The organism is Streptomyces sp. NPDC051664, assembly GCF_044453545.1.
Classification (GTDB): domain Bacteria; phylum Actinomycetota; class Actinomycetes; order Streptomycetales; family Streptomycetaceae; genus Streptomyces.
On sequence record NZ_JBITCU010000004.1, the window covers coordinates 230687 to 288357 of the forward strand.

Sequence of the window (57671 nt, forward strand, 5' to 3'; positions counted from 1 at the left end):
GCGTCGACGCGGTCACCATGGAGGTCTCCAGCCACGCGCTGGTGCTCGGCCGGGTCGACGGCTGTGTCTTCGACGTCGCCGTCTTCAACAACCTCAGCCCGGAGCACATGGAGTTCCACTCCGGCATGGAGGACTACTTCGCGGCCAAGGCTCAGCTGTTCACCCCGGAGCGCAGCCGGCGGGGCGTCGTCAACTTCGACGACGAGTACGGCCGCAGGCTGATCACCGGTGCGTCCGTTCCGGTCGTCACCTTCTCCGCCGAGGGCCACCTGGACGCCGACTGGCGCGCCGAGGACGTCGAAGTCGGCCCGCTGGGCTCCACCTTCACCGTTGTCGGCCCCAAGGGCGAGCGGATCACCGCCAGGGCCCCGCTGCCCGGCCCGTTCAATGTCGCCAACTCCCTCGCAGCGATCGTCACCCTGGCCGTCGCGGGCATCGACCCGCAGACCGCGGCCGACGGGGTCGCCGCCGTCCCCGGAGTCCCCGGCCGGCTGGAGCGCGTCGACGCCGGACAGCCGTACCTCGCGCTCGTCGACTACGCGCACAAGACCGACGCCGTCGAGTCCGTCCTGCGCTCCCTGCGCAAGGTCACCGAGGGCAAACTGCACATCGTGCTCGGCTGCGGTGGCGACCGCGACACGACAAAACGCGGACCGATGGGGGCGGCAGCTGCCCGGCTCGCCGACACCGCCGTGCTGACCTCCGACAACCCCCGCTCCGAGGACCCTCTGGCCATCCTCGCCGCGATGCTCTCGGGCGCCGCCGAGGTGCCCGTCCACGAGCGCGGCGAGGTCCTGGTCGACGCCGACCGGGCGGCCGCCATCGCCACCGCGGTCGCCCGCGCCCTGCCCGGTGACACCGTGCTGATCGCCGGCAAGGGCCACGAGCAGGGCCAGGACATCCACGGGGTGGTACGCCCCTTCGACGACCGTACGGTGCTGCGCGCGGCCATCGCCCGGTCCCTGGGGCGGGAGAGCGCCGACGACGCCCCCGAGGACACCCCGGACCTCGCCCACACCCACGAGAACAACAGTCAGGGATGACCAAGTGATCGCCCTTACCCTCGCCGAGATCGCCGATATCGTCGGCGGGCAGTCGTACGACATACCGGATCCGGCAGCGACCGTCAGCGGACCTGTCGTCATCGACTCCCGAGCGGTGGAGCAAGGCAGCCTGTTCGTCGCCTTCGCCGGCGAGCGGGTCGACGGCCACGACTATGCGCAGCGCGCCGTCGAGGCGGGCGCGGCAGCCGTACTGGCCGCCCGCCCCGTCGGCGTCCCGGCCATCGTCGTCGACGACGTCATCGTCGCGCTCGGCGCCCTGGCCCGGGCCGTCGTCGGACGGCTCGGCACCGCCGTCGTCGCTCTCACCGGCTCCGCGGGCAAGACCTCCACCAAGGACCTGATCGCCCAACTCCTGGAGCGCAAGGGTCCCACCGTCTTCCCCGCGGGCAACCTCAACAACGAGATCGGACTGCCGCTCACCGCCCTGCGCGCCACCGAGAGCACCCAGCACCTCGTCCTCGAGATGGGTGCGCGCTACATCGGTGACATCCGCTACCTCACCGGACTGATCCCGCCGCGGATCGGCCTCGTCCTCAACGTCGGCACCGCGCACATCGGCGAGTTCGGCGGCCGCGAGCAGATCGCCATCGCCAAGGGCGAGATGGTCGAGTCGCTCCCCGAGGACGGAGTCGCCGTCCTCAACGCCGACGACCCGCTCGTGCGCGCCATGTCCTCCCGTACGAAAGCCCGGGTGCTGCTCTTCGGCGAAGCCGCGGATGCGGACGTACGGGGAGAGAAGGTCCGTCTCACCGACGACGGCCGCCCCGCTTTCACGCTCCACACACCCACCGGGTGCAGCGATGTGACCATGCGCCTGTACGGTGAGCACCACGTGTCGAACGCGCTCGCCGCGGCCGCCGTCGCCCATGAGTTGGGCCTGTCCGCAGACGAGATCGCCGAAGCGCTCTCCGAGGCGGGCACCCTCTCCCGCTGGCGTATGGAGGTCACCGAGCGTCCGGACGGCGTGACGTTCGTCAATGACGCCTACAACGCGAACCCCGAATCCATGCGAGCAGCGCTGCGCGCGCTGGTCGCCATGGGGAAGGGCCGGCGTACGTGGGCGGTGCTCGGCCCCATGGCCGAGCTCGGCGACGCCTCGCTCGCCGAGCACGACGCGGTCGGACGGCTCGCCGTCCGGCTCAACGTCAGCAAGCTCGTCGCGGTCGGGGGCCGAGAAGCCTCCTGGCTGCAACTGGGCGCATACAACGAGGGTTCGTGGGGTGAGGAGTCGGTGCACGTGTCCGACGCACAGGCTGCCGTCGACCTGTTGCGCAGTGAACTGCGCGCGGGAGACGTCGTGCTGGTGAAGGCGTCCCGGTCGGCCGGCCTGGAAAAGGTCGTCCAGGCACTGCTGGAGAACTCGACCGAGGGCGAGGTCACCGGCCGATGAGGCAGATCCTCTTCGCGGGGGCCATCGGCCTCTTCCTGACCCTGGTCGGTACCCCGCTGCTGATCAAGCTCCTGGCCCGCAAGGGATACGGGCAGTTCATCCGCGACGACGGCCCGCGCAGCCACGGCAGCAAGAAGGGCACGCCCACCATGGGCGGCATCGCCTTCATCCTGGCCACGCTGATGGCGTACGTCCTGGCGAAGGTGATCACCGGCGAGCAGATGCGCTTCTCCGGTGTGCTGGTCCTGTTCCTGATGACCGGCATGGGCCTTGTCGGGTTCCTCGACGACTACATCAAGATCGTCAAGCAGCGTTCGCTCGGTCTGCGGGCCAAGGCGAAGATGGCCGGCCAGCTGATCGTCGGCATCGCCTTCGCGGTGCTGTCGCTGCAGTTCGCCGATGGCCGCGGCAACACCCCGGCCTCCACGAAGCTGTCGTTCGTCACGGACTTCGGCTGGTCGATCGGCCCGGTGCTGTTCGTCGTCTGGGCGCTGTTCATGATCCTCGCCATGTCCAACGGCGTGAATCTGACGGACGGTCTGGACGGTCTGGCCACCGGCGCCTCCGTGATGGTCTTCGGCGCGTACACCTTCATCGGGCTGTGGCAGTTCCAGGAGTCCTGCGCCAACGCGGTCTCCCTGACCAACCCCAACGCCTGCTTCGAGGTCCGCGACCCCCTCGACCTCGCCGTCGTCGCCTCCGCGCTGATGGGCGCCTGCTTCGGCTTCCTGTGGTGGAACACCTCGCCCGCCAAGATCTTCATGGGTGACACCGGTTCGCTGGCACTCGGCGGCGCGCTCGCGGGTCTCGCGATCTGCTCCCGCACCGAGTTCCTGATGGCCATCCTCGGCGGCCTCTTCGTGATGATCACCATGTCCGTGGTCATCCAGGTCGGCTCCTTCAAGATGACCGGCAAGCGGGTCTTCCGGATGGCGCCGCTCCAGCACCACTTCGAACTCAAGGGCTGGTCCGAAGTCCTTGTCGTGGTCCGTTTCTGGATCATCCAGGGCATGTGTGTGATCGTCGGACTCGGTCTCTTCTACGCAGGGTGGGCAGCCGCCAAGTGAGCAACCAGGACTGGCAGGGCAAGCACGTCACCGTCGCGGGGCTCGGTGTCAGCGGTATCCCCGCCGCCCGTGTCCTGAACGGCCTCGGCGCCGTCGTCACCGTGGTCAACGACGGTGACGACGAGCGCTCCCGTGCGCAGGCCGCCGAGCTGGAGGCGCAGGGAATCACCGTGCGCCTCGGCGACGGGGTGACCCTGCCCGAGTCCACCGAGCTCATCGTCACCACCCCCGGCTGGAAGCCCGACAAGCCGCTCTTCGCAGCAGCCGCCGAGGCGGGCGTCCCGGTCTGGGGCGACGTCGAGCTCGCCTGGCGGCTGCGCGGCCACGACGGCAGGGAACCGGCCCCCTGGCTCGCGGTCACCGGCACCAACGGCAAGACCACGACCGTACGGATGCTCGCCTCGATCCTGGAGGCGGCTGGGCTGCGCACGGCGGCCGTCGGCAACATCGGGGTCTCCCTGCTGGACGCGGTGCTCGGCGACGAGACGTACGACGTACTCGCCGTCGAGCTCTCCAGCTACCAGCTGCACTGGGCACCCTCGCTGCGCGCCCACTCCGCGGTCGTCCTCAACCTGGCGCCCGACCATCTCGACTGGCACGGCTCCATGGAGGCGTACGTCGCGGACAAGGGGCGGATCTACGAGGGCAACCGGATCGCCTGCGTGTACAACGCGGCCGACAAGGCCACCGAGGACCTGGTCAGGCAGGCGGACGTCGAGGAGGGCTGCCGCGCCATCGGCTTCACCCTCGGGACCCCCGGACCGTCCCAGCTGGGCGTCGTCGACGGCATCCTCGTCGACCGGGCCTTCGTGACCAACCGGCAGAAGCAGGCACAGGAGCTCGCAGAGGTCGGGGACGTCAACCCGCCCGCCCCGCACAACATCGCCAACGCCCTGGCGGCCGCGGCACTGGCCCGCGCGTTCGGCGTCGAGCCCAGGGCGGTACGGGACGGACTGCGGGCCTTCAGCCCCGACGCGCACCGCATCGAGCATGTCGCGGACGTCGCCGAAGTCGCGTACATCGACGACTCCAAGGCCACCAACACCCATGCCGCGGAGGCCTCCCTCGCGGCATACGACCCGATCGTCTGGATCGCCGGCGGCCTCGCCAAGGGCGCCGCCTTCGACGAGCTGGTGAGCGGGGCGGCGAAGCGGCTGCGCGGCGTCGTGCTGGTGGGCCGCGACCGGGCACTGATCCGCGAAGCCCTCACGCGACACGCCCCCGAGGTCCCGGTCGTCGACCTCGACCGGACCGACACTGGGGCGATGTCCGAGGCGGTCCGCGAGGCGGCACGGCTCGCCCGGCCGGGAGACACCGTACTGATGGCCCCGGCCTGCGCCTCGATGGACATGTTCGCCAATTACAACAAGCGGGGCGAGGCATTCGCGGACGCGGTCCGCGCACTCGCCGACGAGAGCGCCTGACGGGCCCGGCCGCCGCGCCGTACTGTCCCGGAGACCCGGGTACGAGCGGCTCCGCCGCGCGCCCCGGCCCTCGGCAGCAGCCCCGGGCACGAGCAGTGGAGGGGACAGCGACAATGCCGGCCGACGAGAGCTCCGCCGCGCGCGGCACAGGCCGCTCACAGGCGACCGCGGCGATCAGCCGGGCGCTCGCCCCACCCCTCCTCGCCTCCGCCCGCCTGGCAGGGCCCCCGGCGCCTGCCGGCCTCGCTCTGCGCGGCAGGCTGGCGGCGGGTGCCGGGCGGCGGCCCGCGGTGCCGCGCTCCAGGGGCGGCCACGACGGCTCCGGCCCACGCGCTCCCCGCAGCAGCGGTGTACGGCGGATGTACGAGCAGGCGCACCGGGCCTGGGACCGCCCGCTGACCGCGTACTACCTGATCCTCGGCGCCGGCCTGCTGATCACCGTGCTCGGCCTGGTGATGGTCTACTCCGCCTCGATGATCAAGGCGCTGGAGCTGGACAAGCCCGGCACGTATTTCTTCCGTAAACAGTTCCTCGCCGCCGTCATCGGCTCCGCGCTGCTGGTGATCGCCTCCCGGATGCCCGTCAAGCTCCACCGGGCGCTCGCCTACCCGCTGCTCATGGGCACGGTCTTCCTGATGGTGCTGGTCCAGGTGCCGGGGATAGGGATGTCGGTCAACGGCAACCAGAACTGGCTCTATCTGGGCGGCCCCTTCCAGCTCCAGCCCAGCGAGTTCGGCAAGCTGGCCCTGATCCTCTGGAGCGCCGATCTGCTCGCCCGCAAACAGGACAAGCGGCTGCTGACGCAGTGGAAGCACATGCTGGTGCCGCTCGTCCCGGTCGCCTTCATGCTCCTCGGGCTGATCATGCTCGGCGGGGACATGGGAACTGCGATCATTCTCACCGCGATCCTCTTCGGCCTGCTCTGGCTGGCCGGGGCGCCCACCCGGCTCTTCGCCGGGGTGCTCGCCGTAGCGGGAGTCCTTGCCTTCCTGCTGATCAAGACCAGTCCGAACCGGATGTCACGCCTCAGCTGCATGGGGGTCAGCGAACCTGGCCCCGACGGCTCGTGCTGGCAGGCGGTGCACGGCATCTACGCTCTGGCGTCCGGCGGATGGTTCGGATCCGGGCTGGGTGCGAGTGTGGAAAAATGGGGCCAACTGCCCGAACCTCACACCGACTTCATCTTCGCCGTCACCGGGGAGGAACTGGGGTTGGCGGGGACGCTGTCGGTGCTCGCCCTCTTCGCGGCTCTAGGCTATGCGGGTATCCGCGTGGCCGGACGCACGGAGGACCCCTTCGTGAGGTACGCCGCGGGAGGTGTGACCACCTGGATCACGGTCCAGGCCGTGATCAACATCGGTGCGGTGCTCGGCCTGCTGCCGATCGCCGGGGTCCCTCTCCCGCTGTTCTCCTACGGAGGATCGGCCCTGCTGCCGACCATGTTCGCTGTCGGGCTGCTGATCGCGTTCGCGCGAGAGGAACCCGCCGCGAAGGCGGCCCTGGCCATGCGGAGGCCCGGGGTGAGATGGAAGACGATGAGACGGCGCGTCAAGAAGCGTCCGTCCGGAGAGCGGTGAATTTCGGTGCATGTCGTACTCGCCGGTGGGGGGACCGCCGGCCACATCGAGCCCGCGCTTGCCCTCGCGGATGCCCTGCGCAGGCAGGACCCGAGCGTGGGAATCACTGCCCTGGGCACGGAGCGCGGACTCGAGACCAGGCTCGTACCCGAGCGGGGGTACGAACTGGCGCTGATCCCGGCCGTTCCGCTGCCGCGCAAGCCCACCCCCGAACTGATCACTGTCCCGGGGCGGCTGCGCGGCACCATCAAGGCCGCCGAGCAGATCCTGGAGCGCACCAAGGCGGACTGCGTGGTCGGCTTCGGCGGCTATGTCGCCCTGCCCGGCTACCTGGCCGCCAAGCGGGTCGGGGTGCCGATCGTCGTCCATGAGGCGAACGCCCGGCCGGGCCTGGCCAACAAGATCGGTTCCCGGTACGCGCACGGGGTCGCCGTGTCCACCCCGGACAGCAAGCTGCGCGGTGCCCGCTACATCGGCATCCCGCTGCGCCGCACCATCGCCACCCTGGACCGGGCCCGGGTCCGCCCGGAGGCGCGAAACGCGTTCGGCCTCGACCCCAACCTGCCGACGCTGCTGGTCTCCGGCGGTTCGCAGGGCGCCCGCCACCTCAACGAGGTGATCCAGCGGGTCGCCCCGCTGCTGCAGCGCTCCGGGATCCAGATCCTGCACGTGGTCGGCCCGAAGAACGAATTGCCGCGCATCGACAACATGCCCGGGATGCCGCCCTACGTCCCGGTACCGTACGTGGACCGGATGGATCTCGCGTACGCCGCGGCCGACATGATGCTCTGCCGCGCGGGCGCGATGACCGTCGCCGAACTCTCCGCCGTCGGGCTTCCCGCCGCCTACGTCCCGCTGCCGATCGGCAACGGCGAACAGCGGCTCAACGCCCAGCCGGTGGTCAACGCCGGCGGCGGAGTGCTGGTGGACGACGCGGCGCTCACCCCCGAGTGGGTGCAGAGCAACGTCCTCCCGGTGCTTGCGGATCCGCACCGTTTGTATGAAATGTCCCGCGCCGCCGCCGAGTTCGGCCGCAGGGATGCCGACGACCTGCTCGTCGGCATGGTGTACGAGGCGATTGCCGCACGCCGCAACGCGTGAGGCGGGCGGGTCCGGGGGCGTCGCCCCCGGACCCGGCATAAGGAGCGAGCGTGGCCGGACCGACGACCGCCCGGCGCGGTGCAGGGCAGCAGCAGGACGACCCGGCCCGCCCGCCGCGCCCCACCAGGCGCAGACTGCCCAGCCGCAGACTGCTGATCGTGATCACCGTCGGCGTCCTGCTGCTCGCTTCGGGCTCCGTCTGGACGCTCTACGGCTCGTCCTGGCTCCGGGCCGAACAGGTCACGACCACCGGTGTCGACGTACTGACCCCGGCCGAGGTGGAGGCCGCCGCTGCGGTGCCGATCGGGGCCCCGATGGTCTCCGTGGACACGGGCGCCGTCGCGGACCGGTTGCGCCAGAAGTTGCCTCGTATCGACTCGGTGGATGTCGTACGGTCATGGCCGCACGGCATCGGACTTAAAGTGACTGAACGCAAACCGGTCCTGTTGATGAAAAAGGACACAAAGTTCATTGAAGTGGACGTGAAAGGTGTCCGTTTCGCCACGGTGGACAGGGCGCCGAAGCGCGTTCCGCTGCTGGAGCTGACCCCCGATCAGTCTGCGAGTCTGCGCCGCTTCGGCAGCGGCCGGCTGGTGCGGGAAGCGGTCCGGGTCGCGGGTGAACTTCCCGGCGCAGTTGCCAAGGACACCCAGGTCGTGCGGGTCACCTCGTACGATTCGATCTCCCTGGAGCTGACCGGTCACCGCACGGTGGTCTGGGGCAGCGGCGAAGAGGGGCCGGTGAAGGCAAGAGTCCTCACCGCTCTCATGAAAGCGGCTCCCAAAGCGGGACACTTCGACGTGAGTGCACCCACCGCTGCTGCGGTGTCGGGCAGTTGACGTGCATTTGGCCTGGCCAGCACCCTGGTTGGTCAGCGCTACGGGTGATCACATAGGGTGAAAAGAAAAACGGGAGGTTCGGCGTGTTCGTTGAACGTGCGCCACTTGTCGACTTAGTGTCCTGTTCGGAAGAGTCCAAGAAGCAGACACACTGGTAACCCTAAACTTCAACGTTAGGGTTTGGGTCGGCGTTCGGACCGTCCCAATCGGCATCAGTCGTCGCGGCGGGAGATCCGCGAAGCGACGACACGTAACTCGAGGCGAGAGGCCTTCGACGTGGCAGCACCGCAGAACTACCTCGCAGTCATCAAGGTCATCGGTGTCGGCGGCGGTGGTGTCAATGCCATCAACCGAATGATCGAGGTCGGTCTCAAGGGCGTCGAGTTCATCGCGATCAACACTGATGCGCAAGCCCTGTTGATGAGCGACGCCGACGTCAAGCTCGACGTCGGCCGTGAACTCACCCGCGGCCTCGGGGCCGGGGCCAACCCGGCCGTCGGTCGTAAGGCGGCAGAGGACCACCGTGAGGAGATCGAGGAGGTCCTCAAGGGGGCCGACATGGTCTTCGTCACCGCCGGAGAGGGCGGCGGCACCGGCACCGGCGGCGCACCCGTCGTCGCCAACATCGCGCGCTCGCTCGGCGCCCTCACGATCGGTGTGGTCACCCGCCCGTTCACCTTCGAGGGCCGGCGCCGCGCGAACCAGGCGGAGGACGGCATCGCCGAGCTCCGCGAAGAGGTCGACACCCTCATCGTCATTCCCAACGACCGACTGCTGTCCATCTCGGACCGCCAGGTCAGCGTGCTCGACGCGTTCAAGTCGGCCGACCAGGTACTGCTCTCGGGCGTCCAGGGCATCACCGATCTCATCACCACCCCGGGTCTGATCAACCTCGACTTCGCCGACGTCAAGTCGGTCATGTCCGAGGCCGGATCGGCGCTCATGGGCATCGGCTCGGCCCGCGGCGACGACCGCGCGGTGGCCGCGGCCGAGATGGCGATCTCCTCGCCGCTCCTGGAGGCGTCCATCGACGGCGCCCGTGGTGTCCTGCTCTCCATCTCCGGCGGCAGCGACCTCGGTCTCTTCGAGATCAACGAGGCCGCCCAGCTGGTGAGTGAGGCGGCCCACCCGGAGGCGAACATCATCTTCGGTGCGGTCATCGACGACGCGCTGGGCGACGAGGTGCGGGTCACCGTGATTGCTGCGGGCTTCGACGGCGGACAGCCGCCGGCCCGTCGCGAGAACGTCCTCGGTGCGGGCGCCGGCAAGCGCGAGGAGCAGGCTACGCCGGTCCGGTCCGCCGAGCCGGTGCGCCAGTCCGGCGGGCTCGGTTCCGTGCCTGTCCGCGAGGAGACCCCGGCCGAGTCCGTACCGGTGGCGAACGAGACCTCGATGTCGCCGGTCTCCCAGCCGCACGTCCCGCCGGCCCGTCCCTCCTACCAGGACACCCAGGCCGAAGAGCTGGATGTTCCGGACTTCTTGAAGTGATAGGCCGGCACCACGCAGTGACCGCAGTGTCCTCCGTGTCCTCGGGGGGTGGCGCTCACTTCGCCTTCACCGACAGGTGGGGTGGGGTGAGCGCCGCTCCGTACGGGGAGCTCAACCTCGGCGGCGCGGTCGGGGACGACTCCGCCGCCGTTCTCGCCAATCGAGAGCGCGCCGCCGGCAGCCTCGGTCTCGACCCGGCGCAGGTTGTCTGGATGAACCAGGTGCACGGGCGGGACGTGGCGGTGGTCGACGGGCCCTGGCCGGACGGTTCCGAGATTCCCGCGGTGGACGCGGTGGTGACCGCGCGACGCGGACTCCCGCTCGCCGTGCTCACCGCCGACTGCACCCCCGTACTCCTCGCCGACCCGGTCGCCGGGATCGCGGCGGCGGCACACGCCGGCCGCCCCGGTCTGGTCGCCGGAGTCGTCCCCGCCGTGGTCGAGGCCATGGTGACGCTCGGTGCGGAGCCCTCCAGGATCACCGCGCACACCGGCCCGGCCGTCTGCGGCCGGTGTTACGAAGTCCCGGCGGAGATGCGGTCCGAGGTCGCCGAGGCAGTTCCCGGATCGTGGTCCGAGACCAGCTGGGGGACGCCGGCCGTGGATGTCACCGCCGGGGTCCATGCCCAGCTCGAAGCCCTCGGGGTGCGGGACCGGCACAAGTCGCTCGCCTGCACCCTGGAATCGGGCGACCACTTCTCGTACCGCCGCGACCGCACCACCGGGCGGCTCGCCGGATATGTCTGGTTGGACTGATAGGGCATGACGGACCGTAAGGCTCAACTCGCAGAAAATCTGGCACAGGTGGAGCAACGTATTGCTTCCGCCTGTGCCGCCGCCGGCCGCAAAAGGGAAGAAGTGACCCTCATCGTGGTCACGAAGACCTATCCCGCGAGCGATGTGCGAATCCTGCATGAACTCGGTGTGCGTCATGTTGCGGAGAATCGTGACCAGGATGCGGCACCCAAGGCAGCCACTTGTGCGGATCTGTCGCTCACATGGCACTTTGTCGGACAACTGCAGACGAACAAGGTTCGTTCTGTGGCGAGTTATGCGGATGTCGTGCAGTCGGTCGACCGGGCCAAGTTGGTCACGGCCCTCTCGGCCGCCGCCGTGAACGGTGGGCGCGAACTCGGGTGTCTCATCCAGGTCGCCCTCGACGCGGAGAGCGGCGAGCGCGGTGACCGGGGCGGCGTGGCGCCGGACGGGATCGAGGAGTTGGCCGGCGCGCTTGCCGCCGCGCCGGGGCTCCGGCTCGACGGTCTGATGACCGTGGCCCCGCTCGCCGGACCGTACGCCGGGCGGCAACGCGCGGCATTCGACCGGCTGATGGAATTCTCATCCCGCCTGCGCGGGAACCATCCGGCTGCGAACATGGTCTCTGCAGGGATGAGCGCGGACCTCGAGGAAGCGGTTGCGGCCGGAGCGACACATGTGCGCGTCGGTACTGCGGTACTCGGAGTCCGACCCGGGCTCGGGTAACGTCGCCAAGCAAGTCGGACCACAGCAGAAAATATGGTCATTCCCGCCTTTGGCGGGCAGGCCTGAGTGGATCGCGGGCACTTGGTGACAGGTTCCGATCCACCACAGAGCGGAGGACTCAGAGCATGGCCGGCGCGATGCGCAAGATGGCGGTCTACCTCGGCCTCGTGGAGGACGATGGGTACGACGGTCCGGGGTTCGACCCCGACGACGAATTCGAACCCGAGCCGGAGCCGGAGCGTGACCGGCGGCGGCACCAGCCCGCGCATCAGGTGGAGCGGGACCGCGAGCGGGACGAACCGGTACGAGTGGTGCAGCCGCCCGCGCAGCGGGAGCCCGTCCAGATCCCGGCGGAGAGCGTGCGACCCGCCCGAATCGCGCCCGTGGCATCCATCACACCTGAACGCCCCAACATGGAGAAGAACGCACCGGTGATCATGCCCAAGGTCGTGTCCGAGCGGGAGCCCTACCGGATCACCACGCTGCACCCCCGGACCTACAACGAGGCCCGTACCATCGGGGAACACTTCCGTGAGGGCACTCCGGTGATCATGAATCTCACGGAGATGGACGATACGGACGCGAAGCGACTTGTCGACTTTGCCGCAGGACTCGTCTTCGGTCTCCATGGCAGCATTGAACGGGTGACGCAGAAGGTGTTCCTGTTGTCGCCTGCTAACGTCGATGTCACGGCGGAGGACAAGGCCCGCATCGCTGAGGGCGGATTCTTCAACCAGAGCTGAGAACACGACACCGGGAACGACCCCGGCCGAGAGGCCGGAGCTACGAGAGCCAGGGGAGAGGGAAGCGCGAAATGGGCGTCGCACTGCAGGTTGTCTATATCGCGCTGATGTGTTTCCTCATCGTGCTGATCTTCCGGCTGGTCATGGACTACGTCTTCCAGTTCGCACGTTCATGGCAGCCAGGCAAGCCGATGGTGGTGCTTCTTGAGGCCACCTACACTGTCACCGATCCACCGCTCAAGCTTCTGCGGCGGTTCATTCCGCCGCTGCGTCTCGGGGGCGTGGCACTCGACCTGTCCTTCTTCGTTCTGATGATCATCGTCTACATCCTGATCGCGATTGTGACCAGGCTGTGAACGATACGGTCTTGCCGACTGCCGACGACTACGTAGAGGTGAAGAAGAGATGCCGCTGACCCCCGAGGACGTGCGGAACAAGCAGTTCACGACCGTCCGTCTCCGAGAAGGCTATGACGAGGACGAGGTCGATGCCTTCCTCGACGAGGTCGAGTCCGAGCTGACCCGCCTGCTCCGTGAGAACGAGGACCTGCGCGCCAAGCTGGCCGCCGCCACGCGTGCCGCCGCGCAGAACCAGCAGCAGGGCATGCGGAAGCCGGAGCCGCAGGACCGGCCCGGGGCACCCGTGCCCGCCGCCATATCGGGTCCGCCGGTCCAGCAGCAGCCCCCGCAGATGGGTCCCCCCCAGCTGCCCGGTGGTGCTCCGCAGCTGCCCGCCGGTCCCAGCGGTCACGGTCCGGGCCAGCACGGCCCCGGCCCTCAGGGTCAGCACGGCCCCGGCCCGATGCAGGGCGGCCCCATGGGCGGTCCCATGGGTCACGCGCCGCAGCAGATGCAGCAGATGCAGCAGATGCAGCCGCCGCAGATGCAGCAGCCGCAGATGCAGCAGCCCGGTCAGGGCCCCGGTGGCGACAGCGCCGCCCGTGTCCTCTCGCTCGCACAGCAGACCGCCGACCAGGCGATCGCGGAGGCCCGTTCCGAGGCCAACAAGATCGTCGGCGAGGCGCGGAGCCGTGCCGAGGGCCTGGAGCGCGACGCGCGTGCCAAGGCGGACGCACTGGAGCGGGACGCGCAGGAGAAGCACCGCGTGGCGATGGGCTCGCTGGAGTCGGCCCGCGCGACGCTTGAGCGCAAGGTCGAGGACCTGCGCGGCTTCGAGCGCGAGTACCGGACCAGGCTGAAGTCCTACCTGGAGAGCCAGCTGCGTCAGCTGGAGACCCAGGCCGACGACTCGCTGGCCCCGCCGCGGACCCCGGCTGCCGCTTCGCTGCCGCCGTCGCCCTCGCTGGCTCCGGCCGGTGCGGGTGCCATGGGTCACACCATGGGTGGCAACCACGGTGGTCACGGTGGCCCGCAGATGGGCGGCAACCCGTCCATGGGCGCCGGACCGTCCTACGGTGGCCAGCAGCAGATGTCGCCGGCCATGACGCAGCCGATGGCACCGGTGCGGCCGCAGGCGCCGCAGCCGATGCAGCAGGCGCCGTCGCCGATGCGTGGGTTCCTGATCGACGAGGACGACAACTGAGCGGGTTGCGCGCGCTGAGCGCGTAGCCGTCGGCAGGCTGAGGGCCGGGCCCCGGGGTTTTCCCCGGGGCCCGGCCCTTTTGCCGTGTGCAGCGGGCAGCGGGTAGGGGTGCGCCCGTGGCGGTCCATGTCCCCTGGCCGCCCCCTTCCCGGACCGGGGCTCTGCCCCGGACACCGCGTCGCAGTCGCCGACGAGGCGGGAAAGTCAGCCCCTCCGGCGTTGCGGAGCAGCAAACGGCCCGGCCGGAATCGTTCCGGCCGGGCCTTTCGCTGCTCCGGTGCGGGTTACTGCTCCGTCTTGCGGAGGCGGAACGAGAGGGACAGGCCCTCGTCCTCGAACGGGGCGCCGTACGCCTCGTCCGCCTCACCCTCCGCGTAGTCCAGCGCCAGCACCTCGTCCGCGATCAGCGGTGCGTGCTCGGTCAGGGCCTCCACCGTCGCCGGCGAGGTGGACGTCCAGCGGACGGCGATGCGGTCCGCGACGTCCAGGCCGCTGTTCTTGCGGGCCTCCTGGATCAGCCGGATCGCGTCACGGGCCAGCCCCGCGCGCCGCAGCTCCGGGGTGATCTCCAGGTCCAGAGCGACCGTCGCGCCCGAGTCGGACGCCACCGACCAGCCCTCGCGCGGCGTCTCGGTGATGATCACCTCGTCGGGGGAGAGGGTGACCTGCTCGCCGTCCACCTCGACCGACGCCGTGCCCTCGCGCAGGGCCAGCGAGAGCGCCGCCGCGTCGGCGTTCGCCACGGCCTTCGCGACCGCCTGGACGCCCTTGCCGAACCGCTTGCCCAGCGCCCGGAAGTTCGCCTTGGCCGTCGTGTCGACCAGCGAGCCGCCGACCTCCGAGAGGGAGGCCAGCGAGGAGACGTTCAGCTCCTCCGTGATCTGGGCGTGCAGGTCGGGGGAGAGCGCGTCGAAGCCCGACGCCGCGACCAGCGCCCGGGAGAGCGGCTGGCGGGTCTTGACGCCCGACTCCGCGCGCGTGGCCCGGCCGAGCTCGACCAGGCGGCGTACCAGCGCCATCTGGGTGGAGAGGGCCGGGTCGATGGCCGTGAGGTCCGCCTTCGGCCAGCTGGAGAGGTGGACCGACTCGGGGGCGTCCACGGTGACGGGGACGACCAGGTCCTGCCAGACCCGCTCGGTGAGGAACGGGGTCAGCGGGGCCATCAGCCGGGTGACCGTCTCGACGACCTCGTGCAGGGTGCGCAGCGCCGCCTTGTCGCCCTGCCAGAAGCGGCGACGGGAGCGGCGTACGTACCAGTTGGACAGGTCGTCCACGAACGCGGAGAGGAGCTTGCCGGCGCGCTGGGTGTCGTAGCCCTCCAGTGCCTGCGTGACCTGGTCCACCAGTGCGTTCAGCTCGCTGAGCAGCCAGCGGTCCAGGACCGTGCGGTCCGCCGGGGCCGGGTCGGCCGCGGACGGCGCCCAGTTCGACGTACGGGCGTACAGGGCCTGGAAGGCAACCGTGTTCCAGTACGTGAGCAGGGTCTTGCGCACGACCTCCTGGATCGTGCCGTGGCCCACGCGCCGCGCCGCCCAGGGCGAACCGCCCGCCGCCATGAACCAGCGGACCGCGTCCGCGCCGTGCTGGTCCATCAGCGGGATCGGCTGGAGGATGTTGCCCAGGTGCTTGGACATCTTCCGGCCGTCCTCGGCGAGGATGTGGCCCAGGCAGACCACGTTCTCGTACGACGACTTGTCGAAGACCAGCGTGCCGACGGCCATCAATGTGTAGAACCAGCCGCGGGTCTGGTCGATGGCCTCGGAGATGAACTGCGCCGGGTAGCGGCTTTCGAAGAGCTCCTTGTTCTTGTACGGGTAGCCCCACTGGGCGAACGGCATCGAACCCGAGTCGTACCAGGCGTCGATGACCTCCGGGACGCGGTACGCCTCCAGCTGGCAGTTCTCGTGTGTGCAGGTGAACGTGATCGCGTCGATGAACGGACGGTGCGGGTCCAGGTCCGACTGGTCGGCGCCGGTGAGGTCGGTGAGCTCGGCGCGGGAGCCGACGCAGGTGAGGTGGTTGTCCTCGCAGCGCCAGATCGGCAGCGGGGTGCCCCAGTAGCGGTTGCGGGACAGTGCCCAGTCGACGTTGTTGTTCAGCCAGTCGCCGAAGCGGCCGTTCTTGACCGAGTCCGGGAACCAGTTGGTCTTCTCGTTCTCTTCGAGGAGCCGGTCCTTGACGGCGGTCGTACGGATGTACCAGGACGGCTGCGCGTAGTAGAGCAGCGCGGTGTGGCAGCGCCAGCAGTGCGGGTAGCTGTGCTCGTACGGGACGTGGCGGAAGAGTTTGCCGCGGGCGGCCAGGTCCTCGGTGAGCGCCTCGTCGGCCTTCTTGAAGAAGATGCCGCCGACCAGCGGCAGGTTCTCCTCGAAGGTGCCGTCGGGGCGGACCGGGTTCACGACCGGCAGACCGTAGGCGCGGCAGACCTTGAGGTCGTCCTCACCGAACGCGGGGGACTGGTGGACCAGACCCGTACCGTCCTCGGTCGTCACGTACTCGGCGTTGACGATGTAGTGCGCCGGGCTGTGCCCGTCGCTTCCCTCGCTGTCGCTCGGGAAGTCCACCAGGGTGAACGGGCGCTCGTACGTCCAGCGCTCCATCTCGCGGCCGGTGAACGACTGGCCGGTGAGCTCCCAGCCCTCGCCGAGTGCCTTCTCCAGGAGAGGCTGGGCGACGACGAGCTTCTCCTCGCCGTCGGTCGCGACGACATATGTGACGTCGGGGTGCGCGGCGACCGCGGTGTTGGAGACCAGCGTCCACGGGGTGGTCGTCCAGACCAGCAGCGCGGCCTCGCCGGCCAACGGGCCGGAGGTGAGCGGGAAGCGTACGAAGACCGAGGGGTCGACGACCGTCTCGTAACCCTGCGCCAGCTCGTGGTCCGACAGACCGGTGCCGCAGCGCGGGCACCACGGGGCGACGCGGTGGTCCTGGACCAGCAGGTCCTTGTTGAAGATCTCCTTCAGGGACCACCAGACGGAGTCGATGTACGACGGGTCCATCGTGCGGTACGCGTCGTCCAGGTCGACCCAGTAGCCCATCCGGGTCGTGAGCTCGGTGAACGCGTCGGTGTGGCGGGTCACGGACTCGCGGCACCTGGCGTTGAACTCGGCGATGCCGTACGCCTCGATGTCCTTCTTGCCGTTGAAGCCCAGCTCCTTCTCGACCGCGAGCTCGACCGGCAGTCCGTGGCAGTCCCAGCCGGCCTTGCGGCCCACGTGGTAGCCCTGCATGGTGCGGAAGCGGGGGAAGACGTCCTTGAAGACGCGGGCCTCGATGTGGTGGGCGCCGGGCATGCCGTTGGCGGTCGGCGGGCCCTCGTAGAAGACCCACTCGGGGCGGCCCTCGGACTGGTCGAGGCTCTTGGCGAAGACCTTGCTCTCGCGCCAGAAGTCGAGCACGGCGTGCTCCAGCGCGGGAAGGTCGACCTGGGCGGGTACCTGGCGGTACTGCGGCGATGTCATGGGCGAGATTCCTCCGGCGGACGTTTTCCACTTCCGTCGGAGGGACGAGAACCGTGCCGGCTCCCGCGGTACCACCCTCCTTGGCCCCGGGTGTACGCCCGTGGCCCCCTCATTGGGGTCGCGATGCCGGTTCTACTTGCCTTGCGGCGTTCTTCCGACGGCTCCGGGTGATTTTCACGACGCGCTCGCCCCCGGGCTCGCACCGTCCCCGGGTCGCTCCTGGCTGCCTACGACGCTACTCGTCCCATCCATGCCTCTCGCTGGGGCCAGTGTACGGGCCCGTACGGGCGACGGCCGACCGGTTTATCCAGGGGGCGCAAGCGTGACCCGAATGGCGCGACCGGTCGTACGGAGTCCTGGCGGGGGCCGGGAGCCGGATTACCGGGCGGGGAGCTGGGCACAACGGTTTCAGGCGCGCGGTGATCCGGCACGAGGAGGGGCGATCCGGCGGCGTGCCCCGTTGCCGCGGGGCTGGGGTCGATTTATCGTCCCAGCACGATTCGCGTGCAAGATCACAATATGTGAAGGGGCCGCGGCCATGGTGGCGAAGAAGACCGCCGAACAGAAGTCGGCGTCAGCGAGATCCACGGGCGCGGCGGCCGAGGCGACGACCGAGGAGGCGGGCTCGCAGACCGCTGCGGATCCGGGTCCGGGGAAGGCCGCGGCGAAGAGCACGGCGACCAAGAAGGCGGCAGCGAAGAAGGCCGTGGCGAAGAAGGCTCCGGCCAAGAAGGCCACTGCGAAGAAGAGCGCGGTCAAGAAGGCTTCGAAGAAGGCCGCTGCGGCGGACACGGGGGCGGCCGAGGCCGCCGAGGAGACGGGAGCCCACACGGTGGTAGCCAAGAAGAGCGCAGCCCGGACCCGCACGGCCGGCAAGGGCGCGGCGCCCGTACCGCCCGCCCGGGGCACCGCGACAGCACCCGGGGAGCTGGCCGTACGGCCGGGCGAGGCCCCCTGGACGCCGGAGGAGGTCTCGGAGGCGCGGGCCGAGCTGACCAGCGAGATCATGCGGCTGCGCAGTGAGCTGGAGGCCTCCGGGGTCGCGCTCGCCGGTTTGATGAGGGACTCCGGCAACGGGGCCGGTGACGACGAGGCGGACACCGGTACGAAGAACATCACCCGTGAGCACGAAATGGCGCTCGCCGCCAATGCCACGGAGATGCTGGAGCAGACCGAGCGGGCGCTCGCCCGGCTCGACGCGGGGACGTACGGACTGTGCGAGATCTGCGGCAAGCCGATCGGCAAGGCGCGGATGCAGGCGTTCCCCCGGGCCACTCTCTGTGTCGAGGACAAACAGAAGCAGGAGCGCCGCGGCTGATCCGCGGGCGGCGTGTCGTACTCTCGTCTTCGGTCAGGAACCTAGGTTGAGGGACTCACGTGGCAGAGGCGGAGCGCATCATCGGTACGCCGGACATCCCTGGAGCTGAAGGGACCGAGGGCGCCGGGGACAAGGTCCTGGGCGAGGTCCCGGGCAAGGGCAAGCGGAAGATCATGGTGCTCTTCGGCGTGGCCGTCTTCGCCTATCTGCTCGACCTGGTCAGCAAGATGATCGTGGTCGCGAAGCTGGAGCACCACGAGCCCGTCGAGGTCCTCGGCGACTGGCTGCGGTTCGACGCGATCCGGAACGCCGGCGCCGCGTTCGGCATCGGCGAGGCATTCACGGTGATCTTCACCGTCATCGCGGCGACTGTGATCGTGGTCATCGCCAGGCTCGCCCGCAAGCTCTACAGCCTGCCGTGGGCCGTCGCCCTCGGTCTGCTGCTCGGCGGGGCGCTCGGCAACCTCACGGACCGGATCTTCCGCTCGCCCGGCGTCTTCAAGGGCGCGGTGGTGGACTTCATCGCCCCCGCTCATTTCGCCGTCTTCAACCTCGCGGACTCCGCCATCGTCTGCGGCGGCATCCTGATCGTGATCCTTTCCTTCAAGGGCCTGGACCCCGACGGCACCGTGCACAAGGACTAGCGAGGGCAAGGCATACTCGACAGGTGAGTACGTATCCCGAGGTCCGCACCCTGCCCGTACCCGACGGTCTGGAAGGTGAGCGTGTCGACGCCGCCATTTCCCGGATGTTCGGCTTCTCCCGCACCAAGGCCGCCGAGCTGGCCGCTGCCGGGAAGGTACAGGTGGACGGGGCTGTGGTCGGGAAGTCCGAGCGCGTGCAGGGCGGTGCCTGGCTGGAAGTCGAGATGCCGCAGGCGCCCGCTCCGGTGCAGATCGTCGCCGAGCCCGTCGAGGGCATGGAGATCGTGCACGACGACGACGACATAGTCGTGATCATGAAACCCGTCGGGGTGGCCGCCCACCCGAGCCCGGGCTGGACCGGCACCACCGTGATCGGCGGTCTCGCGGCGGCCGGATACCGGATCTCGACGTCCGGCGCCGCCGAGCGCCAGGGCATCGTGCACCGTCTCGACGTCGGCACCTCCGGCCTGATGGTCGTCGCCAAGTCCGAGCGGGCCTACACGCTGCTGAAGGGCCAGTTCCGCGACCGGGTCGTCGAGAAGAAGTACCACGCGCTGGTCCAGGGCCACCCGGACCCGATGAGCGGCACCATCGACGCCCCCATCGGGCGTCACCCCAACCTCGACTACAAGTGGGCGGTCACGGCTGAGGGCAAGCCCTCCGTGACGCACTACGACCTCATCGAGGCGTACCGGGCGGCCAGCCTCCTCGACATCAAGCTGGAGACCGGCCGCACTCACCAGATCCGCGTGCACATGTCCGCCCACCGTCACCCCTGCGTCGGCGACCTGACCTACGGTGCCGACCCGACGATGGCCAAGCGTCTCGGGCTGACGAGGCAGTGGCTGCACGCGGTCCGGCTCGGCTTCGAGCACCCGGCGGACGGCAGCTGGGTTGAGTTCGCCAGCAGCTACCCGGACGACCTGAAGAACGCGTTGGACAAGATCGCGGCGGAGAGCGAATGACCACCGGCACCTCGGCCCCGTACATCACCCGTATAGCCGTCGACGAGAGCGACCTCGCGGCCTGCTTCCAGGTCCGCAAGGAGGTCTTCGTCGGCGAGCAGAACGTGCCCGAGGAGATCGAGTACGACGCCTACGACGCGGACGCGGTGCATGTCGTCGCCGTCGCGGCGGACGGTTCGGTCCTCGGTACGGGACGGCTGCTGCACGGTGCGGGGGTGGCCGCCAAGACAGGTGGCGACCTCACCGTCGGCTCGCTCGGCCGGCTCGCGGTGGCCAAGCGGGCGCGCGGCCTCGGGGTCGGCGTGGCGCTGGTCGGGGCCATCGAGGACGCGGCCCGCGGGCTCGGTCTCGTCGCCGTGGATCTGCACGCCCAGACCCACGCGCTCGGCTTCTACGAGCGGCTCGGGTATGTGGCGTACGGCCCCGAGTTCGCGGATGCGGGGATCGCCCACCGGGCGATGCGCCGCACTCTCTGACAGCAGGCACCGCCCCGGTCGTACGGACCGGAGCGGCACGGCACCCCGGCACACGTCCGCGTCAGCCCGGCAGACCCCAGCGGTCCGCGTCCACCAGGAACGCTCCGGAAGGCACATCGTGGACCAGATGGCACTGCTCCTGCTGCTGTTGCTCGGAGCCGTGGTCACGGTGCCACTGGGGGAGCGTCTCGGGCTGCCGGCACCGGTACTGATGACGCTCGCCGGGGTGGCCATGGCGTTCATCGGTTTCGTGCCGAACGTGGACATCCCGCCGGAGATCATTCTTCCCGCCTTGCTGCCGCCGCTGCTCTACGCCTCCGTGCAGCGCACCTCCTGGCGGCAGTTCGCCGCCAACAGACGCCCGATCTTTCTGCTGGCCGTGGCCCTGGTCTTCGTGACGACGGCCGCCGTCGCCGCCGTGGCCAACGCGATCATCCCCGGGCTGCCCATCGCCGCGGCCGTGGCGCTCGGCGCGCTCGTCGCCCCGCCCGACCCGGTCGCCGCGACCGCCGTCGCGGGATCGCTCGGGCTGCCGCGCAGGCTCGTGTCCGTCCTGGAGGGCGAGGGGCTGTTCAACGACGTGACCGCGATCGTGCTCTACCACGTGGCGATCGCCGCAGCGATCAGCGGCAACTTCTCGCTGCCGCACGCCTTCGGGCTGCTGATCCTGTCCGCGGTGGTCGCCGTGGCGGTCGGCCTCGCGCTCGGCTGGCTGACCATCAAACTCATGGGCCTGCTCGGCGATGCGACTCTCCAGGTGGGGCTGACGCTGCTGGTGCCGTTCGTGAGTTACGTCCTCGCGGAGGAGCTGCAGGGGTCGGGCGTGCTCGCCGTGCTCACCACCGCGCTCTTCCTGGCCGAACACACCGCCGACGCGGACGACGTGCTGGGCCGGCTCACCGGACGCACTTTCTGGGAGATCGTCGACACCCTTGTCACCGGGGTCGCGTTCGGCCTGATCGGCCTCGAACTGCGCAGCGTCTTCGGTGTGTCGGCCGGCCGCGCCTGGCAGATGACCGGCTGGGGTCTGGTGATCGTCGCGGTCGTCGTCGGCGTACGGCTGCTCTGGCTGCTGCCCGCCACCTGGCTTGCCAAGCGGCTGCACAACCGCCGCGACTACAGCGAGGAGCTCCCCGCCAGCTGGCGCGAGACCGTCGTCATGTGGTGGGCCGGGATGCGCGGTGTGGCCACGGTCGCGCTGGCCCTCGCGATCCCGCTGAAGACGGACGACGGGAAACCCTTCCCCGGCCGCGACGAGATCGTCTTCATCGCCTTCGCCGTGATCATGGCGACCCTGGTCTTCCAGGGGCTCACCCTGCCGTGGCTGGTGCGCAGGCTCGGCGTCCGCGCGGACACGGACGCGGAGGCGGCACTGGAACGGGACCTCGCGATCCGGGCCGCGAAGGCCGCGCGGCAGCGGCTCCGGGAGATCCAGGAGGTCGAGGAGTTCCCTCAGGAGGTCGTGGAGCGGCTGCTTCGAGTGGCGTACGACGTGGGGGCGCGGATCAGCCCCGAGATGGTCGACGAGGACCGGCGCGAGGCGTATGCGCAGCGTGCCGAGCGGCTCCGGGCGGTCAGCCGGATCCAGCGCGAGATGATGTCCGCGGCCCGCCATGCGGTGCTGTCGGCGCGCAGCGAGACGGGGACGGATCCGGAGGTGGTCGACCGGGTGCTGCGTCAGCTGGACGTTCGGAGCCTGCGCTGACCACAGGGCCTTCCGTCGTGCCGCGGGCCGGCGGCCGCGGTGTCGTCGTTCACCGTACTGTCGGCCGCAACTGGCACCATTGCTCCCATGAACATCATGCTTTTCCACTCGACGTACGGCCTGCGCCCGGCGGTGCACGCGGCCGCCGCCCGGCTTCGCGCAGCCGGACACGAGGTACACGTGCCCGACCTCTTCGACGGGCGCACGTTCGAGACCGTCGAGGAGGGCATGGCCTTCAAGGACGAGGTGGGCAAGGACGAACTCCTGCGGCGCGCCGTGCTGGCCGCCGCGCCCTACTCCGAGCGCGGCCTGGTCTACGCGGGCTTCTCCTTCGGCGCGTCAACCGCTCAGACCCTGGCGCTCGGTGACGAGAAGGCGCGCGGACTGCTGCTGCTCCACGGCACGTCGGACATCGCCGAGAACGCGTCGGTCGACGAGCTGCCCGTACAGCTGCATGTCGCCGATCCGGACCCGTTCGAGACGCACGACTGGCTGAACTCCTGGTATCTGCAGATGCAGCGGACCGGCGCCGATGTCGAGGTCTACCGCTACCCCGGGGCCGGCCACCTCTTCACGGACCCGGATCTGCCGGACCACGACGGGGCGGCTGCCGAGCTGACCTGGAAGGTCGCGCTCGGCTTCCTCGCCACGCTGTAGACGGACCCGGGGCCCCGCCACCGTGAAGGTGTACGGGGTCCCGGCGGCCTCGACCGTGGATCAGGCGCGGTACGCGGCCCAGCTGTCGCTCATCCGCTGCACCTGGCCCGGGGTGAACTGGTACATGCAGGAGTCGTACGTGTAGTCCATGAAGTTGTGGATCGGGTCGACCCCGGTCTTGTTGGTGCAGGTGTCGCGTCCGGTCGGGCACTCGAAAGCGGCGCTCTTCTCCGCGGCTGTGTCGGAGACGTAGTCGCCGTTGCCGTTACAGCCGCCCTGGAAGGTGTGGTACAGCCCCATCCAGTGGCCGACCTCGTGGGTGGCGGTGTCGCCCTCGTCGTAGTTGGCGGCCGAGCCGCCCGGCAGCGAGGCGTCGAGGATCACCACGCCGTCCATGCTCGGGCTGGAGTTGTACGAGCTGGGGAAGGTGGCCCAGCCGAGCAGCCCGCCACCGAGGTTGGCGGTGTAGACGTTGAGCGCGTTCTTGCCGCCCTTGCGCAGCGCCGTCTTCATCGCCCTCTCGGCGGACGAGCCCGAGGAGAGGTTGTACCAGGTGGCGTTGTCCGTGTAGTCCGTGCCGGCCAGCGAGAACTGGAAGCCGGTGTCGGTGTTGCCGGTGCCCTGGCCGCTGTAGGCCGCGTTCAGCACGTTCAGCTGGCTGCTGATGTCGCCGGCGGTGAGCTTGCCGGTGGTGCCGGAGTGGATGACGTGGAAGTAGACCGGGATGGTCGCTCCGGCGGCCAGCGTGGTTCCGCTGACCCGGCGGTCCGCGAGTCTCTCCTTCAACTGCGTGTTCATGGCCTTGGCCTGGGTCGCGGTGAGTTCGTTGGGCTCCGCGGCGTGCTTGGTGCCCGAGGGGCGGGCCTGACGCGCGGTGGCGTCGGTGCTCGCGCACTTCTCGGCCGAGGCTGAGGCGGAGGACACCTTGGCGGCGGCGGAGCCGGTGGGCGCGGAGAGCGGTGCCAGGGCCAGGGTTCCGGCCAGGACGACGGTGCCGATCGCACGGTTACGTATACGTGGCGATATACGGGCAAGAGTGCGCACAGAAACTCCTCGCGGATGTGTGGGGGGAAGGAATTTCCTCACCCGCCGCCGGGAGATTACGTGTGCATGTCACATGTTGAGGAGAATCGATCAGGCCCAATCAATCGTGGGGCAAACCAGGGATACGGGAAGAAATATTTCCGTGCGTTCCAGAGTTTGAGATGCGGACGTAACGTCGCGTGTTACCCCGGCGGGTGGTGTGTCCCCATTGGAGCAGGGGAACGCGCCACCCGCCGTAGCGATGTAATGCGCCGTCAACATGGCCCGGCATGGCTGGAAAAGGACGTTCAGCGCACCGGGCGGTCCACCCGCTCGACCTTCTGGGTGCCGCTGAGCGTCCGGTACGAACGCGTCCAGGCCGCGGTCGCGTCCTGCTTCGTCTTGTCGGAGACCACGTAGTAGTCCATCTGCGAGCGCTCGGCGGTCACATCGAGGACGCCGTAGCCGTGCGAGTCCATGTCCACCCACTTCACATGGCGGTTGGCGGCCTTGACCGCCGCCGCGGCGAGCACGGAGACCGTCTGTGGTGCGACATGCAGGATGTCGTCGAGGTTGTCCGAGGTCACCGACGTCACCACGAACTCCGTGGCGGCCGACGCCGAGAGCGGGTAGGTCGCGGCCTTCACCGGTACGTCGTTGGCCCACGCCATGTGGATGTCGCCGGTCAGGAAGACCGTGTTGGTGATCGACCGGTCCCGCAGATGCGTGATCAGTTCCTTGCGGTCGTCCGTGTAGCCGTCCCACTGATCGACGTTGACCGCGAGCCCCTCCTTGGGCAGACCCAGCAACCCTGCCAGCGGCTCCAGCAGATGGGCGGGTACGGAACCGAACGCGACCGGCGAGATCATCACCGATGTGCCGACCAGCTTCCAGGTGGCGTCCGAACCGGCCAGGCCCGACTTCAGCCAGTCCAGTTGCGCCCGGCCGGTGATCGTGCGGTCCGGGTCGTCGACCGAACCGTTGCCGATCGTCGACTGCTGGGAGCGGAAGGTGCGCAGATCGAGGAGGTGGAGATCGGCCAGGTTGCCGAAGCGCAGCCGCCGGTAGACGGTGCCCTCGGTGGATGCGCGGACCGGCATCCACTCGAAGTACGCCTGCTTGGCGCCGGCCGCCCGGTCGGCCCAGGCGCCCTCCGTGCCCGGCGTGTGGTTCTCGGCCCCGCCCGACCAGGCGTCGTTGGCGAACTCGTGGTCGTCCCAGATCGCGATCACCGGATGCGTGGAGTGCAGGGTCTGCAGATCGGCGTCCGTCTTGTAGTGGCCGTGCCGGGTCCGGTAGTCGGCGAGGGTGAGGATCTCGTTGCTCGGCTCGTGCGGCCGTACGACGTACTTCGCCTCCGGGTAACTGCCCGACGCGTACTCGTATATGTAGTCGCCGAGGTGGAGGACCGCGTCGAGATCGGCACGGGCGGCGAGATGACGGTACGGGGAGAAGTAGCCGGACTCCCAGTTGGCGCACGACACCACCCCGAAGCGCACTCCCGGGGTGGCCGCACCGGACGCCGGAGCCGTACGGGTGCGGCCGGCCGGGGACCGTACCGCCCCGCCGTCGCCCGCCGAGAAGCGGAACCAGTATGTGGTTGCCGGGGCCAGGCCCCGGACGTCGGCCTTGACGGTGTGGTCGGATGCGGCTCTCGCGACGGTGGAGCCCTGCGCGACGATCCGGGCGAACTCCTTGTCCTCGGCGACCTCCCACCGCACCGCCGTGTCGGCGCCGCGGCCGGAGCCGGGCACGGCGTCGGGGGTGGGGGTGACGCGGGTCCACAGGAGGATGCCGTCGGGCAGCGGGTCGCCGGAGGCGATGCCGTGCAGGAAGGCGGGTCCGTCGGCGGCGCGGGCGCCGGTGGCGGCGCCGAGCACGGGAGCCGCGACGGCGGTGGCGGCAGCGGCCTTGACGAGCGTGCGGCGGCTGGGAGCGGAGAGGGACGAAGAAAGATGTCGACTGGTCACGGGGCAGAACCCTACTGACCAGTACGGCGAACGGGCAGGCGAACAAAGGAAGTTCGCCCGCCCGTCGGGAAACCGCTGTCCGGAATTAGACCGTCCGGCACACGGGGGGTGGGTCTCAGCCCTTCAGGGCGCCGGTGATCGCGGTGTTGAAGTCGGCGACGGTCATGGGGGCGTTCTTGGTGCCCTCACCGGTGAGCGTCTTGCCGTCCATCTTCAGCGTCGGGGTGCCCTGGACGCCGCTCTTGTCGAACGTCTCGGACATCTTGATCGCCCAGTTGTCGTACGTACCGTCGTTGACGTCCTTCTGGAACGCCTTGTTGTCCTTCAGCTCGGGCACGGTGTTCGCGACCTCGATGAGGTACGAGTCCTTGGCGAACTTGTCGTCGGCCTCCTCCGGGTGGTACTTCGCGGAGTAGAGCGCGTACTTGTAGTCGAGGAACGCCTGGGGGCTGATGTCGAGAGCCGCACCCAGCGCGCTGAGCGCGTTCTTCGACCCCTCACCGCTGTCGCTGTTGTCGATGAAGGTCGCCCCGATGTACTTGATCTTGTACTTGCCGGCGTCCACGTCCTTGTGGACCGTCTCACCGACGGTCTGCTCGAACTGGGCGCAGATCGGGCAGCGGGAGTCCTCGTACAGTTCGAGGGTCTTCTTCGCCGTCGATTTGCCGACGACGACGGTCGTGCCGTTGGTGCCCGACGTGTTCTTCGGTGCGGTGACGTTCTTCGCGTCCTTGGCCGCCTCCCAGTGGGAGGGCTTGTTCAGCTGCATCACGCCGTAGCCGACGCCGCCGGCCACCGCCAGCACGGCGACGACCAAGAGGCCGACGACGACCTGCTTGCGGACCTTGTCCTTCTTGGCCTGGCGCTCGCGCTCGGCGCGCAGCCGCTCACGGGCGGCTGCCTTGTTGGACTGGCTGTTGCGCTTGCTCATGGTTGTTCTCTCCGTGGTGTGTGGGGCGTACGTCGTCAGGGACTTGCGCGCTCAGGCGGTGGCGCAGGCCGAGCGCGGCGGTCCCCTCCGTCCCACGGAGTGCACGAGGAGGCGGGCGTGCGCGAGGAGGTGCGGGCCGTACGGCGCGGGCCGAGGCGCACGGCGTACGGAGCGGCGGGCCGTGCCGACCACGGCGACCGCGATCAGCAGCGGCCGGAACGCCGTGGCTGCGACCGCTCGCAGCAGACCCGCGAGTGCGGACTCGCCGCGCCGCAGCCAGGCCGCGGCCAGCAGACCGACCGTCACATGGGCGGCCAGCAGCAGCCACGGCACGGCGGGGCCCGGGGAGGCCAGCAGGGCGGCCGCACCGTGCCCGGGCCCGGTCATCGAGGCCAGCGGGGTGCCCACCGCGCCGACGCGGCCGAGCTGTGCGGACCCGGCACCGACATCGCCGCCGCCGCACAGGACGTCCACGCCGACCGATCGCAGCGGGCCTGCGATCGGGCCGCCCGCCGCGCCGTAACAGAGGTGCTGGCCGGTGGTGAAGACGGTGTCGGCGGTCAGCTCCAGCGGCACCAGCAGTCCGGCGATCGCACCGAAGCCGCGCTCCCGGCCGGCCAGCGCGTACGCCACGGCGAAGACGAGGCCGGCCAGCGCGCCGACGACCGTCAGCGGCAGTGGGACCTGGGAGAGCAGCACATGGGACGCAGCGGAGAGCGTCACGACGAGCGCTGTGAAAAGCGCCGCGCGAACGACTCTGAGCTGCGTCCCTGATATGTCCATCGCCCGAGAGTGTGCCATGTGAACCTGTAAGCGACCCCTAAAGGGGGCACCGCTCGGTGAGGAGGCTCACAGCCCCGGGATGCGGCCGTTGCGGAAGAGGTCCACGAAGATCTGGTGGTCGGCGCGCGCCCGGGCCCCGTAGCTGTGCGCGAAGTCCACCAGCAGCCCGGCGAAGCCCTCCTCGTCCGCCGCGATCGCCGCGTCGATCGCCCGCTCGGTGGAGAACGGCACCAGCGAGTGGCCGCTCTCGTCGTCCGCCGCGGAGTGCATCGTCGCCGTCGCCCGGCCGAGGTCGGCGACGACCGCCGCGATCTCCTCCGGCTCGTCGATGTCGGACCAGTCCAGATCGACCGCGTACGGCGAGACCTCGGCGACCAGCTGCCCGGAACCGTCCAGCTCGGTCCAGCCGAGCCACGGGTCGGCGTGGGCCTGCAGGGCGCGCTGCGAGATGACCGTGCGGTGCCCCTCGTGCTGGAAGTAGTCGCGCACGGCCGCGTCGGTGATGTGCCGGGAGACCGCCGGGGTCTGCGCCTGCTTGATGTAGATCACCACATCGTTCTCCAGGGCGTCGCTGTTGCCCTCCAGAAGGATGTTGTACGAGGGCAGCCCGGCCGAGCCGATGCCGATGCCGCGACGGCCGACGACGTCCTTCACCCGGTACGAGTCGGGGCGGGTCAGGCTCGACTCGGGCAGCGTCTCCAGATAGCCGTCGAACGCGGCCAGCACCTTGTAGCGCGTCGCCGCGTCCAGATCGATCGCGCCGCCGCCCGCCGCGAACCGGCGCTCGAAGTCCCTGATCTCCGTCATCGAGTCGAGCAGCGAGAACCGGGTCAGTGACCGGGCGTCGCGCAGCGCGCCCAGCAGCGGGCCTTCGGCGGTGTCCAGCGTGAACGGGGGCACCTCGTCGTTCTTCGCGCCTGTCGCGAGTGCGTGGATCCGCTCGCGGTAGGCCGCCGCGTAGACCCGGACGAGCTCACCGATCTGGTCGTCGCCCAGCGCCTTCGCGTACCCGATCAGCGCGACGGAGGCGGCGAACCGCTTGAGGTCCCAGGTGAACGGGCCGACGTACGCCTCGTCGAAGTCGTTCACATTGAAGATCAGACGGCCGTTGGCATCCATGTACGTGCCGAAGTTCTCCGCGTGCAGATCGCCGTGGATCCACACCCGGCCGGTCCGGTCGTCCAGGTACGGGCCGCCGTGCCGCTCCCGCTCCAGGTCGTTGTAGAACAGGCACGCCGTGCCCCGGTAGAAGGCGAACGCCGAGCCCGCCATCTTACGGAACTTGACCCGGAAGGCCGCCGGGTCCGCGGCCAGGAGCTGGCCGAAAGCGGTGTCGAAAACCTCGAGAATCTGCTCCCCGCGCTGCGCTGCGCCGGTCTGCGCTTCCGACATTTCTGGGTGCCTCCTGGTACCTGGCGTTCATGACAAATGGGACGGGCGTCTCCGTCCCCTCAACGCGTGACGGTACTCGGGAGTGCCCCTCGGCTGTCAGTCCGGAGACGTAGACTTCCACGCTGTCCCCCCAGTCCGTCATTGCTTGTTTCCCCGGAGGCCCGACGCTGTGACCAAGCCGCCCTTTACGCACCTTCACGTCCACACCCAGTACTCGCTGCTGGACGGTGCCGCGCGGCTCAAGGACATGTTCGCTGCCTGTAATGAAATGGGCATGTCGCACATCGCGATGACGGACCACGGCAACCTGCACGGGGCGTACGACTTCTTCCATCAGGCGAAGAAGGCCGAGGTGACGCCGATCATCGGCATCGAGGCGTATGTCGCCCCGGAGTCGCGCAAGCACAAGCGGAAGATCCAGTGGGGCCAGCCGCACCAGAAGCGCGACGACGTCTCGGGTTCCGGTGGTTACACCCACAAGACGATCTGGGCGGCGAACAGCACCGGGCTGCACAACCTCTTCCGGCTCTCCTCGGACGCCTACGCCGAGGGCTGGCTGCAGAAGTGGCCGCGGATGGACAAGGAGACCATTTCCCAGTGGTCCGAGGGCCTGATCGCGTCCACCGGCTGCCCGTCCGGCGAGGTGCAGACCCGCCTTCGGCTCGGCCAGTTCGACGAGGCGGTCCAGGCGGCCTCCGACTACAAGGACATCTTCGGCGAGGGCAAGTACTTCCTGGAGCTGATGGACCACGGCATCGAGATCGAGCGCCGGGTCCGTGACGGGCTCCTCGAAATCGGCAAGAAGCTGAACATCCCGCCGCTCGTGACGAACGACTCGCACTACACGTACGCCGGCGAGGCCACCGCGCACGACGCGCTGCTCTGCATCCAGACCGGCAAGAACCTCTCCGACCCGGACCGCTTCCGGTTCGACGGCACGGGCTACTACCTCAAGACGACGGACGAGATGTACGCCGTCGACTCCTCCGACGCCTGGCAGCAGGGGTGCGCCAACACCCTGCTGGTCGCCGAGCAGATCGACACCAGCGGGATGTTCGAGAAGCGCGACCTGATGCCGAAGTTCGACATCCCGGACGGCTTCACCGAGATCACCTGGTTCCAGGAAGAGGTCCGGGTCGGCATGAACCGCCGCTACCCCGGCGGCGTCCCCGACGACCGGCAGAAGCAGGCCGAGTACGAGATGGACATCATCATCCAGATGGGGTTCCCGGGGTACTTCCTTGTCGTCGCCGACTTCATCATGTGGGCCAAGAACAACGGCATCGCGGTGGGCCCCGGCCGAGGCTCCGCCGCCGGTTCGATCGTCGCGTATGCCATGGGCATCACCGACCTCGACCCGATCACGCACGGGCTGATCTTCGAGCGATTCCTCAACCCCGAGCGTGTCTCCATGCCCGATGTCGACATCGACTTCGACGAGCGCCGGCGCGTCGAAGTGATCAGGTACGTGACCGAGAAGTACGGCGCCGACAAGGTCGCCATGATCGGTACGTACGGCAAGATCAAGGCCAAGAACGCGATCAAGGACTCCGCCCGCGTCCTCGGCTACCCGTACGCCATGGGAGACCGGCTCACCAAGGCCATGCCCGCCGATGTCCTCGGCAAGGGCATCGACCTCTCCGGGATCACCGACCCCAAGCACCCGCGCTACAGCGAGGCGGGCGAGATCCGGGGGATGTACGAGAACGAGCCGGACGTCCAGAAGGTCATCGACACCGCCAAGGGCGTCGAGGGACTGGTCCGGCAGATGGGCGTGCACGCCGCCGGCGTCATCATGTCCAGCGAGCCCATCGTCGACCACGCCCCGGTATGGGTGCGGCACACCGACGGCGTCACCATCACGCAGTGGGACTACCCCCAGTGCGAGTCGCTCGGCCTGCTGAAGATGGACTTCCTCGGCCTGCGCAACCTCACGATCATGGACGACGCCATCAAGATGGTGAAGGCCAACAAGGGCATCGACCTGGAGATGCTCGCCCTTCCGCTGGACGACCCCAAGACGTACGAGCTGCTCTGCCGCGGTGACACGCTCGGCGTCTTCCAGTTCGACGGTGGTCCGATGCGTTCGCTGCTGCGCCAGATGCAGCCCGACAACTTCGAGGACATTTCCGCAGTCTCGGCCCTGTACCGGCCGGGCCCGATGGGCATGAACTCGCACACGAACTACGCCGAGCGCAAGAACGGCCGCCAGGAGATCACCCCGATCCACCCGGAGCTGGAGGAGCCGCTCAAGGAGACGCTCGGCCTGACCTACGGCCTGATCGTCTACCAGGAGCAGGTGCAGAAGGCCGCCCAGATCATCGCCGGGTACTCGCTCGGCGAGGCCGACATCCTGCGCCGCGTGATGGGCAAGAAGAAGGCCGACGAGCTGGCGAAGAACTTCGTGCTCTTCCAGGCGGGCGCGAAGAAGAACGGCTTCTCCGACGCGGCGATCCAGGCCCTGTGGGACGTGCTGGTCCCGTTCGCCGGGTACGCGTTCAACAAGGCGCACTCCTCCGCGTACGGCCTGGTCACCTACTGGACGGCGTACCTCAAGGCGAACTATCCCGCCGAGTACATGGCGGCGCTGCTGACCTCGGTCAAGGACGACAAGGACAAGTCCGCGGTCTACCTCAACGAGTGCCGCCGCATGGGCATCAAGGTGCTCCCGCCGAACGTCAACGAGTCCGAGTCGAACTTCGCCGCGCAGGGCGACGACGTCATCCTCTTCGGGCTGACGGCCATCCGTAACGTCGGACAGAACGTCGTCGACTCGATCATCCGGTGCCGCAAGGCGAAGGGGAAGTACAGCACCTTCCCCGACTTCCTCGACAAGGTCGAAGCGGTCGTCTGCAACAAGCGGACCGTCGAATCACTGATCAAGGCCGGCGCCTTCGACGAGATGGGTCATACGCGTAAGGGCCTCGTCGCCCACCACGAGCCGATGATCGACAACGTGGTGCAGGTCAAGCGCAAGGAGGCCGAGGGACAGTTCGACCTCTTCGGGGGCGGCGAGGAGGACAGCGACGAGCCGGGCTTCGGGCTCGACGTCGAGTTCTCCGACATCGAGTGGGAGAAGTCGTATCTGCTTGCCCAGGAGCGCGAGATGCTCGGGCTGTACGTCTCGGACCACCCCCTCTTCGGCATCGAGCACGTCCTGTCCGACAAGTCCGACGCGGCGATCTCCCAGTTGACCGGCGGCGAGCACGCCGACGGCGCGATCGTCACCATCGGCGGCATCATCTCCGGGCTCCAGCGCAAGATGACCAAGCAGGGCAACGCCTGGGCCATCGCCACCGTCGAGGACCTCGCCGGTTCCATCGAGTGCATGTTCTTCCCCGCCACGTACCAGCTGGTCTCCACCCAACTCGTCGAGGACACCGTCGTCTTCGTCAAGGGGCGGCTCGACAAGCGTGAGGACATCCCGCGGCTGGTCGCGATGGAGATGCAGGTCCCCGACCTCTCGTCCGCGGGGACCAACGCGCCGGTGGTGCTCACCATCCCCACGGTCAAGATCACGCCGCCGATGGTCGCCCGTCTCGGCGAGGTGCTCAGCAACCACCGCGGCAACACCGAGGTTCGGATCAAACTCCAGGGCCCGCGGAAGACCACCGTCCTGCGGCTGGACCGGCACCGGGTCCAGCCGGACCCGGCGCTCTTCGGCGACCTGAAGGTGTTGCTCGGCCCGTCCTGCCTGGCCGGCTGAGCGACCACCCCACACGCACCGCACACACATGAGGGGCGCCCCGCGAGAGCGGGAGCGCCCCTCTTCGGTTACCGGTTACAGGCCGGACCGGGGAAAAACAGGTCAGTTGTGGCCGAATCGCCGCTGGTGCTTACGGGCAACATCAGCAGGGCTTCCCTGGGCCTGCGACTGAGGCTTCATCTGCGACTCGTAAGCCGTCGACTTCGCATCCTCCGCACCGCGCTCCGCGGTGGACGCGCGGTCCTGCTGCTGGCTGCTCTGCTTGCGGTTCTTGTTCTTGGCCATGGTGTTCCTCCTGTGCGGAATCTCGGGGCCAGGACCGCTGTCAGACTCACATATCAGGATATAGCCCGCATGTTGGATCATTACCGTGCGTAGTAAAGGGGTATCATGCGCCGATTTACCGATCCGCCACGCCGATGATCGAGTTCCGGCCGTCAAGCCCCTTGCCGTCGGGCAGACTCGAAGGAAACCCTGAGCAGAACCCATTCCCGATTTCTGGAAGAGGGTGGAACGCGTGGACCGTTGCGTCGTCCTGGTGGACGCCGGCTATCTGCTGGGAGCAGCCGCGAGTCTGCTGGCCGGAGAGCCCGCCCGTTCCCGCATCACCGTCGACCATGCGGCGCTGATCCAGGGCCTGCGTGAGCGAGCCGAGGGCGATACGGCGCAGCCGCTGCTGCGGATCTACTGGTTCGACGGCGCCCCCGACCGCGTACCCCAGCCCGAACACCGCAGGCTGCGGGTCATGCCCCGGGTGACCGTGAGACTGGGGGCGCTCACCCGCAGTGACGGGCGGTGGGCGCAGAAGGGCGTCGACGCCGCGATGCACGCCGAACTCACCGAGCTGGCCAGAAACCGCGCCTGCTCCGATGTGGTCCTGGTGACCGGCGACGGCGATCTGCTGCCCGGCCTGATGTCCGCCAAGGAACACGGCGTCGCCGTCCATCTGTGGGCCGTCCAGGCCGCCGACGGCGACTACAACCAGTCCGAGGACCTGGTCGCCGAAGCCGACGAACGCCGGGTGCTCGACCGGGCCTGGATCACCCAGGCCGTACGGGCCAAGGACAACGGCGGCAGCTGCGCTCCGCCGCCCGCCCCGCGTCCCGAGATCGCCGCGATCCTCTCCGCACCGCTGCCCGAGGCGGCCCTCGCAGCCTCCGCCGAGCGGGCCTCGGAGGCCCAGGCCGCCGCCGCCCGCAACGGCACGGCGGAGCCGGTGGTCAACGACACCGCGCACGCCCCGGCCGCGCATGGCGGCAGGGGTGTCCCCACCCCGAAGGACCTGGCGGGCAGCCTCCGTGGCCCCGGCGCCCTGCCGGGTCACGCCGCCCCGCCCCCGGCGAGCGCCACCCTGCGCTGGTCCTCCGAAAAGGGCTGGGTGGAGCGCGGCGGCCAGCTCGGCGAACCCGCCGAGACCGCTTCGCTGCCCACCCTCGCCCAGCTCACCTCCGCCGAGCAGCGCTGGGCGGACCGCGAGGAGGACATCACCACCGTCGGCGGCGACCCCTTCGAGGTGGGCCAGGTCTTTGCCCGGCGCTGGATGGAACGGCTGCCTGAGACCGTCCATCTGCAGAAGCTGTCGACCATGTACCCACGCATCCCGCACCGCATCGACGGCGAGCTGCTGCGGTACGCGGCACGGTTCGGCCTGCTCGCCCACAAGGACGACCAGATCGACGAACACGACCGGTATGCGATCCGGGCGGGTTTCTGGCGCGAGATCGACGTACGCGCGGCGGCCGAACACGCCCCCGCGGCGGAGTAGTCCGGCAGCCCCGGACGCAATACGGGGCATCCGACCCCGTACCCTCATACCTCGTGAGTACGGGCACAGCACAGGCGCAGACGGCGACCGGGACCGTGTGCGCGGTGCGTGATCTGGTCAAGACCTATCCCGCCGCCCGCGGCCGCCGCGGCGCACCCGCCACCCCTGAGGTGCGCGCCACCGACGGGATCAGCCTCGACGTCCGGCGCGGCGAGATCTTCGGACTGCTCGGGCCCAACGGAGCCGGCAAGTCCACTCTCGTCCGGCAGCTCACCGGGCTGATGCGGCCCGACTCCGGCAGCGTCGAGATGCTCGGTCACGACCTCGTACGCCACCCCGAGCGGGCCTCCCGGCTGATCGGCTACCTCGGGCAGGAGTCCACCGCCCTCGACGAGCTGACAGTCTCGCTCGCCGCCGAGACCACCGGCCGGCTGCGCGGACTCGCGGTACGCGACGCCCGCGCCGCACGCGACGCCGTACTCGACGAACTCGGCCTCACCGACATCGCCGCGCGCCCCCTGAAGAAGCTCTCCGGCGGGCAGCGGCGGCTCGCCTGCTTTGCGGCGGCGCTGGTCGGGGAGCGCCCGGTGCTCGTCCTCGACGAGCCGACGACCGGGATGGACCCCGTCGCCCGGCGCGCGGTCTGGGCCGCCGTCGACCGGCGGCGCGCCGAGCGCGGTGTGACGGTGCTGCTGGTCACCCACAACGTGATCGAGGCCGAGACCGTCCTCGACCGGGTCGCCGTCATCGAACGCGGCAAGGTCATCGCCTGCGACACCCCGACCGGGCTCAAGGAGCGCGTCGCCGGCGAGGTCCGGGTCGAACTCGTGTGGCGCGAACGCGCGCCCCTGGACGTACCCGAAGTGGCCGCTCTGCGCGCACTGGCCCAGGAGTCGGGGCGCCGCTGGGTGCTGCGGCTCGGGCCGGACGAGGCGCGCGCCGCGGTCGCGGCGGTCACGGGTGGCGCGGCGTTCGCCGCACTGGACGACTTCACGCTGGCGACGCCGAGCCTGGAGGATGTCTATCTGGCGCTCGGCGGGAATACGACGCAGGGGCTGGTGAAGGCGTGACCGGCGTGAGCGGCGACGACGGATACAGGGCCGGGCAGGGACCGAACAGGAGCAGCGCCAGGTGACGAGCATCGTTCCTGCGGAGGTGGCCGGTGCCGAGCCGGTGACCGGAAGACTTTCCCCTGCCGGGGTCGGCGCCGGTGCCGTTGTCGAGCGGCTCGCGCCGCGCGCCAAGCTGTTCCCCTCGCTCGCCGCCGTCTACCGCGCCCAGCTGTCCCGGGCCAGGGTCGCCCGGATCCCGCTGCTCTTCGTGGCGACCTTCCAGTCCATCGGGATCATGATCCTGATGCGCGGGGTCGTCGACGGTGGTGCGGAGGCACGGGCCGTGGTCGCCGGATCCAGCGTCCTTGTCGTTGCCTTCGTCGCGCTCAACCTGCTCGCCCAGTACTTCGGGCAGCTGCGGGCCAGCGGCGGGCTCGACCACTACGCAACCCTGCCGGTGCCGCCCGCCGCGGTGGTGCTCGGTGCGGCCGGGGCGTACGCCTCCTTCACCGTGCCCGGCACGATCGTCACCGCAGTCACCGGGAGCGTGCTCTTCCAGTTGCCGATGACCCATCTGTGGGTGCTGGTCGCCGTCATCCCGCTGTCCGGGGCCGCGCTCTCCGGGCTCGGCGCCGCACTCGGACTGCTCGCACCCCGGCAGGAGCTGGCCACGCTGCTCGGGCAGCTGGGCATGTCGGCGGCGCTGCTGCTCGGGGTGCTGCCGGCCGGCCGGATGCCCGCGCCGATCGGCTGGGCCCGCGATCTGCTGCCCTCGACGTACGGGGTGGAGGCCCTGTCCCGGTCGTTCGGCGCCCATCCCGACTGGGCGGTCATCGCCCTCGATCTCGGCGTCTGCGCGGTCGTCGGAGTTCTCTCGCTGGCCGTGGCGACCTGGGCGTACCGCAGGGCAGCGGTCCGGTGAGGCGCGACACAGGGACGCCTGGCACGATGGCACAGTGACCGCACCTCTGACGCCGCCCCACCGGCCCTCGCCCAACGATCCCTGGCAGATCCCGCCGAAGGGCGGTGGCTCCCACCCCGGGATGCTCCTGGAGTCGCAGGAGGAGCGCGACCTTCGGGGGGACCTGCGGCGGGCAGCCCTGATCACCGTCCTGATGACGGTGGCCGGTGTCGCACTCGGACTGCTGTGGCTGTGGCTGGCGCCGCGCGTCCCGCTGGTCTCCGACAACCAGGCGGTCTTCCTCAGCGACAGCGAGGGTGAGCAGGCGATCGGGGCCGACGGCACGTTCGTGCTGCTTGCGCTCGCGTTCGGTGCGGTGGCTGCGGCGCTTGTCTTCTGGTTCTTCCGGCGGGGCGGGATCGCGCCCGTGGCCGGCCTCGCGCTGGGCGGGCTGCTCGGGTCGCTGGTCGCCTGGGGGATCGGCGTCTGGTTCGGGCCGGGGCGCGACGTGGTCGCACACGCGCGTGAGGTCGGCAAGGGCGTGGTGTTCGATGCTCCGCTCGAGCTGCATGCGAAGGGGGCGTTGCTGGCGTGGGCGCTGGCGGCGATGGTCGTACACCTGGCGCTGACGGCGTTGTTCGGGCCGCGGGATCCGGAGCCGGAGTGGGGGAGCTGGGGGGCGGAGGCGCCCGGCGCGGCGCCGGGGCCTCCCACGAAGCCGTAGCGGCGGCCGACGCGGGGTGGGGCCGCTGCGCGCAGCCTCTTCCCCACCGCCGCACGGGCTCGATAGGGCGCCTACGACCGGCCGATCGGCGCGAACAGCGCCCCCGTCAGCGACGCCAGATCCGCCGGGGACAGTTCGACCTCCAGGCCTCGGCGGCCGGCCGATACGCAGATCGTCTCGTGGGTCTGTGCCGACGCGTCCAGCACCGTCGGCAGCCGCTTGCGCTGGCCCAGGGGTGAGATGCCGCCCCGCACATAGCCCGTCGTACGTTCCGCCGCCGCCGGGTCCGCCATCGCTGCCCGCTTGCCGCCGACCGCCGAGGCCAGGGCCTTCAGGTCCAGGGAGCCGGCCACCGGGACGACCGCAACGGTGAGGTTGCCGTCCACGTCGGCCACCAGCGTCTTGAACACGCGGTCCGGGGAGACACCGAGCGCCTCGGCGGCCTCCTCGCCGTAAGAAGGGGAGGCCGGGTCGTGCTCGTACGCATGGGTGGTGAACGGCGTGCCCGCCGCTGTCAGTGCGACCGTCGCCGGGGTACCGCCGGGGCCGGACTGCTGCTTCTTCGACTTCTTCGCCACGGGGCAGGGTCCTCGGGTGGTGGAGGTCAGTTGGGGTGGGTGGGGGCCCTGGTCAGGTCCACCGCGGGCAGCGACGGCAGATGGCGGATGACCGCCGTCTCGGACCGCAGCAGTGTCAGCTCTTCACGTAGCCGTGTCGCCGTGTCCGGTGCCTGCAGCAGCCGCTGCTTGGTGGGGACGTCCAGGACGGCCGCGGCGGCCACCAGATAGGAGACGACCGACGGATCGTCCGGCAGGTCCGCGCCCGTTGTCAGCGAGCGTTCGCTCGCGCCGGCCAGCCGTTTCTGGTAGCTGCGGAACGCCCGCAGCACGCCCTCGGCGAGCGCACCGGCCTCCTCGCCGGAGTCCTCGTCGAGCTCTTCGAGTTCGGCCGTCAGATACGGACCGCTCGCGTCGACCGAGAGCAGCTTGACCCGGGTCGTGCCGGTCGCCAGGACCTCGAAGCTGCCGTCCGCCCGCTCCCGGATCTTCGCCGCATCGGCGATACAGCCGACCCGGTGGAAGGTCTGCACGGGGTCGGGGCCGAAGCCGTCCGAGGGGCCGCGGTCGGTGGCGGCGGGCGCCATGGCGGTGTCCGGCATGCCGACGGCCGTCGGGGCGGTCTCGCGGCCGTCGCGGATGGCGACCACGGCGAAGCGGCGCGGTTCGTCCTCATCGGTCTTCAGCAGCTCACGCATCATGGCGCGATAGCGCTCCTCGAAGACGTTGAGCGGCAGCACAAGGCCGGGGAACAGCACTGCGTTCAGCGGGAAGAGGGGCAGACGAGCGGTGGTCACAACGGTCAAGCGTAATGGCCGTGCGACCGGCTGTGGCCGGCCAGGTTCCACAAGGGCGTCGCGGAGGCCACCTGGAGCCGCGCCCCGTCCCGCGCATCCAGGAACTGGCCGAGCGGATCCTCGGACACCGACGACCATGGGAACGATGCCGCATGGGGGCCGATCAGCCGGAACTGTTCCAGTGCCTCGTCCCACCGGCCCCGCACGACCAGTACGTACGCCAGCAGATTGCGGACCTCGGCCGGCCAGGGATCGCCCGGCTCGAACGAGGCGGAGAGCGTGATCGCCAGATCAGCGGCCGTGTCGATCCGCTCCTCCAGCACCGACGTCGTCTTCACGTCGGGACCGGCGATCAGCAGCGCGAACGCGGCCCGCACCGGCAGCGCCTGCACCAGCGAGCTGGGCAGCGAGTCCTCGGCGGCCCGTTCGGCGAAGTCGAAGCACTCGCGGTGCGAGCCGTACCAGGCGGCGGAGAGGTACTGCAGCGCCGCGACATGGCAGCCGTAGTGGTGCGACGAGCGCCGGATCGCCTGCTCCCACAGCGCCTCGAAGGTGGTGTGCGAGGCATGCGTGCCGCGCGCGTGGTCCAGGGCGAGCCGCCAGGGGACCGGGTCGCGCGGATCGCTCTCGGCCGCCGCGGTGATCAGCGGCCCCACGTCACGCAGCCGCTCCGCGCGGGCGGGCGACTCCCAGGCCCGGCGGACCGCCAGCTCGGCCTTGACGAGCAGGGCGTCCGGGTCGTGCGGAGCGGTGGCGAGCCAGTCGTTCAGCCAGCCGTCGCGGTTGCGGGCGAAGGTGACGAGCCGGCTGAGGTAGCGGTCGCGGTTCTCCCACTCGGCCGCGTCCCGGGTGGTGGCGAGGAGTTTGGCGGCCGGCTCGTACTCGCCGAGGGCGGCGGCTACGAGGGCCGGGGAGAGCCGTTCGTCCGGGGCGTCGAGCAGCACCGCATCGTCCGCCGGCAGTCCCGTGGACAGCCGCGGCGAGTGCCGGATCATGCGCGCGGTACGGAGCAGAGCGCGAAGGAATGACATGGTGCAGACCATTGAAAAGCGCTGGTCGGGGCAGCGCCAGAGGGGCGCTGTGAAGCTTTGGTGCCGAGTACATGGGTTGCCCCGAAGGCGGTCAAGAAAAAGTAAAGGAATGCATGGAATCTGGCTTGATCCTGTTGTTCCGGCGATGGGTGTCCGTCTTTTCGGCCGCCGGTCGGCCGGTCGTTCGAGTGTCCCGGCCGAGGCTGCCGGGGCGCGTGCCGGCCGGGCGGCGGAAGGGGACGGGGCGGTGGGGCGGAGCGGGTGTACCGCCCGGGCCCGGCGAGGCCGGTCAGCCCCGGCGCAGCAGCCGGGACGCGCCCGCCGCCACGGTGGTGGCCAGTATCCAACCGAGCAGCACCAGGGCGGCCGACGCCCACTGCCAGCCGTCCTCCATTCGCCAGTACCCGTCCTGCCCGAGGTTGATCACGGGCACCAGCAGATCCAGCGCGTACAGCGCCGCGTTCCACTCCGGGTGCTCGTCCCGCTTGATCGGCGCCGGGTCGTACTGCGAGAAGGCCACCGCCCCCGCCGCCCAGAGCACCGCCATCCACACCGCTGCCCGCCCCGGCCGGTAGCCGTACGCCACCGTCCAGTCCTGCAGGATCCCCCACAGCTTCGCGGCGGGCGGCAGCGTCTCGCGCCGCCGCCGCTGCTTGGCGAGCAGCACCTCACGGGCGTCCGCGTCCTCGCCGCAGTTGCGGAGCACGGCGGCCAGCCGCTCGTACGGCTCCGGCACGTACTCGGGGGTCGCCGCCGCCACCCACTCCAGACGCCGGGAGAGCGGGAAGTGCCCGTACGGGACGAGGTTCTCGTACACGAATCCGCCCATCGCGAGCCCGCCGGGCCCCGGCCAGCTGGTCGACACGTCGATCAGCGTGACGACCTTCGCGCCGTTCAGCACGACCCGGCCCTCCTCCGGCCGCTCCGCGTTGAACCGCAGCTCCGGAGCCACGATCCGGCGCAGCGACAGCTCCTCGTGGGGCGCCAGTACGAACCGCGCCTTGTGCAGATCGACCGCGTCACCGAACCGCCCGTCGTCCAGCCGCACCCCGCCGCGGCACTCGAAGATCTGCGAACGGGTGCCGTGCGCCGGGGTCGGGGCCATGACGGTGCCGTACGGGGGAGTCGTGCCCTGGTTCCCCGTGTCGACGCTCACCCAGGCCTCGGTCATGTACAGCGTGCGCTCCACGGTCAGCTGCGGGGCGTTCAGCGCGCGCCGGCCCCGCCCGGCCCGCAGCCGGCTGCCGCGCAGGCTCATCGAACCGCCGACCTTCGCCCCGCGCAGACTCAGCTCACCGCGTGCCTCCACCATCTCGGCCTGCAGGTCCTGCGCGACCGTGAGCCCGTCCCCGGCCAGGGCGCGGCCCTGCCGGTCGGCGCCCAGCTCGATCTGGTTGAGCAGCAGATCCGTGCCTATGTGGGCGTCGGTGAGCCGGATCCCGCGCTCGATCCGGCAGCGCGGCAGATGCAGATCGCCCTCGGTGCGCAGCCGGGCCGCCTCCAGCCGGGGCACCGCGCAGCCGACCATCCGTAACGTCGTGAAATGGCACTCGGGCAGCACCACCTCGTTCTCCAGACGGCAGCCCGTCAGCTCCACGTACGGCGCGACGCGCCCGCCCGCGAGATCCAGCGTCCCGGTGATCCGTACGCCCCGGAGCTTCAGTGCGGCGACACGCCCGGGCCGGGCCCGCGGACCGCTCAGCAGCAGCCGGGCGACGACCCGGGCGTCCACGCTGCGCTCCGCGCCCCAGTCCGTCGGCGCGAACGGATCGTCACGGAGCGGATCGCGGGCGCGCAGATCGTAGGTGCTCCCGCTTCGGAAGGCCTGCCACATGCCCAGCTCGGCCGCGGTGAGAGTGTCCGGAATGTCGCCGTTCTGTGGTTCGGCCACCGTGGCCCCCTCTGCTTGCAGTTGTTATTCCCTCTCTGTTCCCTCTGTGTGACGCCGTGAACGCCCGCGGTCAGCAGTGGCCGGGAGTAGTCGGCTGTGACCGCCGGGGCATGTATCAGCCAGTGATACGGGCGAACTGTCGCCGATGGCGGTCTGAGAGAATTGCGGTGTGATCTCTCGAATCGATCTGCGTGGCGGTGCCCTCCCCGAGGGCGGCGACCTGCGCGACCTGCTGCCCCGAGCCGAGTTCGACGTGGAGGCCGCACTGGAGACGGTGCGCCCCATCTGCGAGGACGTACGCCATCGTGGCTCAGCGGCAGTGATCGAGTGGGGGGAGAAATTCGACGGCGTACGGCTCGACTCGATCCGGGTCCCGGCAGCGGCGATCGCCGCTGCGCTGGAGCGGCTGGATCCCGCCGTACGGGCCGCCCTCGAGGAGTCGATCCGCCGCACCCGCCTCGTCCACCACGAGCAGCGCCGCACCACACACACCACTCAGGTCGTGCCCGGCGGCACGGTCACCGAGAAGTGGGTGCCCGTCGAACGCGTAGGTCTGTATGTGCCGGGCGGGCGCTCCGTCTACCCGTCGTCCGTGGTCATGAACGTCGTACCGGCCCAGGAGGCGGGCGTCGAGGGCATCGCCGTCGCCTCCCCGCCGCAGAAGGAGTTCGGCGGCCTGCCGCACCCCACCATCCTCGCCGCCTGCGCCCTGCTCGGTGTCGACGAGGTGTACGCGGCCGGTGGCGCACAGGCCATCGCGATGTTTGCGTACGGAACGGTCGAATGTCTTCCGGTGAACCTCGTCACCGGCCCCGGCAACATCTATGTCGCCGCCGCCAAGCGCCTCCTCAAGGGCCGCATCGGCATCGACGCCGAGGCCGGTCCCACCGAGATCGCGATCCTCGCCGACTCCACCGCCGACCCGGTGCACATCGCCGCCGACCTGATCAGCCAGGCCGAGCACGACCCGATGGCCGCCGCGGTCCTCGTCACCGACTCCGAGGAGCTGGCCGCCGCCACCGAGGCCGAGCTGAAGCCGCAGGTCGCCGCGACCAAGCACATCACCGACCGGATCGAACCCGCGCTGGCCGGCCGCCAGTCCGCGATCGTCCTGGTCAACGATCTCGAGGACGGTCTCAAGGTCGTCGACGCGTACGCCGCGGAGCACCTGGAGATCCAGACCGCCGACGCCGCCGCCGTCGCCGACCGCGTCCGTAACGCGGGAGCGATCTTCGTCGGCCCGTGGGCCCCGGTGTCGCTCGGCGACTACTGCGCGGGCTCCAACCACGTCCTGCCGACGGGTGGCTGCGCCTGCCACTCCTCGGGCCTGTCCGTGCAGTCCTTCCTGCGCGGCATCCACATCGTCGACTACACGCGCGACGCGCTCGCCGAGGTCGCCCACCACGTGGTGACCCTCGCCGAGGCGGAGGACCTCCCCGCCCACGGCGCCGCACTCAAGGCCAGGTTCGGCTGGAAGGTTCCGCAGCAGTGACGAACAGCAAGTCCATCCGGATCGACGATCTTCCGATCCGGGACGAGCTCCGCGGCCAGTCCCCGTACGGCGCCCCGCAGCTCGACGTCGCGGTACGGCTGAACACCAACGAGAACCCCTACCCGCTCCCCGAGGCGCTCGTCGACCGGATCGCCGAGCGCGTCCGCGAGGCCGCCCGCGACCTCAACCGCTACCCCGACCGGGACGCCGTCGAGCTCCGTACCGAGCTGGCCCGCTACCTCACCCGCACCGCCGGGTACGAAGTGGCTCTCGGCGACGTCTGGGCGGCCAACGGCTCCAACGAGGTGCTGCAGCAGCTGCTGCAGACCTTCGGCGGTCCCGGACGCACCGCGATCGGCTTCGAGCCCTCCTACTCGATGCACGCCCTCATCGCCCGGGGGACCGGCACCGGGTGGATCTCCGGACCGCGCAAGGACGACTTCACCATCGATGTCGCGGCGGCCTGCGAGGTCATCGCCGAGCAACGCCCGGACATCGTCTTCATCACCTCGCCCAACAACCCCACCGGTACCGCCGTCGACGCCGAGACCGTGCGCACGCTGTACGACGCAGCCCAGGCAGCCAGGCCGTCGATGGTCGTGGTCGACGAGGCGTACGGCGAATTCAGCCACCACCCCTCGCTGCTCCCGCTGATCGAGGGCCGGCCCAACATGGTGCTCTCGCGCACCATGTCGAAGGCTTTCGGCGCCGCCGGACTGCGGCTCGGCTATCTCGCCGCCGACCCGGCCGTCGTGGACGCCGTGCAGCTGGTGCGGCTGCCGTACCACCTGTCCTCCGTCACCCAGGCCACCGCGCTCGCCGCCCTGGAGCACACCGATACGCTCCTCGGGTACGTCGCCCAGCTGAAGAGCGAGCGCGACCGGATCGTCACCGAACTGCGCGCCCTCGGCTTCGACGTGACGGACTCGGACGCCAACTTCGTCCAGTTCGGCCGCTTCGCCGACAGCCACACCGCCTGGCAGCAGATCCTCGACCGGGGCGTCCTGGTCCGGGACAACGGCGTACCGGGATGGCTGCGGGTCTCCGCAGGAACCCCGGCAGAGAACGACGCGTTCCTCGATGCGGTACGCGAACTCAAGAAGGAGCACGACGCATGAGCCCCCGCGTAGGCCGCGTGGAACGCACCACCAAGGAGACGTCCGTACTCGTCGAGGTCAACCTCGACGGCACCGGCAAGGTCGACGTGTCGACCGGGGTCGGCTTCTACGACCACATGCTCGACCAGCTCGGCCGCCACGGCCTCTTCGACCTCACGGTGAAGACCGAGGGCGACCTGCACATCGACACGCACCACACCATCGAGGACACCGCCCTCGCCCTCGGCGCCGCCTTCAAGCAGGCTCTCGGCGACAAGGTCGGCATCTACCGCTTCGGCAACTGCACCGTCCCGCTGGACGAGTCGCTCGCCCAGGTCACCGTCGACCTCTCCGGCCGCCCCTACCTCGTGCACACCGAGCCGGAGAACATCGCGCCGATGATCGGCTCCTACGACACGACGATGACCCGGCACATCCTGGAGTCGTTCGTCGCCCAGGCGCAGATCGCCCTGCACGTCCACGTCCCGTACGGCCGCAACGCCCATCACATCGTGGAGTGCCAGTTCAAGGCACTCGCCCGCGCCCTGCGGTACGCCTGTGAGCACGACCCGCGCGCTGCCGGAATCCTCCCCTCCACGAAGGGCGCGCTGTGACCGGCCTCAACACCGTACTGATCGTCGTCGGCCTCTTCCTGGCCGGCGGCGTCTACTCCTTCTCGAAGCAGAAGATGCCCAAGAGCGTCATCGTGCTGCTCGGGATCGCCTCCGTGATGTGCCTGGTCGCAGGCGTCATGCGGATCCAGGGACTCTGGGACTGAGGGAGCGACCTGTGAGTGACCAGAAGAAGGTCGTCGTCTTCGACTACGGCTTCGGCAACGTCCGTTCCGCCGAGCGCGCCCTCGCCCACGTCGGCGCGGACGTCGAGATCACCCGTGACTACGAGAAGGCGATGAACGCCGACGGGCTGCTGGTGCCCGGCGTCGGCGCGTTCTCCGCCTGCATGGACGGGCTGAAGAAGGCCCGCGGCGAATGGATCATCGACCGCAGGCTCTCCGGCGGCCGGCCCGTGATGGGCATCTGCGTCGGCATGCAGATCCTCTTCGAACGAGGCATCGAGCACGGCGTGGAGACGGAGGGCCTCGACGAGTGGCCCGGTACCGTCGCCCCGCTGAAGGCCCCGATCGTCCCGCACATGGGCTGGAACACCGTGCAGTCCCCTGAGGACTCCGAGCTCTTCGCCGGTCTCGACCCCGAGGCCCGGTTCTACTTCGTGCACTCCTACGCCGTGCACGACTGGAGCCTCGAAGTCACCAACGCCAGGATCCGTGCCCCCCGGGTCACCTGGGCCACCCACGGCGAGCCGTTCGTCGCCGCAGTGGAGAACGGCGCCCTGTGGGCCACCCAGTTCCACCCCGAGAAGTCCGGCGATGCCGGCGCCCAGCTGCTGACCAACTGGATCGGAACACTCTGATGTCCACCAAGCTTGAGCTCCTCCCCGCCGTCGACGTCCGCGACGGCCAGGCCGTTCGCCTCGTGCACGGCGAGTCCGGCTCCGAGACCTCTTACGGTGACCCCCTGCAGGCCGCCCTCGCCTGGCAGCAGGCAGGCGCCGAATGGCTGCATCTCGTCGACCTGGACGCCGCGTTCGGCACCGGCGACAACCGGGCGCAGATCGCCGAGGTCGCCCGCTCCATGGACATCAAGGTCGAGCTGTCCGGTGGCATCCGTGACGACGCCTCGCTGGCCGCGGCCCTCGCCACCGGCTGCACCCGGGTCAACCTCGGCACCGCCGCCCTGGAGACCCCCGAGTGGGTCGCGAAGGTCATTGCCGAGTACGGCGACAAGATCGCCGTCGGCCTCGACGTCCGAGGCACGACGCTCCGCGGACGCGGCTGGACCCGCGACGGCGGCGACCTCTACGAGACGCTCGCCCGCCTCGACTCCGAGGGCTGCGCCCGCTACGTCGTCACCGACATCGCCAAGGACGGCACGCTCCAGGGCCCCAACCTGGAGCTCCTGAAGAACGTCTGTGCCGCCACCGACAAGCCTGTCGTGGCCTCCGGCGGTGTCTCCTCGCTGGACGACCTGCGGGCGATCGCCTCGCTCGTGCCGGACGGCGTCGAGGGCGCGATCGTCGGCAAGGCGCTGTACGCGAAGGCGTTCACCCTGGAAGAGGCGCTGCAGGTGGTCTCCGCATGACCGACTCCGTCCGCCGTGTCTCCTCCGGGGCCCCCTGGGAGGAGAAGTTCGGCTACTCCCGAGCGGTGGAGCTGTCCAACGGGCTCGTCCTGGTGGCCGGCTGCACATCGGTGGTCAAGGGGCAGATCTCCGCGGGCGGTCCGTACGAGCAGGCCGTCGCCTCCTTCAACGTCGCCTTCGACGCGCTGAAGCAGGTGGGACTCGGCCGTGAGGACGTCGTCCGTACCCGGATGTACATCACGCACGCCCGGGACGTGGACGAGGTCGGCCGCGCCCACAAGGAGCTGTTCGACGACGTCCGCCCCGCCGCTTCCATGATCATCGTGTCCGGCTTCGTCGACCCCAGCCTGGTCGTCGAGGTCGAGATCGAGGCCTACCGGGCAGGTGCGCAATGAGTCTCGCGGTACGAGTCATCCCATGCCTGGACGTCGACAACGGCCGGGTCGTCAAGGGCGTCAACTTCCAGAACCTGCGCGACGCGGGTGACCCCGTCGAGATGGCGAAGCTGTACGACGCCGAGGGCGCCGACGAGCTGACCTTCCTCGACATCACCGCGTCCAGCGGCGACCGGGAGACGACCTACGACGTGGTGCGCCGTACCGCCGAGCAGGTCTTCATCCCGCTCACCGTCGGCGGCGGCGTCCGTACCGCCGACGATGTCGACAAGTTGCTGCGGGCCGGCGCCGACAAGGTCGGCGTCAACACCGCGGCCATCGCCCGCCCGGACCTCATCCGGGAGATCGCCGAGCGGTTCGGCCGACAGGTCCTCGTGCTGTCCGTGGACGCCCGCCGTACCCCTGAAGGCACCTTCGAGGTCACCACGCACGGCGGCCGCACGGGCACCGGCATCGACGCCGTCGAGTGGGCGCACCGGGCCGCCGAGCTGGGCGCGGGCGAGATCCTGCTCAACTCGATGGACGCGGACGGCACGAAGGACGGCTACGACACCGAGATGATCGAGGCGGTCCGGGGGCATGTGACCGTCCCGGTCATCGCCTCCGGTGGCGCGGGCCGGCTCGCGGACTTCGCCCCGGCCATCGCGGCGGGCGCCGACGCGGTGCTGGCCGCGTCCGTCTTCCACTTCGGTGATCTGAGGATCTCCGAGGTCAAGGGCGCACTGCGGGAGGCCGGGCACCCGGTCCGCTGACCGCGGAGTCATCGATCGCCGGACGGAACCGATATGCGGTTCCGTCCGGCGATCGGCCTTCTGCGGCCCGTCACCTCTCAGATCGCGGCAGTCTCCCCTACATGCCCAGCTCGGCCGTGCTCACCCGGGTCACCGCCTCCTTGTCGCCCTCCAGTTCCACCCGCGCCGCATCCTGCCGCCCCGACGCGAAGAGCAGCAGCTCGCCCGGCTCCCCGGTCACCGTCACCACCGGAGTGCCCTTGTGCGCCACGGCGGTCTGCCCGTCCGGGCGCCGCAGCACCAGCCCCACCGGGGCCTTGCGCCCCATGAGCCGCGCCGCCTTCTCCATGCGCGACCACAGGGCGTCGGCGAAGACCGGGTCCAGATCCCGCTGCGACCAGTCGGGCTGTGCCCGGCGCACGTCCTCCGCGTGGATGTAGAACTCCACCGTGTTGGCCGCCTCGTCCAGCTGCTTCAGCCCGAACGGAGACATCCGGGGCGGTCCCGTACGGATGAGCTGGATCAGCTCCTCGTAAGGCTTCTCGGCGAATTCGGACTGGACCCGGTCGAGCCGGTTCTTCAGCGGGCTCAGCAGCACCCCGGCCGCCGCGTCCGGCCTGCGCTCGCGTACCACCACATGGGCGGCGAGGTCGCGGGTCGTCCAGCCGTGGCACAGGGTCGGAGCTTCGGGGCCCGCCGCCTCCAACAGGTCGGCGAGCAGAAGTCGTTCACGCTTTGCATGGGTCGACATGCTGGCCAGCGTACGACCGGCGTCCGCGGTCCGCCCAGTGGACGCCCCGCCGGACTGCCTCCGCGGCCACGGCACAATGGGGCACATGACCAGCACGCCCGCGCCCAGCACCCCGCCCGCCAGCAGCCTGGATCCCGCCATCGCCGCCCGCCTCAAGCGCGGCGCCGACGGTCTGGTTCCGGCCATCGCCCAGCAGTACGACACCGGTGAGGTGCTGATGCTCGGCTGGATGGACGACGAGGCGCTGCATCGCACCCTGACGACCGGCCGCTGCACCTACTGGTCCCGCAGCCGTCAGGAGTACTGGGTCAAGGGCGACACCTCCGGCCACATCCAGCTGGTCAAGTCCGTCGCCCTCGACTGCGACGCGGACACCGTCCTGGTCAAGGTCGACCAGACGGGCGCCGCGTGTCACACCGGCGACCGCACCTGCTTCGACGCCGACGTACTCCCGCTCGGGCAGTAGGGTCAGCCGCCATGGATCTCGAGACCTTCCGCAAGCTGGCCGCCGACCGGCGTGTCATCCCTGTCAGCCGTCGGCTTCTCGCGGACGGCGACACCCCGGTCGCGCTCTACCGCAAGCTCGCGGGCGAGCGCACCGGCACGTTCCTCCTCGAATCCGCGGAGAACGGCCGCACCTGGTCCCGCTACTCCTTCATCGGGGTACGCAGCGCCGCCACCCTCACCACCCGCGACGGCCGGGCCCACTGGCTCGGCACCCCGCCCGTCGGCGTCCCCGCCGACGGCGACCCGCTGGTGGCCCTGCGCGCCACCATCGACGCCCTGCACACCCCGCGCGACCTGCACTCCGGCATGCCGCCCTTCACCGGCGGCATGGTCGGCTATCTGGGTTACGACGTCGTGCGCAGGCTGGAGAGGATCGGTGAGCACGGTGGCGACGATCTGAAGCTCCCCGAGCTGACCATGCTGCTCACCTCGGACCTCGCCGTCCTCGACCACTGGGACGGCAGCGTCCTGCTGATCGCCAACGCGATCAACCACAACGATCTGGAGACCGGCGTCGACGAGGCGTACGCCGACGCCGTCGCCCGCCTCGACGCCATGGAGGCCGATCTCTCCCGCCCGGTCGAGAGCGCCCCCGTCACCCTCCCGCCGTCCGAACTCCCGCCGTACAGCGCACTCTGGGGCGGCCAGGCCTTCCAGGACGCCGTCGAGGACGTGAAGGAGCGGATCAGGGCCGGCGAAGCGTTCCAGGTCGTCCCCTCCCAGCGCTTCGAGACCCCGTGCACGGCCGGTGCGTTGGACGTCTACCGGGTGCTGCGCGCCACCAACCCGTCGCCGTACATGTACCTCTTCCGGTTCGACGGCTTCGACGTCGTGGGCTCCAGTCCGGAAGCCCTCGTCAAGGTCGAGGACGGGCGCGCCATGGTCCATCCGATCGCCGGTACCCGGCCCCGCGGCATCACCCCGCAGGAGGACCAGGCCCTCGCCGACGAGCTCCTCGCCGACCCGAAGGAACGCGCCGAGCACCTGATGCTCGTCGACCTGGGCCGCAACGACCTGGGCCGGGTCTGTGTGCCCGGCAGCGTCGAGGTCGTCGACTTCATGTCGATCGAGCGGTACTCGCACGTCATGCACATCGTCTCCACCGTCACCGGCCGCGTCGCCGAAGGCCGTACCGCCTTCGACGTCCTCACCGCCTGCTTCCCGGCCGGTACCCTCTCCGGCGCCCCCAAGCCCCGCGCCATGCAGATCATCGAGGAGCTCGAACCCACCCGCCGCGGACTGTACGGCGGCTGCGTCGGCTACCTGGACTTCGCCGGGGACTCCGACACCGCCATCGCCATCCGTACGGCGCTGCTGCGGGACGGCACGGCATACGTCCAGGCCGGAGCGGGAATCGTCGCCGACTCCGACCCGGTCGCCGAGGACACCGAGTGCCGTAACAAGGCCGCCGCGGTCCTGCGCGCCGTCCATACCGCCAACCGCCTCCACGAACGCTGACGAGGTAAGGGATAGTGGACTACGTGAGTGCCGTCCCCGTACCCCAGCCCCGTGCCCAAGCCGCCATCGCGCCCGACGCCATGGGAAGCCGCCGCAGCCTGGCCGCCGGCCTGCTTCTCGGGGCGGTCGGCGCCACCGTCGTGCTCCTCGCCTCCGGCCAGACCTGGGCGGAGGGCAAGGCCGCGGTCGGCGGCGGCTCCCTGCCGCTGACCGTCGACGGCCAGGATGTCACCGGTCTCCCGGCGGCCCTCGCCATCGTCGGCCTGGCCGCCCTCGTCGCCGTCTTCGCCGTCCGCAGCGCCGGCCGGCTGCTCGTCGCCGGGCTGCTCGCCCTCAGCGGCCTCGGGGCCGGTGTCAGCGCCTACCTCGGCGCCTCCGACAGCACGGCCCTCGACGAGAAGGCGGCGCAGACCACCGGCGACGCCTCCTCCACCATCGACGCCCTCAGCCACACCGCGTGGCCGTACGTCACCGCAGTCGGCGGCCTGCTGATCCTCCTCGCCGGGCTGCTCGCCCTGCGGTACGGGAAGCTGTGGCCCACCATGTCGGGACGGTACGAACGCGACGGCACCCCGCGCCCCCGCAAGGCCCCCCGCACCGCCCCGGACCCGGACCGGCCCGAGGACCTGTGGAAGGCCCTGGACCGCGGTGAGGACCTGACGCGCGAGGTATGACCCCCAGCTCACGTCGTACCCGCACGTACGGGACAATGACGGTGAGCTTTCTGCACAGCGGCAGCGCAGCGCACCACAGCGGCACCAGCTTTGCGTACAGCGATACCAACAGCGCAACACCAACGAGGAGCAACTCATGGCGGGCAGCAGCCACGGACACACCCCGGCCGCCTGGACCGGTGTCATCATCTCGTTCATCGGCTTCTGCATCGCAGGCGTCTTCATGGTCGCGGCCAACCCGCTCGGCTTCTGGGCCGGTCTCGCGGTCATCTTCATCGGTGGGCTCGTCGGTCTTGCGATGAAGGCCGCCGGCCTCGGCATGCCGAAGGAGTCGGCCGAGATGGCCGCAGCCAGGGCGCGGGCCGGACAGGCCCAGGTCTCCTCCTGACCCCGGTCGGACCCATCGTGCGAGGCGCAGCCCGGACCGGGCTGCGCCTTTCCGCGTGACCGGGGAGAATCACCGCGTGGACGCCTCCCCTTCTCCCGCAGCCGCACCGGGCCCGCACGGTCCTCCGCCCGTGCCGGCCTATCCGCCCGCGCCCGTGCCCCGGTCGGCGGTCCGACGGCTCGCCACTCCCCTCGGGGTGATGGCCGCCGTCGTCGCGGCGTTCGGCTACGTCGGCGCCGTCGACCCCAACCAGCCGGGCCACTACCCGGTCTGCCCGTTGCTCCGGTTCACCGGCCTGTACTGCCCGGGCTGCGGCGGGCTGCGCAGCGCCCATGCCGTCGCCCACGGGGACATCGCCGCGGCCTTGGGTTCCAACGCCCTCGCGGTCGCCGGTTACGCGATCTTCGCCGTCGTGTGGGTGGTCTGGATGGTCCGCGCGAGCAGGGGACTGCCCCTGCGTATCAATCTGCCACCGGTCTACTGGTGGGGGATCGGTGCCGTGCTCCTGATCTTCGCCGTCGTCCGGAATCTGCCGTTCGGATCGATGTTGGCCCCGTGAATGCCCAGGTAGTGGGACATCCGACGGCCGGATGTGAGTCCGGGGCCCTCCTGCGGATACCATCGAGATGGCTGATCCTGTTCCCTCATCACCGTCCCGGAAGGGGGCCGCTCGCGTGAGTGTGCTCGACGAGATCATCGACGGCGTTCGCGCCGACCTCGCAGAGCGGCAGGCGCGCGTCAGCCTCGACGAGCTCAAGGAGCGCGCGGCGCGCGCTCCGGCGGCCAAGGACGGAGTCGCCGCCCTGCGCGGCGAGGGCGTGACCGTCATCTGCGAGGTCAAGCGCTCCAGCCCCTCCAAGGGGGCCCTGGCCGCGATCGCCGACCCGGCCGCGCTCGCCGCGGACTACGAGGCCGGTGGCGCGTCCGTCATCTCCGTCCTCACCGAGGAGCGACGCTTCGGCGGTTCGCTCGCCGACCTGGAAGCCGTTCGCGCCAAGGTCGACATCCCGATCCTGCGCAAGGACTTCATCGTCACCTCCTACCAGCTCTGGGAGGCCCGCGCCTACGGCGCCGACCTCGTGCTGCTGATCGTCGCCGCTCTCGACCAGGAGGCACTCGTCTCGCTGATCGAGCGCGCCGAGTCCATCGGTCTGACGCCGCTGGTCGAGGCGCATGACGAGGAGGAGGCGGAGCGTGCCGTGGCCGCCGGAGCGAAGATCATCGGTGTCAACGCGCGCAACCTGAAGGACCTCAAGGTCGACCGCTCGACGTTCGAGCGCGTCGCCCCGGAGATCCCGGCGGGCATCGTCAAGGTCGCCGAGTCCGGCGTCCGAGGCCCGCACGACCTCATCGCCTACGCCAACGCCGGCGCCGACGCCGTGCTCGTCGGTGAGTCCCTGGTCACCGGCCGCGACCCGCGGGCCGCTGTCGCCGACCTGGTCGCCGCGGGCGCCCACCCGGCCCTGCGGCACGGACGGAGCTGACCCGCACCGTGTCCGCCGACCGTCCCGTGTTCCGTACCCGCCCAGGCCTGCGCCTCGCCGGTGTGACGGCTGCCCGGGACCCGCACGCGCCGCTGGCGCGCGGCTGCCGCCCCCGCGGCTGCCGCGCCCCCGCGCGCCGGGTGCACGGCCGACGTGTGCGGTACGTGATCGGAGACGAGCCCGGCCAGGTCAACGGCATGCGATGGCGCCCGGGGACCGCGCTGTAGCGAGCCCCGGCCACGTACCCGCACCACACCTCTCGTACGTACGACCGCACCGCCCGACCGCCCTCGGTCGCGGCGGCGTCTCGCTCACGACGCATACGGTGAACCCACCCGTTGCCATGACGAGGAGCACGTCGGATGTCATCTGACTTCTTCATTCCGGACCCCGAGGGTCTGATCCCCAGCGCCGAGGGCTACTTCGGCGCGTTCGGCGGCAAGTTCATCCCGGAGGCGCTCGTCGCCGCCGTGGACGAGGTCGCCGTCGAGTACGACAAGGCCAAGGCCGACCCGGCCTTCGCCGCCGAGCTCAATGAGCTCATGGTCAACTACACCGGCCGGCCCAGCGCGCTGACCGAGGTGCCGCGCTTCGCCGAGCATGCGGGCGGTGCCCGGATCTTCCTCAAGCGCGAGGACCTCAACCACACCGGCTCGCACAAGATCAACAACGTGCTGGGCCAGGCGCTGCTCACCAAACGCATGGGCAAGACCCGGGTCATCGCCGAAACCGGTGCCGGCCAGCACGGTGTGGCCACCGCGACGGCCTGTGCCCTCTTCGGTCTCGAATGCACCATCTACATGGGCGAGATCGACACCGAGCGGCAGGCGCTGAACGTGGCGCGGATGCGGATGCTCGGCGCCGAGGTCATCGCCGTGAAGTCCGGCTCCCGCACACTCAAGGACGCCATCAACGAGGCGTTCCGCGACTGGGTCGCCAACGTCGACCGCACGCACTACCTCTTCGGTACGGTCGCGGGTCCGCACCCCTTCCCGGCGATGGTCCGTGACTTCCACCGTGTGATCGGCGTCGAGGCCCGCCGGCAGCTCCTGGAGCGGACCGGCCGGCTGCCGGACGCCGCGATCGCCTGTGTCGGCGGCGGCTCCAACGCCATCGGGCTGTTCCACGCGTTCATCCCGGACGCGCACGTCCGGCTGATCGGCTGCGAGCCCGCCGGACACGGCCTGGAGACCGGCGAGCACGCGGCGACCCTGACCGCCGGCGAGCCCGGCATCCTGCACGGCTCGCGCAGTTACGTCCTCCAGGACGACGAGGGCCAGATCACCGAGCCGTACTCCATCTCGGCCGGTCTCGACTACCCGGGCATCGGCCCGGAGCACGCGTACCTCAAGGACATCGGCCGCGGCGAGTACCGCGCGGTCACCGACGACGCCGCCATGCAGGCGCTGCGCCTGCTCTCCCGTACCGAGGGGATCATCCCGGCCATCGAGAGCGCCCATGCGCTGGCCGGCGCCCTGGAGGTCGGCAAGGAGCTCGGCAAGGACGCGCTGCTCCTGGTCAACCTGTCCGGCCGCGGCGACAAGGACATGGACACGGCGGCCCGTTACTTCGGGCTGTACGACACGGACGCGACCGTCGAGGCGGACGCGGACAACACCAGCGCGGAGATCGAGGGGGACGTCAAGTGAGCGGCAACATCGAGCTGTTGAGCGCCACCCTCGCCGCCGCCAAGGCGGAGGACCGGGCCGCGCTGATCGCCTACCTGCCGGCCGGGTTCCCGTCGGTCGACGGTGGTATCGAGGCCGTCAAGGCCGTCGTCGCCGGTGGCGCCGACGTCGTCGAGGTGGGCCTGCCGCACAGTGACCCGGTGCTCGACGGACCGGTCATCCAGACCGCCGACGACATCGCCCTGCGCGGCGGCGTGAAGATCGCCGACGTGATGCGTACGGTCCGCGAGGCCTACGAGGCGACCGGCGTCCCGATTCTCGTCATGACGTACTGGAACCCGATCGACCGGTACGGCATCGAGCGCTTCACCGCCGAGCTCGCCGAAGCGGGCGGCGCCGGGTGCATCCTGCCCGACCTGCCGGTCCAGGAGTCCTCCGTGTGGCGCGAGCATGCCGACAAGCACGGTCTCGCGACCGTCTTCGTCGTCGCGCCGAGCAGCAAGGACGAGCGCCTCGCCACCATCACCGCGGCCGGCTCCGGCTTCGTCTACGCGGCCTCGCTCATGGGCGTCACCGGCACCCGTGAATCGGTCGGCGAGCAGGCCCAGGACCTGGTGCGGCGCACCCGTGCCACCACCACCGGGCTCCCGGTCTGCGTCGGTCTCGGCGTCTCCAACGCCCAGCAGGCCGCGGAGGTCGCCGCCTTCGCCGACGGAGTGATCGTCGGCTCCGCCTTCGTCAAGCGGATGCTGGACGCCCCCGACGAGGAGTCCGGACTGGCCGCAGTCCGCTCACTTGCGGGCGAACTGGCCGAAGGTGTTCGAAAGCGCTGAGATTGGGCATCGCCCGAACGGGTGGACCTGGGACCGGGGAGGCACGTACGTGCCTCCCCGGTTCGTTGCTGCGGGTGTGAGTGACAAGAACGAAGAGGGAAAAAGGGCCGCGCGCGACCGGCTCGTACAGCAGCGTGAGCGGGAGAGGGCGCGCGAGCGCCGCCGGCGCACGCTGATCGTCTCCGCCGCCGTGGTGGGCGTGCTGGTGCTGGCCGCCGTCATCGGCGTGATCGCCGCGAATTCGGGCGGCAAGGGCGAGAAGGCGAGCGGGTCGGGGCCCGTCGTCGCGCCGTCCGGTGCGACCGGCAAGGACAGCCTGGCCATCCAGGTGGGTGCGGACGACGCCCCGTCCACGCTCACGATCTGGGAGGACTTCCGCTGCCCGGTCTGCGCCCAGTTCGAGAACGCGTTCCGGGACACGATCCACCAGCTGGAGAGCAGCGGACAGCTGAAGGTCGAGTACCACCTGGCCACGATCATCGACGGCAATCTCGGCGGCAGCGGCTCGCTGGATGCGGCCAATGCGGCGGCCTGCGCGCAGAGCGTCGGCAAGTTCTCCGCGTACCACGACGTCCTCTACCGTAACCAGCCGCCGGAGACCGACGACGCCTTCGGCAAGAGCAGCAAGCTGATCGAGCTGGCAGGCAGGGTCGAAGGCCTCGACACCCCCGCCTTCCGCAGCTGCGTGGAGGACGGCACGCACAACACCTGGGTCCAGAAGTCCAACACCGCGTTCCAGAACGGCGGCTTCCAGGGCACGCCGACCGCGCTGCTCAACGGCGAATCGATCTTCCCGAAGAAGGGGAGCGAACCGATCACCGTGGCAAACCTGAAGAAGTGGGTCGCCGAGGCGAACAAGGGGAAGCAGCCGGCGAAGGCCACCCCGGCGCCGACCGGTTCCTGACCCGGACCAGGGCCTGCCGGGGCGGGGATCCGACGACCGGCTCGTTACCCAGACGTTGTCGGGCGGGTTGCCGTACGTCCCGCCCGGCAGGGTAGCGTCGACCTTGCCATGGACCTTGCCTACATTCCCAGCCCGTCGACCGGCGTGATCGATCTCGGACCGATCCCGCTCCGCGGCTACGCGTTCTGCATCATCATCGGTGTGTTTGTCGCCGTCTGGTTCGGCAACAAGCGCTGGATCGCCCGGGGCGGCAGAGCCGGCACAGTGGCCGACATCGCCGTCTGGGCCGTGCCCTTCGGCCTCGTCGGAGGCCGGCTCTACCACGTCATCACCGACTACCAGCTGTACTTCAGCGACGGCGAGAACTGGGTCGACGCCTTCAAGATCTGGCAGGGCGGTCTCGGCATCTGGGGTGCGATCGCGCTCGGCGCGGTCGGTGCCTGGATCGGCTGCCGCCGCCGCGGGATCCCGCTGCCCGCCTGGGCCGACGCGCTCGCCCCCGGTATCGCCTTCGCCCAGGCGATCGGCCGCTGGGGCAACTGGTTCAACCAGGAGCTGTACGGCAAGCCGACAGATCTGCCGTGGGCCCTGAAGATCAGCGAAGGCCCCAACCGGGTCGCGGGCACGTACCACCCCACGTTCCTGTACGAGTCGCTTTGGTGCGTGGGCGTCGCGCTGCTGGTGATCTGGGCGGACCGCCGCTTCAAGCTCGGACACGGGCGGGCGTTCGCGCTGTACGTCGCGGCGTACTGCACCGGGCGGGCGTGGATCGAGTACATGCGGGTCGACGAGGCCCACCACATTCTGGGCCTGCGCCTGAATGTGTGGACCGCGGTGATCGTCTTCGTCCTGGCGGTGACGTACATCGTGATCTCGGCGAAGGTGCGGCCGGGGCGCGAGGAGGTCGTCGAGCCGGGGGCCGCGGAGGCGGCCGAGGCGGCCGAGGGCGTGGAGGATGCGGACGAGGGCGCGGACTCGGGCTCGGAAGCGGACAGTGACGACGAGGCTCGGGCGCCGGGGAAGAACGGCACCGCAGAGGCGGCGAAGAACGGCTGACGCCACCCACTTGTACGAGGGGCCCGAACCGGACGGTTCGGGCCCCTCGCCGTTCCCCCACCGGGGGCTCCGCTCCCCAACCCCCACTCCTCAATCGCCGGAGGGGCTCGATCGAGTGAATTTGCCCTCGCCCCGATCGCCGGAGGCGCTGGAGTCTCCGTCGTCAGCTCACCCGTTCTGCGAGCGCAAGCGTCCGACGGGCCGCTGCCACTACCGCCGCGTCCACGAAACGGCCGTCCGGCAGTGCCAGTGCTCCTGCCTCCGTGAGGGCTGCCGCCACGATTTCCTGGGCCGAGTCGATCTCCTCCGAAGTGGGCCGGAACGCCCGCTCGATCACCGGTAGCTGCCGGGGGTGGATCGCCGCCCGGCCGATGAACCCCAGCGCGCGGCCGTGTGCGCAGGAGTGCCGCAGGCCGTCCAGGTCCCGCACGTCCGGGAACACCGACTGGGTCGGCGGGGCGAGGCCGGCCGCGCGGGCGGCGACCACCACCCGGCTGCGTGACCAGTCGAGGCCCCGGTCGTCCCGCACCCCCAGATCGGCCCGGAGATCGGCCTCGCCGAGGGCGATCGAGCGGACCTGGGGGTGGGAGGCCGCGACCGTGTACGCGTGCTCGATGCCGAGCGCCGACTCCAGCAGCGGACAGAGCGC

The 57671-nt window shown here is 70.1% G+C and carries 56 protein-coding genes (2 of these 56 running past the window's edge); 43 read left to right on the top strand and 13 right to left on the bottom strand.

The features are described 5' to 3' along the window. From ACIA8E_RS10095 to ACIA8E_RS10155, 13 genes are all read left to right on the top strand, one after another. Window positions 1-1043: the 3' portion of a UDP-N-acetylmuramoyl-L-alanyl-D-glutamate--2,6-diaminopimelate ligase gene (locus tag ACIA8E_RS10095; RefSeq protein WP_399296373.1), read on the top strand. It extends 697 nt beyond the left edge of the window; only the last 1043 of its 1740 coding nucleotides appear in the window; the start codon falls outside the window, past its left edge; the stop codon is at window positions 1041-1043. Between the two features lie 4 nt (window positions 1044-1047). Further along, window positions 1048-2454: a UDP-N-acetylmuramoyl-tripeptide--D-alanyl-D-alanine ligase gene (gene murF / locus ACIA8E_RS10100; protein ID WP_399296375.1), complete on the top strand. Its 1407-nt coding sequence runs from the start codon at window positions 1048-1050 to the stop codon at window positions 2452-2454. Beyond that, window positions 2451-3521 (top strand): phospho-N-acetylmuramoyl-pentapeptide-transferase, encoded by a 1071-nt coding sequence (gene mraY / locus ACIA8E_RS10105; protein ID WP_030919322.1) that lies wholly within the window; start codon window positions 2451-2453, stop codon window positions 3519-3521. The genes murF and mraY overlap by 4 nt, the downstream gene beginning before the upstream one ends. Next, a complete protein-coding gene (gene murD, locus ACIA8E_RS10110; protein WP_399296377.1) occupies window positions 3518-4945 on the top strand; it encodes a UDP-N-acetylmuramoyl-L-alanine--D-glutamate ligase in 1428 nt (475 codons plus the stop codon). The genes mraY and murD overlap by 4 nt, the downstream gene beginning before the upstream one ends. 113 nt (window positions 4946-5058) lie before the next feature. Beyond that, window positions 5059-6522: a putative lipid II flippase FtsW gene (gene ftsW, locus ACIA8E_RS10115; protein ID WP_399296379.1), complete on the top strand. Its 1464-nt coding sequence runs from the start codon at window positions 5059-5061 to the stop codon at window positions 6520-6522. 6 nt (window positions 6523-6528) lie between these two features. Then, the gene (gene murG, locus ACIA8E_RS10120) at window positions 6529-7623 is read left to right on the top strand and encodes an undecaprenyldiphospho-muramoylpentapeptide beta-N-acetylglucosaminyltransferase (protein ID WP_399296381.1); all 1095 of its coding nucleotides are present in this window, start codon (window positions 6529-6531) and stop codon (window positions 7621-7623) included. A gap of 50 nt (window positions 7624-7673) precedes the next feature. Further along, on the top strand, window positions 7674-8462 hold the full coding sequence (locus tag ACIA8E_RS10125; RefSeq protein WP_399296383.1) for a cell division protein FtsQ/DivIB: 789 nt from the start codon (window positions 7674-7676) through the stop codon (window positions 8460-8462). A 276-nt stretch (window positions 8463-8738) separates the two neighbouring features. Beyond that, window positions 8739-9950, top strand: coding sequence for a cell division protein FtsZ (gene ftsZ / locus ACIA8E_RS10130; RefSeq protein WP_399296385.1), 1212 nt, complete (start codon window positions 8739-8741; stop codon window positions 9948-9950). Continuing rightward, window positions 9947-10705, top strand: a complete 759-nt coding sequence (gene pgeF / locus ACIA8E_RS10135; protein WP_399296387.1) for a peptidoglycan editing factor PgeF — start codon at window positions 9947-9949, stop codon at window positions 10703-10705. Before ftsZ ends, pgeF begins: the two co-directional genes overlap by 4 nt. Window positions 10706-10711: 6 nt before the next feature. Then, entirely contained in the window at window positions 10712-11431 is a 720-nt protein-coding gene (locus ACIA8E_RS10140; RefSeq protein ID WP_399296389.1) for a YggS family pyridoxal phosphate-dependent enzyme, read from the top strand. A gap of 125 nt (window positions 11432-11556) precedes the next feature. Beyond that, window positions 11557-12174, top strand: coding sequence for a cell division protein SepF (locus ACIA8E_RS10145; RefSeq protein WP_030972886.1), 618 nt, complete (start codon window positions 11557-11559; stop codon window positions 12172-12174). Between the two features lie 71 nt (window positions 12175-12245). Continuing rightward, complete coding sequence (locus tag ACIA8E_RS10150; protein ID WP_030919359.1) at window positions 12246-12530, top strand: YggT family protein; 285 nt, start codon at window positions 12246-12248, stop codon at window positions 12528-12530. A 49-nt stretch (window positions 12531-12579) separates the two neighbouring features. Further along, window positions 12580-13716 (top strand): DivIVA domain-containing protein, encoded by a 1137-nt coding sequence (locus ACIA8E_RS10155; RefSeq protein WP_030919361.1) that lies wholly within the window; start codon window positions 12580-12582, stop codon window positions 13714-13716. 284 nt (window positions 13717-14000) lie between these two features. On the opposite strand, the gene ileS is transcribed toward ACIA8E_RS10155, so the two are convergent. Beyond that, entirely contained in the window at window positions 14001-17177 is a 3177-nt protein-coding gene (ileS, locus tag ACIA8E_RS10160) for an isoleucine--tRNA ligase (RefSeq protein ID WP_399296392.1), read from the bottom strand. A gap of 538 nt (window positions 17178-17715) precedes the next feature. Here ileS and ACIA8E_RS10165 point away from each other — a divergent pair. The 6 genes from ACIA8E_RS10165 to ACIA8E_RS10190 all read left to right on the top strand — a co-directional run bounded on the left by ACIA8E_RS10165 (window position 17716) and on the right by ACIA8E_RS10190 (window position 22942). Continuing rightward, window positions 17716-18495, top strand: a complete 780-nt coding sequence (locus ACIA8E_RS10165) for a TraR/DksA family transcriptional regulator (protein WP_399296394.1) — start codon at window positions 17716-17718, stop codon at window positions 18493-18495. Window positions 18496-18554: 59 nt separating this feature from the next. Continuing rightward, the gene (gene lspA / locus ACIA8E_RS10170) at window positions 18555-19139 is read left to right on the top strand and encodes a signal peptidase II (RefSeq protein WP_399296396.1); all 585 of its coding nucleotides are present in this window, start codon (window positions 18555-18557) and stop codon (window positions 19137-19139) included. 23 nt (window positions 19140-19162) lie between these two features. Continuing rightward, window positions 19163-20104 carry an RluA family pseudouridine synthase gene (locus tag ACIA8E_RS10175; RefSeq protein WP_399296398.1) on the top strand — a complete coding sequence of 314 codons (942 nt, stop codon included), beginning with the start codon at window positions 19163-19165 and terminating at the stop codon, window positions 20102-20104. Beyond that, entirely contained in the window at window positions 20101-20580 is a 480-nt protein-coding gene (locus ACIA8E_RS10180; protein ID WP_399296400.1) for a GNAT family N-acetyltransferase, read from the top strand. The genes ACIA8E_RS10175 and ACIA8E_RS10180 overlap by 4 nt, the downstream gene beginning before the upstream one ends. A 118-nt stretch (window positions 20581-20698) precedes the next feature. Further along, window positions 20699-22285, top strand: coding sequence for a Na+/H+ antiporter (locus tag ACIA8E_RS10185; RefSeq protein ID WP_399296402.1), 1587 nt, complete (start codon window positions 20699-20701; stop codon window positions 22283-22285). Between the two features lie 87 nt (window positions 22286-22372). Next, on the top strand, window positions 22373-22942 hold the full coding sequence (locus ACIA8E_RS10190) for a dienelactone hydrolase family protein (protein WP_399296404.1): 570 nt from the start codon (window positions 22373-22375) through the stop codon (window positions 22940-22942). A gap of 60 nt (window positions 22943-23002) precedes the next feature. Here ACIA8E_RS10190 and ACIA8E_RS10195 read toward each other — a convergent pair whose 3' ends face one another. The 5 genes from ACIA8E_RS10195 to ACIA8E_RS10215 form a co-directional block, all read right to left on the bottom strand. Further along, a complete protein-coding gene (locus ACIA8E_RS10195) occupies window positions 23003-23986 on the bottom strand; it encodes a zinc metalloprotease (RefSeq protein WP_399296406.1) in 984 nt (327 codons plus the stop codon). Window positions 23987-24273: 287 nt separating this feature from the next. Further along, entirely contained in the window at window positions 24274-25935 is a 1662-nt protein-coding gene (locus tag ACIA8E_RS10200; protein WP_399296408.1) for an alkaline phosphatase D family protein, read from the bottom strand. A gap of 115 nt (window positions 25936-26050) precedes the next feature. Continuing rightward, the gene (locus ACIA8E_RS10205) at window positions 26051-26866 is read right to left on the bottom strand and encodes a DsbA family protein (RefSeq protein ID WP_399296410.1); all 816 of its coding nucleotides are present in this window, start codon (window positions 26864-26866) and stop codon (window positions 26051-26053) included. A 51-nt stretch (window positions 26867-26917) separates the two neighbouring features. Then, window positions 26918-27649, bottom strand: a complete 732-nt coding sequence (locus ACIA8E_RS10210; protein ID WP_399296412.1) for a hypothetical protein — start codon at window positions 27647-27649, stop codon at window positions 26918-26920. Between the two features lie 66 nt (window positions 27650-27715). Continuing rightward, window positions 27716-29041: a DUF2252 domain-containing protein gene (locus ACIA8E_RS10215; RefSeq protein ID WP_399296414.1), complete on the bottom strand. Its 1326-nt coding sequence runs from the start codon at window positions 29039-29041 to the stop codon at window positions 27716-27718. Between the two features lie 169 nt (window positions 29042-29210). Between ACIA8E_RS10215 and dnaE the strand changes: the two genes are divergently transcribed. Next, on the top strand, window positions 29211-32747 hold the full coding sequence (gene dnaE / locus ACIA8E_RS10220) for a DNA polymerase III subunit alpha (RefSeq protein WP_399296416.1): 3537 nt from the start codon (window positions 29211-29213) through the stop codon (window positions 32745-32747). Window positions 32748-32849: 102 nt separating this feature from the next. Here dnaE and ACIA8E_RS10225 read toward each other — a convergent pair whose 3' ends face one another. Continuing rightward, window positions 32850-33032, bottom strand: a complete 183-nt coding sequence (locus ACIA8E_RS10225; protein ID WP_399296418.1) for a hypothetical protein — start codon at window positions 33030-33032, stop codon at window positions 32850-32852. A gap of 223 nt (window positions 33033-33255) precedes the next feature. On the opposite strand from ACIA8E_RS10225, the gene ACIA8E_RS10230 reads away from it, so the two are divergent. The 4 genes from ACIA8E_RS10230 (at window position 33256) to ACIA8E_RS10245 (ending at window position 37189) form a co-directional block, all read left to right on the top strand. After that, window positions 33256-34512 carry an NYN domain-containing protein gene (locus ACIA8E_RS10230; RefSeq protein WP_399296420.1) on the top strand — a complete coding sequence of 419 codons (1257 nt, stop codon included), beginning with the start codon at window positions 33256-33258 and terminating at the stop codon, window positions 34510-34512. A 95-nt stretch (window positions 34513-34607) separates the two neighbouring features. Next, window positions 34608-35582, top strand: a complete 975-nt coding sequence (locus ACIA8E_RS10235; protein ID WP_352264724.1) for an ABC transporter ATP-binding protein — start codon at window positions 34608-34610, stop codon at window positions 35580-35582. 61 nt (window positions 35583-35643) lie between these two features. Further along, window positions 35644-36486 carry an ABC transporter permease gene (locus tag ACIA8E_RS10240; RefSeq protein ID WP_399296422.1) on the top strand — a complete coding sequence of 281 codons (843 nt, stop codon included), beginning with the start codon at window positions 35644-35646 and terminating at the stop codon, window positions 36484-36486. Window positions 36487-36520: 34 nt separating this feature from the next. Beyond that, window positions 36521-37189, top strand: coding sequence for an ABC transporter permease (locus tag ACIA8E_RS10245; RefSeq protein ID WP_399296424.1), 669 nt, complete (start codon window positions 36521-36523; stop codon window positions 37187-37189). Window positions 37190-37260: 71 nt separating this feature from the next. Here ACIA8E_RS10245 and ybaK read toward each other — a convergent pair whose 3' ends face one another. The 4 genes from ybaK to ACIA8E_RS10265 form a co-directional block, all read right to left on the bottom strand. Further along, entirely contained in the window at window positions 37261-37767 is a 507-nt protein-coding gene (ybaK, locus tag ACIA8E_RS10250; RefSeq protein WP_399296426.1) for a Cys-tRNA(Pro) deacylase, read from the bottom strand. 26 nt (window positions 37768-37793) lie between these two features. After that, window positions 37794-38543, bottom strand: coding sequence for an LON peptidase substrate-binding domain-containing protein (locus ACIA8E_RS10255; RefSeq protein ID WP_399296428.1), 750 nt, complete (start codon window positions 38541-38543; stop codon window positions 37794-37796). A gap of 5 nt (window positions 38544-38548) precedes the next feature. Continuing rightward, window positions 38549-39586: a hypothetical protein gene (locus ACIA8E_RS10260; RefSeq protein WP_399296430.1), complete on the bottom strand. Its 1038-nt coding sequence runs from the start codon at window positions 39584-39586 to the stop codon at window positions 38549-38551. Window positions 39587-39863: 277 nt separating this feature from the next. Next, complete coding sequence (locus tag ACIA8E_RS10265; RefSeq protein WP_399296432.1) at window positions 39864-41465, bottom strand: oxidoreductase; 1602 nt, start codon at window positions 41463-41465, stop codon at window positions 39864-39866. Between the two features lie 169 nt (window positions 41466-41634). Here ACIA8E_RS10265 and hisD point away from each other — a divergent pair, with 169 nt between their 5' ends. Genes hisD through hisF form a run of 8 tightly spaced genes read left to right on the top strand, consistent with a single transcriptional unit; the run spans window position 41635 to window position 47360 of the window. Continuing rightward, complete coding sequence (gene hisD, locus ACIA8E_RS10270) at window positions 41635-42957, top strand: histidinol dehydrogenase (protein ID WP_399296434.1); 1323 nt, start codon at window positions 41635-41637, stop codon at window positions 42955-42957. Beyond that, complete coding sequence (locus ACIA8E_RS10275) at window positions 42954-44075, top strand: histidinol-phosphate transaminase (protein ID WP_399296436.1); 1122 nt, start codon at window positions 42954-42956, stop codon at window positions 44073-44075. The genes hisD and ACIA8E_RS10275 overlap by 4 nt, the downstream gene beginning before the upstream one ends. Next, window positions 44072-44668, top strand: a complete 597-nt coding sequence (hisB, locus tag ACIA8E_RS10280) for an imidazoleglycerol-phosphate dehydratase HisB (RefSeq protein WP_030919430.1) — start codon at window positions 44072-44074, stop codon at window positions 44666-44668. The genes ACIA8E_RS10275 and hisB overlap by 4 nt, the downstream gene beginning before the upstream one ends. After that, complete coding sequence (locus ACIA8E_RS10285) at window positions 44665-44832, top strand: hypothetical protein (protein WP_313936834.1); 168 nt, start codon at window positions 44665-44667, stop codon at window positions 44830-44832. Before hisB ends, ACIA8E_RS10285 begins: the two co-directional genes overlap by 4 nt. A gap of 11 nt (window positions 44833-44843) precedes the next feature. Then, the gene (gene hisH, locus ACIA8E_RS10290; RefSeq protein ID WP_399296439.1) at window positions 44844-45485 is read left to right on the top strand and encodes an imidazole glycerol phosphate synthase subunit HisH; all 642 of its coding nucleotides are present in this window, start codon (window positions 44844-44846) and stop codon (window positions 45483-45485) included. Continuing rightward, window positions 45485-46213, top strand: a complete 729-nt coding sequence (gene priA, locus ACIA8E_RS10295; RefSeq protein WP_326631047.1) for a bifunctional 1-(5-phosphoribosyl)-5-((5-phosphoribosylamino)methylideneamino)imidazole-4-carboxamide isomerase/phosphoribosylanthranilate isomerase PriA — start codon at window positions 45485-45487, stop codon at window positions 46211-46213. The genes hisH and priA overlap by 1 nt, the downstream gene beginning before the upstream one ends. Continuing rightward, complete coding sequence (locus tag ACIA8E_RS10300; RefSeq protein WP_030919442.1) at window positions 46210-46608, top strand: RidA family protein; 399 nt, start codon at window positions 46210-46212, stop codon at window positions 46606-46608. The genes priA and ACIA8E_RS10300 overlap by 4 nt, the downstream gene beginning before the upstream one ends. Continuing rightward, window positions 46605-47360 carry an imidazole glycerol phosphate synthase subunit HisF gene (hisF, locus tag ACIA8E_RS10305; protein WP_399296442.1) on the top strand — a complete coding sequence of 252 codons (756 nt, stop codon included), beginning with the start codon at window positions 46605-46607 and terminating at the stop codon, window positions 47358-47360. The genes ACIA8E_RS10300 and hisF overlap by 4 nt, the downstream gene beginning before the upstream one ends. A gap of 97 nt (window positions 47361-47457) precedes the next feature. On the opposite strand, the gene ACIA8E_RS10310 is transcribed toward hisF, so the two are convergent. Beyond that, entirely contained in the window at window positions 47458-48090 is a 633-nt protein-coding gene (locus ACIA8E_RS10310) for a TIGR03085 family metal-binding protein (RefSeq protein ID WP_030919453.1), read from the bottom strand. Between the two features lie 85 nt (window positions 48091-48175). On the opposite strand from ACIA8E_RS10310, the gene hisI reads away from it, so the two are divergent. The 11 genes from hisI to lgt all read left to right on the top strand — a co-directional run bounded on the left by hisI (window position 48176) and on the right by lgt (window position 57022). Continuing rightward, window positions 48176-48556 carry a phosphoribosyl-AMP cyclohydrolase gene (hisI, locus tag ACIA8E_RS10315; protein WP_030972822.1) on the top strand — a complete coding sequence of 127 codons (381 nt, stop codon included), beginning with the start codon at window positions 48176-48178 and terminating at the stop codon, window positions 48554-48556. 11 nt (window positions 48557-48567) lie between these two features. Continuing rightward, window positions 48568-50055 carry an anthranilate synthase component I gene (locus ACIA8E_RS10320; protein ID WP_030972820.1) on the top strand — a complete coding sequence of 496 codons (1488 nt, stop codon included), beginning with the start codon at window positions 48568-48570 and terminating at the stop codon, window positions 50053-50055. A 14-nt stretch (window positions 50056-50069) separates the two neighbouring features. Further along, a complete protein-coding gene (locus ACIA8E_RS10325) occupies window positions 50070-50729 on the top strand; it encodes a TIGR02234 family membrane protein (protein WP_399296444.1) in 660 nt (219 codons plus the stop codon). A 136-nt stretch (window positions 50730-50865) separates the two neighbouring features. Then, a complete protein-coding gene (locus ACIA8E_RS10330) occupies window positions 50866-51117 on the top strand; it encodes an HGxxPAAW family protein (protein ID WP_399296446.1) in 252 nt (83 codons plus the stop codon). Between the two features lie 76 nt (window positions 51118-51193). Further along, a complete protein-coding gene (locus tag ACIA8E_RS10335) occupies window positions 51194-51676 on the top strand; it encodes a DUF2752 domain-containing protein (RefSeq protein ID WP_399296448.1) in 483 nt (160 codons plus the stop codon). A gap of 115 nt (window positions 51677-51791) precedes the next feature. Further along, window positions 51792-52601, top strand: coding sequence for an indole-3-glycerol phosphate synthase TrpC (trpC, locus tag ACIA8E_RS10340; protein WP_399296450.1), 810 nt, complete (start codon window positions 51792-51794; stop codon window positions 52599-52601). A 26-nt stretch (window positions 52602-52627) separates the two neighbouring features. Beyond that, the gene (gene trpM / locus ACIA8E_RS10345) at window positions 52628-52828 is read left to right on the top strand and encodes a tryptophan biosynthesis modulator TrpM (RefSeq protein WP_267008130.1); all 201 of its coding nucleotides are present in this window, start codon (window positions 52628-52630) and stop codon (window positions 52826-52828) included. A 135-nt stretch (window positions 52829-52963) separates the two neighbouring features. After that, window positions 52964-54250, top strand: a complete 1287-nt coding sequence (trpB, locus tag ACIA8E_RS10350) for a tryptophan synthase subunit beta (RefSeq protein WP_399296451.1) — start codon at window positions 52964-52966, stop codon at window positions 54248-54250. Continuing rightward, window positions 54247-55062 carry a tryptophan synthase subunit alpha gene (gene trpA / locus ACIA8E_RS10355; protein ID WP_399296453.1) on the top strand — a complete coding sequence of 272 codons (816 nt, stop codon included), beginning with the start codon at window positions 54247-54249 and terminating at the stop codon, window positions 55060-55062. The genes trpB and trpA overlap by 4 nt, the downstream gene beginning before the upstream one ends. Before the next feature lie 76 nt (window positions 55063-55138). After that, window positions 55139-55966 (top strand): DsbA family protein, encoded by an 828-nt coding sequence (locus tag ACIA8E_RS10360; RefSeq protein ID WP_399296454.1) that lies wholly within the window; start codon window positions 55139-55141, stop codon window positions 55964-55966. Window positions 55967-56074: 108 nt separating this feature from the next. After that, window positions 56075-57022, top strand: coding sequence for a prolipoprotein diacylglyceryl transferase (gene lgt, locus ACIA8E_RS10365; protein WP_399296456.1), 948 nt, complete (start codon window positions 56075-56077; stop codon window positions 57020-57022). Window positions 57023-57185: 163 nt separating this feature from the next. Here the strand turns inward: lgt and ACIA8E_RS10370 are convergent, their stop codons facing one another. Further along, window positions 57186-57671, bottom strand: partial view of an HpcH/HpaI aldolase/citrate lyase family protein gene (locus ACIA8E_RS10370; protein ID WP_399296458.1) — the 3' portion only. 333 nt of this gene lie beyond the right edge of the window; the window shows 486 of its 819 coding nt (coding positions 334-819); the start codon falls outside the window, past its right edge — the gene reads right to left on this strand; it ends in the stop codon at window positions 57186-57188.

Bases quoted from the DNA above. Each gene is read 5' to 3' on its own strand.
- mraY (WP_030919322.1), top strand. From the start codon at position 2,451: ATGAGGCAGATCCTCTTCGCGGGGGCCATCGGCCTCTTCCTGACCCTG.
- ftsW (WP_399296379.1), top strand. From the start codon at position 5,059: ATGCCGGCCGACGAGAGCTCCGCCGCGCGCGGCACAGGCCGCTCACAG.
- ACIA8E_RS10140 (WP_399296389.1), top strand. From the start codon at position 10,712: ATGACGGACCGTAAGGCTCAACTCGCAGAAAATCTGGCACAGGTGGAG.
- ACIA8E_RS10145 (WP_030972886.1), top strand. From the start codon at position 11,557: ATGGCCGGCGCGATGCGCAAGATGGCGGTCTACCTCGGCCTCGTGGAG.
- ACIA8E_RS10150 (WP_030919359.1), top strand. From the start codon at position 12,246: ATGGGCGTCGCACTGCAGGTTGTCTATATCGCGCTGATGTGTTTCCTC.
- ACIA8E_RS10155 (WP_030919361.1), top strand. From the start codon at position 12,580: ATGCCGCTGACCCCCGAGGACGTGCGGAACAAGCAGTTCACGACCGTC.
- ileS (WP_399296392.1), bottom strand. From the start codon at position 17,177: ATGACATCGCCGCAGTACCGCCAGGTACCCGCCCAGGTCGACCTTCCC.
- ACIA8E_RS10165 (WP_399296394.1), top strand. From the start codon at position 17,716: ATGGTGGCGAAGAAGACCGCCGAACAGAAGTCGGCGTCAGCGAGATCC.
- ACIA8E_RS10180 (WP_399296400.1), top strand. From the start codon at position 20,101: ATGACCACCGGCACCTCGGCCCCGTACATCACCCGTATAGCCGTCGAC.
- ACIA8E_RS10190 (WP_399296404.1), top strand. From the start codon at position 22,373: ATGAACATCATGCTTTTCCACTCGACGTACGGCCTGCGCCCGGCGGTG.
- ACIA8E_RS10205 (WP_399296410.1), bottom strand. From the start codon at position 26,866: ATGAGCAAGCGCAACAGCCAGTCCAACAAGGCAGCCGCCCGTGAGCGG.
- ACIA8E_RS10210 (WP_399296412.1), bottom strand. From the start codon at position 27,649: ATGGACATATCAGGGACGCAGCTCAGAGTCGTTCGCGCGGCGCTTTTC.
- ACIA8E_RS10215 (WP_399296414.1), bottom strand. From the start codon at position 29,041: ATGTCGGAAGCGCAGACCGGCGCAGCGCAGCGCGGGGAGCAGATTCTC.
- ACIA8E_RS10225 (WP_399296418.1), bottom strand. From the start codon at position 33,032: ATGGCCAAGAACAAGAACCGCAAGCAGAGCAGCCAGCAGCAGGACCGC.
- ACIA8E_RS10260 (WP_399296430.1), bottom strand. From the start codon at position 39,586: ATGGTCTGCACCATGTCATTCCTTCGCGCTCTGCTCCGTACCGCGCGC.
- hisB (WP_030919430.1), top strand. From the start codon at position 44,072: ATGAGCCCCCGCGTAGGCCGCGTGGAACGCACCACCAAGGAGACGTCC.
- priA (WP_326631047.1), top strand. From the start codon at position 45,485: ATGTCCACCAAGCTTGAGCTCCTCCCCGCCGTCGACGTCCGCGACGGC.
- ACIA8E_RS10300 (WP_030919442.1), top strand. From the start codon at position 46,210: ATGACCGACTCCGTCCGCCGTGTCTCCTCCGGGGCCCCCTGGGAGGAG.
- hisF (WP_399296442.1), top strand. From the start codon at position 46,605: ATGAGTCTCGCGGTACGAGTCATCCCATGCCTGGACGTCGACAACGGC.
- ACIA8E_RS10310 (WP_030919453.1), bottom strand. From the start codon at position 48,090: ATGTCGACCCATGCAAAGCGTGAACGACTTCTGCTCGCCGACCTGTTG.
- hisI (WP_030972822.1), top strand. From the start codon at position 48,176: ATGACCAGCACGCCCGCGCCCAGCACCCCGCCCGCCAGCAGCCTGGAT.
- ACIA8E_RS10320 (WP_030972820.1), top strand. From the start codon at position 48,568: ATGGATCTCGAGACCTTCCGCAAGCTGGCCGCCGACCGGCGTGTCATC.
- ACIA8E_RS10330 (WP_399296446.1), top strand. From the start codon at position 50,866: ATGGCGGGCAGCAGCCACGGACACACCCCGGCCGCCTGGACCGGTGTC.
- trpB (WP_399296451.1), top strand. From the start codon at position 52,964: ATGTCATCTGACTTCTTCATTCCGGACCCCGAGGGTCTGATCCCCAGC.
- lgt (WP_399296456.1), top strand. From the start codon at position 56,075: ATGGACCTTGCCTACATTCCCAGCCCGTCGACCGGCGTGATCGATCTC.